Here is a 57,251-nt window from a genome sequence, read left to right on the forward strand (position 1 = left end):
GTGTCGCGACAATCGACAGAAAATCGCGCCGGGCAACGACCAGTGATTCGCGGAACAGGTTCATGTCCGGGTCTCCCCATGGCGCTCATCCCGGCTCTGTCCGACAATGCGGACAAAAGCCTCATGCAGACCGGGCCGTTCAATCGACAGGCCCTCGACTCCGTGATGGCCGGCGACCAACGCGGTCAGCAACGGCTCGACACCGTCGTCGGGCAAGTTGAAATGCCATTCTCCGTCACGCTGTTCGGCGCCATCGGGGAGCATCGCCGCCAGCGATGCCATATCGCCTGTCAGACGCGGTCGATAGCGGACACCAAGCGGCAACATCGCCCGCGCTTCGTCGACGGTGCCACGAAATCGGCACTGACCGCCGGCAATGATCGCCAGCCCGTCGCACAAGCGCTGCGCATGCCCCATGACATGGGTCGACAGGATTATCGTTGCCCCCCGGTCCCGCTGTGCCAGGATCAGATTCTCCAGCCGGCCCTGGTTGACCGGGTCCAAACCGGAAAAGGGCTCGTCGAGCACGATCAGTTCGGGATCATGCACCAGCGCGCCGACCACCTGGACCATTTGCGCCATGCCCTTCGACAATTTCCGGATCTTCTCGCCAGTGGCATGGGCAAGCCCGAGCGTCGCCAGGCGTTCGTCAGCTCGCTCCCGTCCTTCCTTCCAGGGCAATCCGCGAAGCGCGCCCATGAAGGCAATGGCATCGCGCGCTGACATGCCGGGGTAGAGTCCGCGCTCCTCGGGCAGATAACCGACCCGTGCCGCAACACTGCGCGGACGGTCGGAACCCAGCAGGCGCCGCTCGCCACTGTCCGGGTCAATCACGCCGAGCAGCATTCTCAGCGTCGTCGTCTTGCCCGCGCCATTGGGCCCCAGCACACCGAAAATCGCGCCCTTGGGAATGGTGAGGTCTATGCCTTCGACCGCTCTATAGCCGCCGAAACTCTTGCCGAGCCCCTTGGCAATAACAACCGCTTCGTCCAATCCAGCCCCCACTGTCCCTGCGCAACGGACCGATTTGCCGTCGCTTTATCGCGCGACCCGCGCCATGATGCAGCGGATTATGCTTCGCATTACAAGCCGGATGTAAAGAATCTCATGACGGCAGCTGCCACCCTCGCCCCGCAACGCACTGATCCAGCAGAGTTGGCCCGCAGGATCCGGACCTTTGCCGCAGCGCATGGCTTTGTTTCCTGCGGCATCGCCCGTGCCGACGCTGCCCCGCGCACCGGCGAGCGGCTTCGCCAATGGCTGGCCGATGGATGTCATGGCGACATGCTGTGGATGGAAAGCCGGGCCGATGAACGCGCCAGCCCGCGGGGACTGTGGCCTGACGTCCAAAGCGTCATCATGCTGGGCATGAGTTATGCGCCGGCACATGACCCGCTGGCACTGGAAAGGGTGACCGACCGGGGGCGCATTTCGGTTTATGCGCAGGGGCAGGACTATCATGATGTCGTCAAGCGCGCGCTGAAAGCCATGGCGCGCGACATGGTGGCGATGGCACCCGACGCCCCGCTGAAGGTCTTTGTGGATACCGCTCCTGTGATGGAAAAGCCCCTGGCCGAAGCGGCGGGCCTTGGCTGGCAGGGCAAGCATAGCAACATCGTCAGTCGCGAGCATGGCAGCTGGTTGTTCCTTGGTGCAATCTACACCAGTTTGGACCTGAAAGCTGATGTGTCCGGTCGCGACAGTTGCGGCAGTTGCGACGCCTGCCAGCGCGCCTGCCCGACCGACGCCTTTCCCGCCCCTTATCGCGTCGATGCCCGACGCTGCATTTCCTATCTGACAATCGAACATAAGGGGCCTATCCCGCACGAGTTCCGGCGCGCCATCGGCAATCGCATCTATGGCTGCGACGATTGCCTGGCGGTGTGCCCATGGAACAAGTTTGCGCAAAGCGCGGCAGCCAATCGCGCTTTCCTGCCCCGTGCCGAACTGGTAGCGCCCAAATTGGCCGACTTGCTGGCAATGGACGATATCGCATTCCGCGCCATCTTTGCCGGATCACCCATCAAGCGCATCGGCCGCAATCGCATGGTACGCAACGCAGCCATCGCAGCGGGCAACAGTGGCGACGCGTCATTGGCTCCGAAGCTGAATCAATTGACTCAAGACGCCGACCCGGTGGTCGCCGATGCCGCGTATTGGGCACTCGGCCAATTGTCCTGACTCAGCGCCTGGGCAAGGTGGCGATACAGGCGTCACGGGCAACATCGGCACCGTCGGGACTGCGCGTGTCGACATGGCTGGCGACCGGTTCTGCGCCCGCGCGCGGAGCGTAGAGATAGGCGTCCATGACGCACCGATCCCCGGCGAATTGCAGCTTGCGTGCGGGGCCTTCGGTGACATCAAGCCGGGGCGTGCCAAAATCGCGAATCAACTGGGCCGCGGTGCGGCCCATTACCTGTCCGCCACCACCAGCGTCATTGTGCGTGCGGCCCGGCAAGGTTCCGTCCCGATGCAGATTGGTTGGCGGCAATTGACCCGCCGTCACCGGACCACGACCGGCTGGGCCAGTGGCCGTTGCCCCGCCACAAGCTGCGAGCGTCAGTGGCAACATAAGGACTGCCAGGGAACGGAGATGTCTGGTCACGAGCGATGCTCCGGATGGGCTGCACGCGGGGGCAGGTGCAACAAATGGACCGCCAGCGCGGCCCCGAACAATGGGGCAAAGATGTTGGCGACAGGAATCAGGAACAGTGCCGATGTGCTCAGGCCAAGCAACCAGCGTCGGCGGCTGTCCAGCGGACGCGATGGGCCTGTAGGGTGTCGAGCGGCAACCATGGCTTCACAATCGCGCGCCAGCAGTACGGCATTGACCAGCCACATCAGGACAAAGGGACCAATGCCGGTGATTATCAGGGCGATGTAGAATGGAAGGGCCAACAGGTTCCAGCCAATGGCTCGACCCAGCGAAGCAAGGCCCAGGCGCAGGCCCATGGCAAAGGAGACATGACGAGCGCGGGCTGCTGCTTCTGGATAATGCTCCTCCTCCACCGAAGCGACAATGCCATCAGTGAACAGGCCCATCACGGCTACGGCAAGGCTGCGGAACAGGAAAAAAGCCGCCAGCACGTACAGAATGAGCAACAATGCTCCAACCCATCCGCCGGCATTGTCGGTCAAGGCAGGCAGGATCCAGCGCTGGGCCGCCCAGCCTCCCAAGAGGCCCAGGACGGCAAAGATAAGCAGAGTGATCAATGCGACCCATAGGACAAGCCGCAACGTCGCCGGATGACCAAGTTGGCGAAAGGCGAGGGTCATGGCGTAAAGCATCGCGGGAGACATGCCCCCGCCGGTGAGCAAAGGTCAATGGCGCGATGGCAAGCCATTGAGACGCAACTGCGCTTTAGCCCATCCGATGCCCTTGGCCTGCGCCACCACTTGGCCTAAGGCGCGGACTTTGCCACTGCGGCACATCAACCGGAGCCTACCCCGTCCATGACCAGCACCCCGCGTTTCGACGTTGTCGCCATCGGCAATGCGATTGTCGACGTGATCGCCCGCGCCGAAGATGATTTCATCACTGAACGCGGTCTCGACAAAGGCTCGATGCGGCTCATCGATACCGGTGAAGCCGAGAATCTCTATGCCGCCATGGGTCCCGGCATAGAAATGTCCGGTGGCTCAGCAGCCAATACCCTCGCCGGCATGGCCGCATTGGGCCGCACGTGCAGCTTTATCGGCATGGTGGCCGATGACCAGTTGGGCAAGGTATTCCGCCACGATCTGACCTCGCTTGGCGTCCATTTCGAAACACCCGTCGGTCCGGCCGAGCCGCCGACCGCACGCTGCCTGATCCTCGTGACGCCGGATGGTCAGCGGACGATGAACACATTCCTTGGTGCCTCGCAGAATCTTGGCCGACAGGCGCTTGATGCCAAAGTCATCGCCGACGGCGCAGTGCTCTATCTCGAAGGCTATCTGTGGAACGCCGATGCATCGCGCGAAGCAATGGCCGAAGCCATCGCCATGGCCAAGGGGGCAGGCCGCAAGGTCGCCTTCACCCTCTCAGACAGCTTTGTCGTGGCGCTGCATGGCGATGACTTCCGCCAGATGAGCGAGGCCGGTCAAATCGACATTTTGTTTGCCAACGAAGCCGAGATCACTGCACTGGCAGGTACAGAAGAGTTTGATGCTGCGGTCGCCGCCGTGGCTGCCAAGGTGCCACTGCTGATCGCGACCCGTGGAGAACATGGCGCCTGTGCCGTTGAAAACGGCGTCGTGACCCATGTGGCCGCCGAGCCGATTGACAAGGTGGTCGACACCACTGGCGCTGGTGACCTGTTCGCCGCAGGTGTGCTGGCGGGGCTGGCCGAAGGACGGTCGATCGACCAGTGCCTGACCATGGGCGCTGTGTGTGCCCGCTCGATCATTGCCCAGGTCGGTCCCCGCGCCCAGGAGGATTTGCGCGCGTTGGTCGATACCAAATTGGGCTGAGCCGTTCAGCCTTTCTTTCCGGATTTGAGCAGCGCCCGGTCTGCCGGACCAAAGCCGCGGGTCCAGATGATCCAGCCATAGATGCCCAGGATAATGGGCACGCCAAGGATCAATTCCGCCCATTCGGGCAACTGCGTCGCGCCGTAGCCCAACAGCATCGCTCCACCTGCAGCAAAGAACAACGCCGCTCGCCAACCATGCACCGGTGCGTCGCACAGGCGGGCAAGGCTGTGAGCCTTGATGACAGACGCAGTCGCCAGTGCAATGACAAGCGCACCCGCCACAGCCACCGCATGCCAAATTTCGGGGATGTCACCGACGGCAATCGCATAGCATAGGGCAACGCTCAACGCGCCCTGCAGGGTGATCATCGCCAGCGAATATATGAGGTTGCGGCGCGGTGCGAGATAGACAAGGGCCGCTTCGCTGGTCACCGCGGTTGAGGCGACCACCTCCGCCGCCAATAACAGGGCAAGGGCGCCCGCTCCCGCGACAAAGCCCGGACCGGCAAGGCCCATCACTGCCTCTGCCGGAATGCCCAGCGCCAGGGCAACGCCTGTCTGCGCCGCCAGCACCCAAAATCCGACCTGCGCCACCTGGGCAGCCACATCCTTCAGCCGGTTTTCGGCCACCCCACGCGATATGACCGGGCCAAGAATGGGATCAAAACTGGACTTGAGCTTTTGCGGCAGCGAGGCGACCTGTTGCGCAACATAATAGATGCCGACAACTGTTGGTGACGCAAACAGCCCGAGCACCGCAAGATCAAGGCGTCGCGAACCCCATTCGATCGCATCGGCGCCCGCGAGGGGCAGATTGTCCCGCGCCAGAGTGACAAGGCGCAACGGATGCAGATCCCACGCGCGCGGCAGGCCATAGCTGCGGAACAAGGGCACAAGCGCGGTTACCCAGGCCGCGAGCATTGCCACAACATAGGAGAGGATCAGCCCATCCCTGAGCGAATAAAAGGCGAAAGCAAAGGCCGCGATGCTGATGGCCCACGGCTCGACAATCGCCCGCGCCCATACAGTCGCCCCGATATTGTAGCGATAGGCCAGCGCCGCCAGCGCTATGTCTGTCCCGGCAATGGCAATGATGATCAGCGGCAACAGCCGGTCAAACTGGTTGATGCCGCTGTTGGGGAACATGACCTGCGGCACGGCGATCAACAGCGCCGCCAGCACCACCGAGGCGAGCAGCGTGACCAGCATCGCGTCCCACACGATATTGGCGTGGTCATCAGTATTCGTTGTCGCCGACAATTGCTGGGCCAGACCGCGCTTGAGCCCGAGCGTCGCCAGCTGTGCCGCGAATTCGACGACCAGCACAGCATAGGCAAAGCGTCCGAGGGCTTCGGGGCCATACCAGCGGCCTGCGAAATAGAGAAAGGGCAACCGCGCCACCAGGCGCAGGATGAAGCCAAACACACTCGTCCGCCCGCCCTTGGCGAGAGCCTCGACTTCCTCGCTCGCCGCCGGCGGTGCGGATGCTGGGGCCACCGGATCAGCCAAGCCGGTTCCAGCCTTCGCCTGTCAGCGGGCGCGACAGAAGTTCGCCGATGACCTCGCGCACTGCCACTTCACCGGCGATGAGTCGCGCGACCGCATGGCAAATCGGCATGTCGACACCACGTGCGCCGGCATCAGCAACCAGCACCGCCGCGCTGAATGCCCCTTCCGCCACCGTGCGGCGGTCGGCCATCAGGCTGGCGGCATCGCGGCCTTCACCCAGCCCGCGTCCCAGCGAAAAATTGCGGGACGAGGTGGAGGAACAGGTCAGCACCAGATCTCCCAGACCAGCCAGACCGGCCAGTGTTTCCAGTCGGGCGCCACGCGCGAGGCCATAGCGTGTCATTTCGGCAAAGCCCCGGCTGATCAAGGCGGCCCTGGCGTTCTGACCCAAACCCGCGCCCTCGACCACGCCACAGGCAATGGCGAGGACATTCTTGACGACCCCGCCGATTTCGGCGCCAATGACATCATCCGAAACATAGGGGCGGAAAGCCGGTCGGGCCAGCAGGGCGGCGAGACCCTCAGCTGTTGCGCGGTCCTGTGCCGCCAGAGTCACCGCAGCCGGAAGACCGGCACCGACTTCATGCGCAAAGGTCGGCCCGGACAACACGGCGACAGGCCCCGACCAGCCGACAGCCTCCACCACTTCGTTCATCAGGCGGGCACTGCCCTGCTCCATGCCCTTGCTGCACAGGATCAATGGCTGGCCATGGTCAGGCAGCTCACCGATCAGCCGGCCAAGATGCTGAGCCGGAGCAACTACCAGCACAGCGGCGCAATCCTGCAGGTCAGCCATGGCGCCGGTCGCGACAATCGAGGCGTGCAGTGCTACACCCGACAGGAACAGCGGATTGGCATGGTTCCGGTTGACAGCGTCCACCACCTCGGCCTCATAGGCCCACAGGCGCACAGCTGTGCCATCGCTGGCCACCATCTGGGCCAGCGCCGTGCCCCAGGCTCCACCGCCGATGATACCGATTGGCTGGGCAGCGCTCATGCCTTTACCCCCGCACCGCGCACCGTTTCGGCATCGGGATCGAGCGGCCATCGCGGACGGGCCGGGACGTCGAGCGTATCCGTCAGGCCAGCAGCAAAACGCTCCGCCCCGGCCCAGGCGATCATCGCCGCATTGTCGGTGCACAGCCACATGGGGGGCGCGACAAAGGGCAGGCCATAGTGTGCTGCCAGACCAGTCAGCGCGGCACGGATGGAGCCATTGGCCGCGACGCCGCCAGCCACCACCAGCGCCGTTGCTCCCGGTGCTCGCTTAATCGCCCGCCCAGTCCGGTCGATCAGGCAATCCACCACCGCCTGTTGAAAGGCGGCGGCAATATCCTGTGGCCGGTGCTCGCCTGAATGCACCGCCCGGGCGACCGCACTCTTGAGCCCGGCAAAGCTGAAATGGGGTTCGGAGCTGCCCAGCAACGGCCGGGGCAAGGGTACAGATGCGGCATCACCGGTGGCGGCCAGCTTTTCAAGCTCCGGACCGCCCGGATAAGGCAGACCCAACAGCTTCGCCGACTTGTCAAACGCCTCACCCGCGGCATCATCAATAGTCGTCGCCAGCCGACGATACCGGTCAACACCTTCGACCAGCAACAATTGGCAATGGCCACCCGATACAAGCAGCAGGAGATAGGGAAAGGCCAGATCCGGATCGGCCAGACGCGGGCTCAGCGCATGGCCTTCCAAATGGTTGACCGCGATCAGCGGCTTGCCTGTGGCATGGGCCAGCGCCTTGCCAGTGACGAGGCCGACCATCACGCCGCCGATCAAGCCGGGCCCGGCAGTGGCCGCGATGGCGTCCACGTCCGAGAGTGTGACTCCGCTGTCAGCCAGAGCCTGCTCGATCAACGGCATCAATTTGTCGACATGGGCCCGCGCCGCGATCTCCGGGACCACGCCGCCAAAGGGGGCATGGGCCTCAGCCTGCCCTGCGAGCGCATGCGCGAGGATACGCCGGTCTGATGTGACCAGCGCCGCTGCCGTTTCGTCGCAGCTTGATTCCAGCCCGAGAATGATGGCCATGCTGTCCGTTCGTTACCCCCGATGGGGGCTCTCCATACGCCCCCCTTCCCTCACCCTGCAAGTCGGGCTAGGCGAGATGGCATGAATCAGCCCTTTTCCGATCGTCCGTTGCGGCTGGGGACCCGCGCCTCCCCGCTCGCCATGCGCCAGGCAGAGATGGCGCGCGATGCCCTGTTGGCCGCGCATGGCTGGTCCGCTGACGCGATCGAGCTGGTGCCGATGGTCGCCTCCGGCGACAAGATACAGGACCGGGCGTTGGCCGAGGTTGGCGGGAAAGCCCTTTGGACCCGCGAACTCGACCGGGCGCTCGCCGATGGTGACATTGATCTGTCGGTTCATTCGATGAAGGATGTCGAAACCATCCGTCCCACCCGCTTTGGAATCGCCGCCATGCTGCCACGCGCCGACGTCCGGGACCGGCTCGTAGGCGCCAGCAGCATCGATGCGCTGCCACATGGCGCGACAATCGGCACCTCAAGCCCGCGCCGCAGCGCGCAATTGCTCCGCTTGCGGCCCGACCTTAAGCTCACCCTGCTGCGCGGCAATGTCGGCACGCGGCTGGGCAAGATCGCGGCGGGCGATGCTGATGCGACCCTGCTCGCTGCCGCCGGGCTCGACCGGTTGGGGATGCATGACACGGGTCACGCCATCCCGCTAGATATCATGCTGCCAGCGCCGTCACAGGGGGCAGTCGGCTTGGAAGTGCGCGCCGATGATGCCCATGTCCGCGCCCTCGTCTGCGCTGTCGATGATCAGGCTACCCGCCGTTGTGTCGAGGCAGAGCGCGCGTTGCTGGCCGCCCTTGGCGGCGATTGCCGTTCACCCATCGCAGCGTTGGCCACCATCGAAGCGGATGGCGCAATGCGGCTGCGGGGGGAAATCTATGCCATGGATGGAAGCGATGTCGTCAGGACCGACGCGCTGATCTCCGACGCCTTGACCCCGGCAGTGCTGGCGCACGACATGCTGGATCGAGCCGCACCCGCCGTGCGGCGACTGTTCGCTGGCTGAGGCAGCAATGCGCCGACCCCTGCCGCTGATCATCCTGCGACCCGAACCGGGAGCCAGCGATACAGCCAAGAGGGTGCGATCGGCAGGACTGGATGCGGTATCAGTGCCGCTGTTCGCTGCCGGGCCAATCGCCTGGACCCCGGCTGACCCGGCAGACTTTGATGCCTTGCTGCTGACCAGCGCCAATGCACCCCGCTTTGCCGGACCGGGACTGGAGAAATTGGCCGCGCTGCCGGTCTGGTGCGTCGGAGCGGCAACCGCCGCAGCGGCCACAGCGGCGGGACTGAGCGTACAGCATATCGGGCAAGGCGGGGCGCAGGCCGTGTTGCAGGAGGCGGCGGCCCATGCCATCGCAAAGATGCTGTGGCTGGCGGGTGAAGATCGCACCCCGCTTGACCCGCCGGCGTCACTGCATCTGACTATAGTCACGGTTTATCATGCCCGCCGACTGCCAGTGGCCAAGGAACTGCTCGCCGGACCTGCGGTTGTGCTGGTTCACAGCCAGCGAGCAGCTCGCCGACTGGCCGAACTTGCACCGGCACGCGACAGACTCAGAATCGTGGCAATCAGCGATCCGGTGGCCCGGACATTGGGCAAGGGCTGGGCGTCTGTCAGCATCTGTGGGATGCCAGATGACCGGGAGATGGTGGCGATGGCCGCCAAGCTGTGCCATGAAGGCGGATGAAAGCCATACGGGGCATAAACGAAACCATGACCACAGCTTTTCAGGACAATATCGCCGATGTCGCAGAGCCGATCATCTATCCCGCCACGGTGGAGGGCCGTCCCCGTTCGCAATGGCGGCTGACGCTGGTGGCGCTGTTGCTGGCGTTGATCCTGGGCGCTGTCGGCGGCGGCTGGATGGTGCTCTACTATAATGAGCAGACGGTGCGGCAATCCGGCGGCACCGCGCCGGCAGCCCTGCTGCCTGCCGGTGACAAGGTGCCGCTGGCGCGACCAGTCGCCACCGCGCCTCAACCGCTTGTGCCACAACCTGTGACCAATACCGATGCCAGCAGCATGACAGCCCGCATTGCCCAGATAGAAGAACGGCTCGCTCGCCTTTCGATGACCGCCGAAAGCGCTTCGGGCAATGCTGCCAAGGCTGAGGCGATCCTTGTCGCCTTTGCAGCGCGCCGCGCGCTCGATCGCGGGTTGCCGCTTGGCCCGATGGAGGCACAGCTGCGTATCCGTTTTGGTGAAAGCCAGCCCAATGCTGTCCAGTCAATCCTCAGCGCCTCTGCACGACCGGTTACACAGGAAGATCTCCTGCGGCGTTTGGACGCCATGCGCCCGGTTGCGATGGCCGACAGCAATGCTGGCTGGCTGACCCGCATGGGCAACAGCCTGTCCGGCCTGATCGTGATTCGCCCGGCCGATGCCCCCAGCGCGGCACCAGTCCGCCGCTTTGAACGCGCCCAGCGGGCCATCGCAGGCGGGCGGGTTGATGAGGCCATTGGTGAAGTCATGGCCCTGCCTGGCGCCGACAACGCACTGATCCGGCAATGGCTGGACGACGCCCGCCGGTACAACGACGCCCGTCGGGCGCTGGATTTGATCGAGACAGCCGCCATCATCGAGCCGGGAGAAAACCGGGAGGCCGGCAAGGCGCAAACACCTGCGCTGCTGACCGGCCAGCGCTGAACTGGCGACGCGGCGGCGCGCTGCCGAGGCGCAGCGGCTCGGAGTCGGTCAGGCGGCGGCCCGTCCCTCTTCGGTGATCACCCCGGCTGCGGCATCGACAAGTCGTTTTTCAAGTGTCTTGAGCCGGGTCTTGTTCTCGATCTTTCCGCCCAGCAGATCGGTCACGTAAAATGTATCGACAGCGCGCTCGCCATACGTGGCGATATGGGCGCTGTGCAGCATCACCTTTGACTGGAACAGCGCATAGGCCAGCTGGTTGAGCAGCGCAGGCCGATCCTGCGCATTCACCTCGATCACCGTGAAACGGTTCGACGCCATATTGTCGATGATAGCCGATGGTTCGATGCGGAATGCATCAGCCCGAGCGCGCGCCATTGGTTTGGCGACCAGCCGGTCGACCAGACGATGCCGGTTCGCCAGCGAATCGGCAATGGCCTGTTTGAGTCGGGCGATCTGGGAGTCTTCATTGAACGGCCGCCCGAGCGGATCCTGCACCAGGAAATTGTCGATGGCGAGGCCATCGCGTGTGGTGTGCACCCGCGCATCGATGATGTTGCCCCCGGCCAGATGGATACCCCCGGCGATGCGATAGAACAGCCCGGCATGGTCAACCGCATGGACCGAAACCAGTGTCGCGTCCCGTTCGGCATCAAAGCTGGCCTCTATCGCCAGACCGTCCTGGGTGCCATGGCCAATCATTGCCAGATTGCGGGCCGCGACATCTGCCGGCTCGGCAATCCAGAAACTGTCGGTCATGCGCCGGGCAAGCGGCACAAAAGTGGCTCCGTCCATGCCCAGTGCCGCGGCCACCGCCGTCTTCTTCTCGGCAATGCGGGCATCCCGGCCACGCTGCTTGTGGCCCAGCCGCAGCACTTCCTCGGCGCTGTCATACAAGTCGGTCAGCAATTGTCGCTTCCAGCCATTCCAGACGCCGGGGCCAACGGCCCGAATATCGACCACGGTCAGCGCCAACAGGAGCTTGAGCCGCTCGGGGCTCTGCACGACTCTGGTGAAATCAAGGATGGTCTTGAAGTCGGCCAGGTCGCGTTTGAACGCGGTGGCCGACATCAACAGATGGTGCCGGATCAGCCAGGATACGGTTTCGGTTTCCGCAGGGCTCAGGCCCAGACGCGGGCACAGCCGTTCCGCCACTTCCGCGCCCAGGACCGAATGGTCACCCCCACGGCCTTTGGCGATATCGTGCAACAGAACCGCCACATAAAGGGTGCGCCGCGAAACCAGCTGGCTGATTATGACTGTTGCCAGCGGGTGATCTTCCTTGAGGTCACCCTTTTCAATGCGGGCCAGCAGCCCGATGGCGCGAATGCTGTGCTCATCGACCGTATAATGATGATACATGTCGAACTGCATCTGGGCGACCACCCGCCCGAAATCCGGAACAAACCGCCCGAAAACCGCCGCCTCATTCATCCATCGCAGGACGGTTTCAGGGTTGTTCCGGCTGGTCAGAATATCGAGGAACAGGGCGTTGGCGCGCGGGTCCTTGCGCACTTTTGCGTCAATCATGCCGGCATCGCGTCGCGCTGCGCGCATCGCTGTCGGGTGAATTTCCACCTGATGCTTGTCGGCCAGGGCGAACAGCTCGATCAGACGGACGGGGTCGGTCTGGAACCAGTCGTCTGACGGAATGGTGATACGCCCGCGATCAAGTTCAAACCCTTCGAGCTTGCGGACCCGCCGGACAAAGGCCGGCAGGAAACGGCGGCCCCGCTGGGCCAGCTGGTCATCGAGATGGGCGAGGAACACGCCGGTCACATCGCCCACCGTCTTGGCATGCAGGAAATAGAGCTGCATGAACCGCTCGACCGCCGACTTGCCGGGGCGGTCGGCAAAATTCATCCGCGCCGCGATCTCCCGCTGCACGTCAAAGGTCAGCCGGTCTTCTGCGCGGTTGGTAAGGATATGCAGGTGACAGCGGACCGCGAGCAGGAAATTCTCGGCCTTCTCGAACTGACGCAGCTCATCCCGGGTCAACAGGCCGCTGTCGACCAGTTCACCCACAGTGCGGACCTTGTGGAGATACTTGCCGATCCAAAACAAGGTGTGCAGGTCACGCAGCCCGCCCTTGCCTTCCTTGACATTGGGTTCGACAACATAACGACTGTCGCCCATGCGCTTGTGCCGCTCGTCGCGTTCCGCCAGCTTTTCCGCGACAAACGCCTTTTCCGTCCCACTCACAACCTCAGCCAGGAACCGCGCCGTTGCCTCTTCGTAAAGCGCACGGTCACCCCAGATATAGCGCGATTCAAGCAAGGCGGTGCGGATGCTGAGGTCGCTCCGCGCCATGCGGACCATTTCGTCTAGCGAGCGCGAGCTGTGACCAACCTTAAGCCCGAGATCCCACAGGGTATAGAGCATCGATTCGATGACCTGTTCGACCCAGGCCGTCTGTTTGAAAGGTGTCAGGAAGCCGATGTCGATGTCGCTGTGCGGCGCCATCTCCCCCCGGCCGTAACCGCCCACCGCGATCAGCGTCAGCCGTTCCCCCGAAGACCGGTTGGCCGCAGGATAGAGGTAACCGACGGTGAAATCATGCAACAGACGGATGATCTGGTCGATCAGGAACGCCTGCCCCGATGTTGCTTCGCGTCCGCGCGACGGGCTCTGCGCGAGCCGCCGGGCAATCTCCGTCCGGCCATCACGCAGCGCATCCTTGAGCAAAATCGCCAATGACGCCCGTTTCTGGGCTGTTGCCTGTTCGCTCGTGCCCAATTCGTCGAGCACATCCGCCAGTGCGCGACGATCGATGATCGCGCGGCGGTCTGGCAGGGAGGCGAAACGGTCAGCCATGCAACTGATCTAGGCCCGACCGCCGTCGACCGCCAGCCCCTTGAGCCTATAGATGGCTTCCAATGCCTCACGCGGTGTCAAGCTGTCCGCATCTAGGGCGGCCAGCGCCTCGCGCAGGGGATCGGTCTCTTGCGGTTCCGCCTCCGCCAGCGAGGCAAACAGCGGCAGATCATCGAGTCCAGCAGCAAGCCCTCCCGTCTGGGCCTTGCCTGCCTCCAGCTTTTTGAGCACTTCCTTTGCCCGGGCAATCACCGGTGCAGGCACACCGGCGAGCCGTGCAACAGCAAGCCCATAGCTGCGATCCGCCGGCCCCTCGCCCACCTCATGCAAGAGAACCAGGTCACCCTTCCACTCGCGCGCGCGCACATGGTGCAGCGACAGTGCGTCGAGCCGTTCGGCGAGCCGGGTCAGCTCATGATAATGCGTCGCGAACAGGCAACGGCTGCGGTTCACCTCATGCACCGCTTCAACCACAGCCCAGGCCAGCGCCAGACCGTCATAGGTGGATGTGCCCCGCCCAACCTCGTCGAGGACGACAAAGCTGCGTTCGGTGGCCTGAGACAATATTGCCGCAGTCTCGACCATCTCGACCATGAAGGTCGATCGCCCCCGCGCCAGATTGTCGGACGCCCCCACCCGGCTGAACAGCCGGTCAACCAGACCCAGCCTGACCCGGCTCGCCGGCACGAAACTGCCCGCCTGTGCCAGCAGGATGATCAGCGCATTCTGCCGCAGGAAGGTTGATTTGCCGCCCATGTTGGGGCCGGTGACCAACCACAGCCGGTCTTCGGGCGCGAGGGCCAGGTCATTGGCCACAAAGGGCTCACCCTGCGCCGCCAGCGAAGCCTCGACCACCGGGTGCCGCCCGCCCGACACATGGAGGCAGGGCTCGTCAGCAATCTCGGGCCGGCACCATCCTCCCTCGACCGCGCGCTCGGCAAGCGCCGTCGCAACATCAATCCGGGCCAGCGCATCGGCAGTGGCAGCAATAGGGTCCGCCCGTGCAGCCACCATCGCCAGCAAGGTTTCGAGATGCGCTGTCTCCGCGGCCAGCGCATGGGCACCGGCCTGTACCACCCGCGCCGCTTCTTCGGCCAGATCCGGCGCGTTGAACCGCACCACCCCGGCCAATGTCTGGCGATGGGTAAAACCGGAATCCGCCGTCATCAGCGCATCGGCATGTTTGGCCGTCACCTCGACATGATAACCCAGCACCGCATTGTGCCTGATTTTGAGCGAGGCGATGCCGGTGCGGTCGCGATACTGCGCCTCAAGCGCGGCAATCGCGCGCCGCCCGCCCGCTGCTGTCTCACGCAGGGCATCGAGCCCGGCATCATAACCCGCCGCAATATATCCGCCACTGGCGCTTTCGGTCGGCGGTTGGGGGACCAGTGCGCGCTGCAATTCGTCGACCAGCGCGCCATGCCCGTCAAAGGCAGGCAGCAAGGCAATGAGGAGCGCCGGCAATCCCGCCAGTCGCCCCAGCCGTTCGCGGAGCGAGCGAGCGCCATCGAGCCCATCGCGGATCGCACCCAGGTCACGCGGCGAACCCCGCCCTGCAACAATGCGCCCCAATGCCCGGCCGACATCGGGCAACGATGCCAGCGATTCACGCATGGCAAAGCGCTGCCCATCCTGATCCACCGCCCATTGCACCAGATCATGGCGCGCGTTGATCATCGACGCATCGGTCAGGGGAGCTGACAGGTCAGCGGCCAATTGCCGGGCGCCCGCGCCGGTGATGGTCCGGTCAACCGCCGCCAACAGACTGCCCGCCCGGCCGCCATTGGCACTGCGCGTGATTTCGAGACTGTCCCGCGTCGCCGCGTCAATCAGCAGCGCCTCGCCCGATTGCCTGCGCCTTGGCCGCTGCAACCAGGGCAATTGCCCGGCGCCTGCCCGGTCAAGCCAGGCCACCAGTGCGCCCGCCGCTGCCAGTTCGGCGCGGGTAAAATCGCCCAGTCCATCAAGCGTCGAAAGCCCATAAAGCCCGGTCAATCGGGCTGCGCCGCGCCCGGAATCAAAATCCCCCCGTGGCCGTTCATGCAACAGCACCGGCGGCACTTCGGCCACCATCGGACCACCTTCCGCAACCAGCACTTCTGCCGGGGACAAGCGCGCCAGTTCAGCAGCCACCCCATCTCCCAACGGGCCCAATTCGAAACAGCCGGTCGAAACGTCAACAGCCGCCCAAGCGCGCTCCCCGGCCGCTTCGGCCAGCGCCACCAGCCAGTTGCTGACCCGACTGTCGAGCAGCGCATCCTCGGTCAGCGTGCCTGCCGTGACAAAACGGACAATCGCCCGTTCGACCAGCGCCTTGGAGCCTCCACGCCTTCTCGCCTGTTCAGGCGTTTCGACCTGTTCGGCAATGGCTACACGGTGGCCGGCCCGGATCAGCCTTGCGAGATAGCTTTCGGCCGAATGGACGGGCACTCCACACATGGGAATGGCCTCGCCACCCGATTCCCCGCGCGTGGTCAGGGCGATGTCGAGGGTTTGCGCCGCCACCCTGGCGTCATCAAAAAACATCTCGAAAAAGTCGCCCATGCGATAGAAGAGCAGGCATTGTCCTGCCTGCTCCTTCAACGCATGATATTGCACCATCATCGGTGTCATGCCGGCCGGTGCCGTTGGTTGCCCCTTTGCGCTCATCGCCCCAGCCCTAGCCGAGCCATCGCGCCAAGCAAAGCATAGGCCGCATCAAATTCCCTGCAAGAAAAGCATGTCTGCGGGCTGGACAATCCGCCTGTTCAGCGCGATTGCCCCTGTCACCATAATGCCGCTAACGTAGCGGAAAGCGTCGCGCAGGCTGTGAGAGGGTTTCGAGTGAACGACCGCACCAAGAATGAATTTTCCGATCGGGAAGCCTTGTTGTACCACAGCCACGGTCGCCCCGGCAAAATCGAGATCATCGCTTCGAAGCCGATGGCGACCCAGCGGGACTTGGCCCTCGCATATTCCCCGGGCGTCGCCGTCCCGGTGCGCGCTATCGCCGATGATCCGGCCACCGCCTACGACTACACTGCAAAGGGCAATCTGGTTGCTGTTATCTCCAACGGCACCGCAATCCTTGGCCTGGGTAATCTCGGCGCCCTTGCCTCCAAGCCGGTGATGGAGGGCAAGGCGGTCCTGTTCAAACGCTTTGCCGATGTCGACTCGATCGACATTGAGGTGGCAACCGAAGACCCAGAGGCCTTCATCAACGCGGTGCAGCTGCTCGAGCCAAGCTTTGGCGGCATCAACCTTGAAGACATTGCAGCGCCCAACTGTTTCATCATCGAACAGACGCTGAAAGAGCGGATGAACATTCCGGTGTTCCATGATGACCAGCATGGCACCGCCATCATCACCGCCGCCGGATTGATCAACGCGGCCTGGCTGACCGGGCGCGAGCTGGAGGACATGAAGGTGGTGGTCAATGGCGCCGGCGCGGCCGCCATTGCCTGCACCGAGCTGATAAAGGCGCTCGGCGTGCGACACGACAATGTCATCATGTGCGACCGAAAGGGCGTCATTTGGCAGGGCCGCACCGAAGGCATGGACCAATGGAAATCAGCCCACGCCGCCAAGACCGAAGCGCGTACCCTCGAAGAGGCGCTCAAAGGCGCTGATGTCTTTCTGGGCCTGTCCGCAGCAGGCGCGCTCAAGCCCGACATGGTCATGGACATGGCCAAGGCACCGATCATTTTCGCCATGGCCAATCCCGACCCTGAGATTTCTCCGCCCGATGCCAAGGCAGCACGACCCGACGCGATCATTGCCACTGGCAGGTCCGATTTCCCGAACCAGGTCAATAATGTGCTGTGCTTCCCCTTCATCTTCCGTGGAGCGCTGGATGTCCGCGCGACGACAATCAACGACGCCATGAAGATCGCCGCCGCCCGCGCCATCGCCCAGCTGGCGCGCGAGCCGGTGCCCGAAGAAGTGGCCGCGGCCTATGGCGGGCGCGCTGCCAGCTTCGGCCATGAGTATATTATCCCGGCGCCCTTTGACCCGCGCCTGATGGAAGTTGTGCCGGCCGCCGTCGCCCGTGCCGCCATGTTCTCAGGTGTCGCGCAGCGGCCGATCGAGGACATGGATGCCTATCGCCAGAGCCTGCGGGCCCGCCTCAACCCGACAACGTCGGTGCTGACCCTTGCCTATGAAGCGGCAAGGAAAAATCCGCGCCGCGTCCTGTTTGCCGAGGCAGAGGAAGAGGTCGTGTTGCGCGCCGCCATCCAGTTCCGCGAGGGCGGATACGGCATTCCGGTTCTGGTCGGACGCGATGGTGTACGCGACAAGCTCAAGGAACTGGGCGTCGCCGATCCCGACAGTTTCGAACTGCACAATGCCAAGCACAGCCCGCTGGTGCAGGATATGACCGACCGGCTTTATGAAAGGCTGCAACGGCGTGGCTATTTGCGTCGGGATTGCGAGCGCATGGTCAATCGTGACCGCAACATTTTTGGCGCGCTTTTGCTGGAAATGGGCCACGCCGATGCCATGCTGACCGGTGTTACCCGTACCTATGCCCAGACAATGCGCGAATTGCGCTATGTGCTGGATCCTGCCGAAGGCCGCACTCCGTTCGGCATCCATGTTCTGGTCGGGCAACATCACACCGTGTTCATGGCCGATACCACGGTCAATGAACGTCCTTCGGCGGAACTGCTGGCCCAGATCGCCCGTGAAACCGCCGCTGTCGCCCGCCGCATGGGCCACGAACCGCGCGTTGCCTTTCTCTCCTATTCGACCTTCGGTAACCCGCCGGGCAACTGGCTGGACAATATCCGCGATGCGGTGGCCATTCTCGATGCCGAAGGGGCCGAATTTGAATATGAGGGCGAAATGGCACCCGACGTTGCCCTCAACATGAAGATGCTGGCCAAATATCCCTTCGCCCGCCTTTCCGCTCCGGCCAATGTGCTGGTGATGCCCGGCCTGCAATCCGCCAATCTTTCGGCCAAACTGCTGCGCGAGCTGGGCGGTGATTCGGTGATCGGGCCAATGCTGGTCGGTATGGAAAAGCCGGTCCAGATCGCGCCAATGGCGGCATCAGCGAGCGAACTCGTGACCTTGGCCGTACTGGCCGCTGGTGGCATCGCCAACTGACCGGCCAGATCAGGCAAACAAAAAGGCCCCGGAGCAGCGCTGATCCGGGGCCTTTTTTGTTGCGCCGTGGCGGCAATCAGCCGCCGGGGCCACCACCGGGCCCGCCGGCGCCAGCTGCGCCCACTGTCCCGATGTTGCCAAACAATTCCTCAAAAAAGCTGCGTTCGCGGCCAAGTGTCGGCGTGCTGTCCGATTCGGGCCGAATATTGGCAACCGTCTCCACCCCGGTCCGATCAATAGCGACAACATTGCCGGCGGCATCGAACCGGACGCGAACGAGCATCTGTTCCACCGGGCGCGGGCTGGCAAAGGCAAGCTGGCGGGTATTGCGCGACAGATAGTACCAGTCGCTGGCCTGATCCGCCGTAACAATCTGTGACTGGCCGCCAACCACGCCAAACTGGCTGGCGAAGGTAGGGCGGCCGAGCGTCCGTTCGACCGAGGCGCGGTTGTCGATGCCGACGGCCACCGAATCAAGCAAAAGCGAATCAACGATATAGCCCTGATGCGAGCGCAACTGTGTGCAGCCGCTGCTCATCAGCGCGGCGGGCAGAACAAGGGCGAGAGCGGTCTTGAGGGCACGGGTAGAGCGCATGCGGCGCAAATCCTTCCTGGGCTGCCGGATGGGCCGGCGTTGGGCTGGCGGGCTTTGCCCCGTCGCCGCGACGGCGACCAGCCCTGACGCAGCCTTAGGCCATCTGCCCCTTGCCGCACAAGGGGCAGCACACCGGTCCCGACAGCCCCTTTGCATTGCGCGCGCACCGCCCCTATCTGGCGGTCATGAACCTGTTCCAGCGCCTCTTTGCCCGCCAGCCCGATCCTCGTCAGGCCTATCGCCCCGCCTATGAGGCGATCGTTGCCCGCGGCCGCGCCCCGGCATGGTATCTGGGCGGCGTGCCCGATACGCTCGACGGACGCTTCGAGATGATCGCCGCCGTGCTGGCCCATGTCCTCCTCCGGCTCGAAGCTGATCCAGCCATGGCCCAGCCCAGCGTCCACCTCACCGAATTGTTCGTTGATGACATGGACAGCCAGCTGCGGCTTATCGGCACCGGTGATCTTGTTGTCGGAAAGCAGGTAGGCAAGATGATGTCGGCCCTTGGCGGCCGTCTCACGGTCTACCGCGAGGCCGGGGGTGAAGCCGCGGCACTGCGCGCCATCCTTCTGCGAAACCTCTGGGACGGAGACGATGCCGGGGAGGCAATTGACCGGACCGCCGCCCGGCTTGCCGCCTTTGCCGCCGCGCTGTCCCCCCTGTCGGCCGACACCATCCTGGCAGGGCAATTGCCCGACGTGGCGGATTAGGCTGTGGCCGAAGATCGCGACATTGACCGCCCTGCCGACGCGCCCGGCGATGCCGGGACCACCGGAGAAGGGTTCCACCGACTGATCACCGCCGCAGAGGCTAGGCGGCTGACCGGCCCGCTCGAGATCGTGGCCAATGCTGATGAACGCGTAGCGGTTGCCACCCGTTTCGATCTTGTTGCGCTCGACCGGTTCGAGGCGCGGCTCGAGTTGGTGTGTGACGGCGAGGACCTTGTCGTCAGCGGGTCAATTGATGCCGATGTCGTGCAACGCTGCGTCGCCACCGACCTGCCGCTGCCGGTGCGGGTCGAATCGACGATAGCGGTGCGCTACGTTCCGCTAGCCCGGCTGGAAGCCGCTGAAAATGAAGCGGAAATTGAGTTGGGCGAGCAAGACCTCGACATCATCGGCGTCCCCCCCGGTACCAAGATGGACCTCGGGGACATGCTGTCAGACTCGCTCTATCTTGCCCTCTACCCCTTCCCGCGCCACCCCGACGCCGATACCTTCCTCAAGGAACGCGGCGTCCAGAGCGAAGCGGAAGCGGGTGCCTTTGGCGCGCTCGCGGCACTGCGGGACAAGCTGAGCGGGCCTGAATAGATCGGTAACCGGTCAGAACGGCACTTCGTCGTCGAGATCATCCGGGAAGGGTGATCCGCCGCTGCTGCGGCCGCCACCAAAATCATTGCCGCCACCCGGGCCGCCGCCCTGGTCCCAGCCGCCCGAGCTGCCGCCGGACGATCCGCCCCAATTGCCGCCTGAACGGGCACCGCCGCCAGCGCCGCCGCCTTGCGCGCCATCAAGCATGGTCAGAACGCCACCGACACCCACAGAGATTTCGGTCGTGTAACGGTCATTGCCGTCGCGATCCTGCCATTTTCGGGTTCGCAAGGAGCCCTCGATATAGACCTTGCTGCCCTTTTTCAGAAAGCGTTCGACAACGCCGACCAATCCTTCGGACTGGATGACAACATTATGCCATTCGGTGCGCTCCTTGCGCTCACCGGTGGCACGATCTTTCCAGCTTTCGCTGGTGGCAATGCGGATGTTGGCAATCCGCCCGCCATTCTGAAAGGACTTGACCTCCGGATCAGCACCCAGATTGCCGACCAATATGACCTTGTTGACGCTGCCCGCCATTATCGTTCCACTCCGTCACTGCGGCCGGAAGCGATCAGCCCAGCCCGAATGCCACGGCAACCCAATAGGTCACCCCTGCTGCGACATAGGCCAGCGCGAACAAATAGCCAACCATGAAGGCAGGCCATTTCCAGCCATTGGTCTCTCGCCGGGCGACCGCGATGGTCGAAATACACTGCGGCGCGAACACAAACCATGCCAGGAAGGCGAGGGCCGTTGCCAGCGACCAGCGTTCCGACAGGCTGTTGGCGAGAGTCGTCGTTGTCGCATCCTCATCATCACCAGCCTCAATCGCATAGGCCGTTGCCAAGGCCGAAACCGCGACTTCTCTCGCAGCCATGGCGGGCAGGATCGCGATGGCGATTTCATGATTGAAGCCAATCGGCTTGGTGACAACTTCGATAACTGATGCGATCCGACCGCCGGCACTGTATTCGAGCTGGCTGCCCGGCACGCCATCGGGAAGCTTGGGATAGCTGAGCAACAGCCAGAGCGCGATTGTCGTCACAAAGATAATCGTGCCGGCTCGACGCAGGAAAACCCACGCCCGCTGCCACAGGCCAAGCAGCACATCGCCCGGGCGCGGCATCTGATAGCGGGGGAGTTCCATCAGAAACCCGCCCTTGGCACCCTTTGTCACTGTCCGGCGCAACACCCATGCCACGAGAAAGGCACCAACAATCCCGGCCAGGTAGAGGCCAAACAGGACCAGTCCCTGCAGACCGACCCCCGGTCCGACAGGGTGGGCGGGAATGAAAGCACCGATGATCACTGCATAAACCGGCAGACGTGCCGAACAGGTCATCAATGGCGCAATCAAAATGGTGGTCAGCCGGTCACGCGGATCGGCGATGGCACGCGTGGCCATGATGCCGGGAATGGCGCAGGCAAAGCTGGACAAGAGAGGAATGAACCCCCTGCCGGAGAGACCTACCCTGGCCATTAGCCCATCCATCAGAAAGGCAGCACGCGCCATATAGCCGGTGGATTCGAGCAGCAGGATGAAAAAGAAGAGGATCAATATCTGCGGGAGGAAGACGACAACCCCGCCAACACCTGCAATCACGCCTTCGACGATCAGGCTACGCAAAAATCCGTCAGTCATCGCGGCGATGACTGCATCCGCCAGCATCCCTTGCCCGGATTCGATCCACCCTATGGGGGCTTCCGCCAGACTGTAGACAGCCTGGAACATGACAAACAAGAGACCGAGCAGGATCAGGAACCCAAAGATCGGGTGGAGGAACAGGCTGTCCAGCCGCTGTGTCCAGCTACGATGAGGGGTTTCAGAAATGATGGCGGCTGCGCTCAGTTGCCGTGCGCGGTCACGGCGCTGGCGCTCATCCAGAACTGGCTGCGTGACCGTCACTCCGCCATCAACGACCGAAGCCAGGGCCTCTTGCAACTCGGCAAGCCCTCGTTTCCGGACAGCGACGGTCGGAATGACAGGCACCCCAAGCTCCGCCGAAAGCCGGACCGGATCGAGTTCCAGCCCATCCCGCTCCGCCATGTCCACCATGTTGAGGGCCACCACGGTTGGCAAACCGAGCGCCAGCAGTTCAAGTGCAAAGCGAAGATGATTGTCGAGATTGGCAGCATCAACAACAATGATCAGCCCGTCCGGCCGTCGTTCGCCGTCCTGGCGGCCAAGGAGAACATCCTTTGTCACCTCTTCGTCCGGACTGCCAGGCGTCAGAGAATAGGTGCCGGGCAAGTCAATCAGCTCAACCGGGCGGCCATCGGGAAATTTGGTCCGGCCTGAATGGCGCTCGACGGTGACGCCCGGATAATTGGCGATCTTTTGGCGCGCACCGGTCAAGGCATTAAACAAGGAACTTTTGCCGGCATTCGGATTGCCGACAAGCGCGACCAACGGGAGTATCGTGGTCATGCGCCTGACAGACCTCCAACAGGTGAGGACGCTGCTTGAGCTGCATCTTCGGGTGCCACCAACGAGATGGCAGCTGCGTGCACTGCCCGCATCACAACGCGCATCCGACCAATGCGAATGGCTAGTGGATCACGAAAGAACAGCGATCCGCGGTGCAAAATTTCTATATCCATGCCCTCATAGATGCCAAATTCGCGGATCCGGCGAGCCTCTCCTGAATCAAGCCTTGCCCAGTCAATATGGGCAATGCGGGCGACACGGCCGACCGGCAACCGGTCGAGGGACAGGGGGTGGCTCATTTGCATTTGCGAGCCATTATCAAACAAGCGGGGTGGTGGGAAGCAAAAGACGAAGGTCGCACCATCAGGCCAACCGGTCTCACCGACCCAGCATCAACGCTTGGCGGGATAGCGCAGACGCCCGACAAAACGGGTCAGGCTGGGGCGATAGTCCGATCCGCGTGACCAGCCGGCCTTCCACCTTTCAAACCGCATGACCCCGTCAATCCTGCGCGACAAAAAAGCACGAGTTTCAGTCAAGTCCTCGCTCTCATCGTCCAGCAACACCGTCATGGTGGATGCATAGACGGCAGAGAGGGTGAGCCTTTTGGTATAATGATTATAGTCAGTGGCGGTGTCCCCGGCGAGCCGCCACATCCGGTCGACAGTCCGCCAGCCCAGCCGGACCGCGCGCGGCGCATTCTGCGGCATGGCCAAAAGAGTGGCGGCGCGACGGAGCGCTTCACGGTCAGGCGCAATAATGTCGATCCGCGCTTCCACCAAGGCAGTGATCCGTTCCCTTATTTTCATTGCGGCGAGCTTGGCCGAAGGAAGGCGTTCTTCCATGCGCGCATCAATCGACGCAAACCAGGCGTCAATCATGTCCACCGGCCCATCGGCAAAGGCAAGGCGGGCCAGATCTGCATCAACCCCGTGCATGTCGGCTGCAGCCGTCACCGCCGCAACCGTCCAGCCATCAAAAGCGGCATTGGCGGCGATGTCACCAATCAAGCCAAGGCGGATTTCGTCGAGTGTGGGATCAGCGGGGATCGGCTGGGGGGTCATGGGCGATCATCCTTCGAATCCTGTCTCTGCACAGGCTAGCGGGCAGGTTCCGCCGTGGCATTGCCGCCGCCTTGAGGCAAGCGAATCAGAACAAGCGCCACCGCAACCATCAGACCGCCAACCAAATCTATCGCACTGAGGCGTTCCTCGTACAATATCCACCCCGCCATGGCCGCGATGGCTGGCTGGCTGAGCAAAGTCAGGCCCACCACCAGAGCCGAAAAATGCGGCAAGGACCATATCAGCAAGCCTTGCCCGATAATCTGGCTGGTTAGCGCCAGCAACAAGACGGCAGTCCAGTCCCCCGGAATGATCCTTTCTCCCAGCAAGGTCGCAAACAAAAAGAGCGGGACAATTCCAGCTGCACTCGACAAGGCCAGTGTCGGCCAACTGGGCAGACTGTCCCGCGCCCGCTGCATCGCCAGAACGTAACCGGCATACAGCACGCCAGCGAGCAGACACAGGAGATCCCCGATCAACCGGGCCTGCCCTTGCTGGCTGCTTTCGGTCATCAGCAGGACCGCCCCTGCAAAAGCCAGCACCAGAGCAAGGCCTTCAAAACCGCGCGGTAACCGCCGGGCAAGCAAAAGGGTGGTCACGGCCAAAATCAGGCTGGCTGCATTGCCGAACAGCGTCGCATTGGCCATTTTGGTCTGCAATATGCCCAGATGCCAGCTGCCGAGATCGGCAGCAAAGAAAACGCCACCCAGCAAGGCCAGACCCCATACGGAACCGGTCGGCCAAGGCAAGGGCGCCCCGGCCTTTCGTGACAGGCTGCGCCATTGCCAGGCGGCGAAGGCGAGCAACAGCGGCAGCGCAAGGGCGAGCCGCCAAAAAGCCGCGGCCACGGGTCCGACATCGGCTTCCCGGACAAAGGCCGGGCCAAAGGCCAACGCCGCATTGCCGCCCAGCAGGGCGACAAAGGCAAGTGGAGAACCACTGCTGCGCTGAGCATCCCGGGTCATTGGCGCGTTATCCTGCTCATCCGAAGACTGATGCCGTGACAAGTTTTTCTTCGCAACGGAAACGCTTGCGTGGCTGTGCCACGGCTCCTAGCTTTTGCCTGACCGCCTGTCTCGGCGAGAATGCGGAAAAGACAAGAGAAGGAACGTTTTGATCGATGCCCAACCTGTTTGACCCTATCCAGCTTGGCGCAATTGCCGCCCCCAACCGCATCCTCATGGCACCGCTGACGCGTGGCCGGTCCAGGGATGTCCACGTGCCGATCAGCGACTTGAAGGCTGATTATTATGCCCAGCGCGCCAGCGCCGGCCTGATCATCGCCGAAGCGACCGGCATCAGCCAGGAAGGAAGCGGCTGGCCCGCCGCACCAGGCATCTGGAACAATGAACAGGTGGAAGCGTGGAAACCGGTGACCGATACGGTGCACAAGGCAGGCGGTCGGATCGTCCTGCAGCTGTGGCACATGGGCCGGCTGGTGCATCCGGACTTTCTCGGCGGCGCCCAGCCGGTTTCTGCCAGCGCGACGACCGCGCCGGGTGATGCCCATACCGCGACCGGCAAAAAGCCTTATGTCGAGTCGCGGCCGCTGCGGCTGGACGAAATTCCAAGGTTGATCGGCGATTATGTCAACGCCGCCCGCAATGCGATGTCCGCCGGATTTGATGGAGTGCAACTGCATGCAGCCAATGGCTATCTGATCGACCAGTTTTTGCGCGGCAACAGCAACTTTCGCGACGATGACTATGGCGGGTCGATCGACAACCGCATTCGCCTGTTGCGCGAGGTGACGACAGCACTGGTCGGCGAAGTCGGTGCGGGCAGGACGTCGGTGCGTCTGTCACCCAACGGCGAGACACAGGGGTGTGACGATGAGCAGCCTGTGGCATTGTTCACTGCCGCAGCCAAGGCGCTGCAGGCGCTCGACATCGGTTTCCTCGAGCTGCGCGAACAAAAGACTTTCGGCAATTTCGGGGCCAGCGACGTTCCGCCCGTATCCCCCGACATCCGCAAGGTCTTTACCAATCCGCTGATCCTCAATCAGGAATATACGCTCGCCACGGCGACCGCCGATGTCGCCTCCGGTCTGGCGGATGGCATCAGCTTTGGCCGGCCCTATATCTCCAACCCGGACCTGGTCGACCGGCTGCGCGCCGGGGCTGACCTCACCCCGGACAATATGCGCACATGGTATTCGACCGGCCCCGAGGGGTACACCGATTATCCCACACTTGCGGCAGCGTCCGCCGCCTGAGTTCCGGAATGACCGCTCCGCCTGCTGGCAGCCGGAGCGGTCATTCAAGCTTGTCGAGCCACTGGCCGATGCGGTCGCGAATGCTGTTGTTCAGCCGGAACAGGATGAAGCCCAGCACCAGCAAGACCGGCCACCCGATGATCAACCCCACGCCCAGCGCCATCACCAGCGAGAAGGCCAGAACGATGGCAAGGCCATTGAGTCGGGCGAGGTGCGGCGCCGTGAGCACAATCAGGCGGGGACCGCGCGGATCATAGAGGCGATGTGTGGTGAGCGAGGCGCCACCGCGCCCATCCGGTTGCAGGCGGAAAAATGCCTTGGTCAGCGCATTGGCACCCTCGCCCGAACCGGCAGCCCCTGCCATTCTGGGAGAGGAGGACGCGCTTGCCGCGGTCGGGCGAGCGGAGGCTCTGGCCGCCGCCTGATGCGACGCTGCCTTGGCTGACAGGGCGCCAGGCGCGACGCTGGCAGCCTTGCCGGGCCTGACCACATCGGCCCGTGCGGGCATGGTCCCCGTCAGTTCGACATTGCCAGCCCATTGGTCAATGACGATCAGCCGCCGGCCGCGTTCCTCAATGCGATAGCGCGAGGGCGGCAAAGGCGTCATCGGCTCAGGCGTCGAACCGTTGGCGCAGCTTCAGCATGGCAAGCGCTGCCTCTGCGGCGCCGCCGCCCTTGTCCAGTTGCTCCGGATCGGCGCGGCGGATAGCCTGCTCCTCATTCTCGGTGGTGAGAATGCCATTGCCGATGGCAAGGCCGTCAAGGGTCAGGGCCATGATCGCCCGGGCGCTTTCGCCGGCGACAATCTCGAAATGATAGGTTTCGCCGCGAATGACCACGCCGATGGCGACATAGGCGTCATAGTCATGGGTGGCGGCGGCCAGAGCAATGGCGCCAGGCACTTCGAGCGCACCCGGGACAGTCAGCGTCTCATGCGTATGCCCTGCGGACTCGATAGCGCGGCGGGCACCGGCGAGCAGCATGTCGTTGAGATGGTCGTAAAAGCGGGCTTCGACGATGAGGATATGAGCCATTATGCCGCTTCTCCGGGAATGTTGCGTTCGGCGACGACTTCGAGGCCATAGCCTTCAAGGCCGACGAGGTTGGTGTGGGTCGGCGTCAGAAGCTCCATCTTGTGCACGCCAAGGTCTGCCAGAATCTGCGCACCAATACCATAGGCGCGCAAGTCCATGCTGCCCGGCGGGCTGGCACCCGCGGCCAGCGCGGCTGCGGCGTCGGAGCCAGGCAGCGGCGGCATGAGGACAACGATCAGACCCGAGCCCTCGGCGCCAATGGCTTCCATCGAGCGTTGCAGACGGCGCTTGCGCGGGCCGGGTGCGCCGAGCAGATCATGGAAAGGGGACATGGCATGCATCCGCACCAGCGTGACGCCATTGGAATCGACCGCGCCCTTTTGCAGGACCAGGCTGATCGAACCATCAACCTTGTTGCGATAGCTTTTCATCCGCCAGTCGCCGCCATAATCCGACTGGAACGGCTCATCATTGACGCATTCGACAAGGCTGTCGTTGCGATGACGATAGGCGATGAGATCGGCAATGGTTCCGATTTTCAGCCCATGCTTGCGGGCAAAGGGGATCAGGTCGTCGAGCCGGGCCATGGTGCCGTCGTCATTCATGATCTCGCAGATCACGCCCGACGGATTGAGCCCGGCAAGACGACTGATATCGACCGAGGCTTCGGTATGGCCGGCGCGGACGAGGACGCCGCCGTCGCGCGCAATCAGCGGAAAAACATGGCCCGGCGTGACAATGTCATCGCGACCACGCGAACTGTCGATGGCGACCGCGATGGTGCGGGCGCGGTCGGCAGCGGAAATGCCGGTGGTCACCCCTTCGCGCGCTTCGATTGACACGGTGAAGGCGGTTTCGTGCCGCGTGCCATTGGCGCGACTCATCAGGTCGAGGCCAAGCGCTTCGACGCGGCTGCGGGTCAGCGTCAGGCAGACGAGGCCGCGACCATGGGTGGCCATGAAATTGATGGCGGCGGGCGTCGCCATCTGTGCGGGAATGACGAGATCGCCCTCATTTTCCCGGTCCTCATCGTCGACAAGGATGTACATGCGGCCGTTGCGCGCCTCGTCGATGATTTCCTCGGCAGTCGCCATCGGCGAGCCGTCGGAGCCATAGGCCAGCCAATCCTCGAGCTTGCGCAGCGTCTCCGCCGTCGGATTCCACTCAGGCGAATCAAGATCGCGCAAGGTGTTGGCGTGGAGGCCAGCCGCACGGGCGAGGCCGGATTTGGTGATGCTGCCTTCCTCGACGAGGACGCGGACACGATCGATGATGTTGGTGCTCATGGCAATCCGCTATCACACTGAAATGTGATCGGCAAGTCCGTGATCACATTGAGCGCCAGAAAATTGAGCGCCCGATTGTAAAGTCACTTGTCAGTTGGTTGGCACTGGTTGACACTCCAGCGCGGGGCAAAAACGGCTAGCTGCGGGTTTCAGTGTGCGCGCGTGTGCCCTCACTTGATGTGCCGAAAACAAGGGAGTCGGCCGTCGGGCAAGCGGGCGGTGCGATGAAGCGGGGGGAACGACACTGTCTGCATGACCAGCGTGTTTCATGCAGTAGCCAATGCAGGAAAGCGGGAAATGGTGCCTGATCGGCCAGATCGCTGATCAGTTCCCCAGCACATCCCGCATCCGCTGGAGATAGCGGGCCAGTGTGTCGATTTCGATATTGACCGCCTGTCCTTCGGCCAGATCGGCGAAGGTGGTTACATCCCATGTGTGCGGGATGATGTTGAGGTGGAAGCGGCAATCGTCGGCCCCATCCTCGACTGCATTGACCGTCAGCGAGACGCCATCGACAGTGATCGAGCCCTTGGTTGCAACAAAGGGGGCCAGGTCGCGGCTGATGCTGATGACGACATGGTGCGAGCCGCCTTCCTCACTGATCGACACGACCTGTCCAACGCCATCGACATGGCCGGTGACGATGTGGCCGCCCAGTTCATCCCCCACCTTGAGCGCACGTTCAAGGTTGAGGCGGCGCCCGGTCGCCCACATGCCGCTCGCGGTTTTGGACAGGGTTTCGCCGCTGGCATCGACCGCGAACCAGTCCGCGCCCTTTTCCACCACCGTCAGGCAGACGCCCGAACAGGCGATGCTGGCACCGATGGCGACCCTGTCCATCGCATAGCCACAGCCAATGACGAGGCGAATGTCGCCGCGCTGCTCGCTGCTGCGGATGGTGCCGATGTCGGTGACGATGCCGGTGAACATGGTTTGACGCTTTCGAATAGGAGCTTGATCGTGCGGTTAGAGAAAGGACAGTCCTTCGACAAGCTCAGGACGAACGGGAGCAGTTAGCCGTCGCGTTGATATATCTCGACGCGGTCAGGGCCGAACTGGCGTGCGCCGGCAAGTTGCCACTGCCCATGCGCGTCGGAAAGGCTGGCGAGGCCAATGTCGCCGAGGCAGGGGCGCCCGCCGCCGATGAGGATGGGCGCGCGATAGAGGATCAGCCGGTCGACCAGCCCGCCGGCGAGGAAGGCGGCCGCCGTTCCTGCCCCACCCTCAACCAACAGATGCTGGACGGTAGCATGATCTTTTATCGCGTCGGGACGGGCGAGACTGGTCCAGCCGCTGGCACTGGCGGGCAAGGGTGACGAGGTCAGGACAAAACGGACGGGCGAGCGAAATTCAAGCCCGGGGAGCCGGACATCGAGCGCTGGCCGATCCGCGTCGAAAGTGCCTCGACCCACGAGGATGGCGTCACAGCGGGCGCGGAGCAGATGGGCATGGGCGCGGGCACGGTCAGCGGTAATCCAACGGCTTTCGCCCGACGCCATGGCGATGGCCCCATCGAGGCTGGTTGCCAGCTTCAGCGTGACAAAGGGGCGAGTCCGCGTGACGCGCGACCACCAGCCGGGCATGGCCGCCCGCGCCGCCACTTCCCCGACGCCGCAATCGACCCGGATGCCAGCGGCGCGCAGTCGGGCGATTCCTTCGCCGTTGGTGCGCGGATCAGGATCGGTGGTGGCAACCACCACCCTGGCCAGTCCGGCGGCGATCAGCGAGTCAGCGCAGGCCGGGCCACGGGTGCTGGCATGGGCACAGGGTTCGAGGGTCACATAAGCGGTGGCCCCGCGCGCGCTGTCGCCCGCCCCGGCCAGCGCCATCGCTTCGGCATGGGGGCGGCCACCGGCCTGGGTCCATCCGCGCCCAACCACCCTGCCGTCGGTAACAATCAGGCAACCGACATTGGGGTTGGGACGGGTCAGCCCTTCGCCGCGCGCTGCAAGGCTGATCGCCGCAGACATCCAGCGCGTGTCGCACCTGTCCGGCATCAGCGCTTGGCCGGTGCGGCGGCGGCAGCGGGGCCGGCAGGCTGTTCAGCCGTGGGCAGCGGCGGCAGGGGCAGGCCATTGCGTTCGGCATGGTCAAGGTCGGCCAGGGCCTTGTCGATCTGGGCATGGGCTTCGGCAAATTCGCGGTCAGCCTTGGCCTGGTCGAAATCCTGGCCAATCGCCTCCGCCAAGGCGCCGGCTGCGTTGCGCCGTTGCTGATTGGCCTCGTTGGCGGACCGGGCACGCAACAACCAGTCGCGGCGAATGTCAAAAGGCGACCGGTCGGCGCTCCAGCTTTCGACATAGATGATCGTCCGCTTGGGCGCATCAATGCTGCTGAAACTGTCAGCGATGAACCAGAGGATGACCAGCGGAATGGTGATGGCGAGGCCCAGCGCCGGCCAGCGGTGCGGGCGATCCTGGCGCATATAGTCCCATATGTCCCGGAACGGATTCACCCCGGCGGTGACCTCTTCCCGGTCGATCATCTTCATGCTTGGCAAGAATTTCATGCTGTCCAGATAGTCCCACCGGCAGCGGTTGGCGAGAGCTATCCGCCGTTGCGGTCGAGCCAGTCGGCAAGCAGCCGGTTGACTTCAACCGGTGCATCCTGCTGCACCCAGTGGGACACGCCGGGCAACAGGTGCAGTTCGAGGGCCGGCACCCACTGGTCGGTGCCATGGGTGCAACGAACATCGAGCGCGACATCATTGTCGCCCCACAGCATCAGCGTCGGCACATCGACCATCCCGTCGCCAGCATCGCGCCCATCGGGCGTGCGAAACAGGGCGCGATAATAGTTGAGCATCGCGGTCATCGCGCCGGGACGCAGCGCAGCATCGGCATAGACTTGCTGCACGTCCGGGGTGAAATTCTGCTTGTTGAGCGCGTCGTTGACAAAGATACGCCTGATCGCGGCGGCACCATCGCGCGTCAGCGACCATTCGGGCAAACCGGGGATCTGGAAAAAGAACATGTACCAGCTCTTCTTGAGCTGATGCCAGTGCCTGATCTCCCGCTGCGCGCACATCGGGTGCGGGACATTCATGATCACCAGCCGGGTAAGCGGCCGCAGACGGCGGATGGCAAAGTGCCAGGCAATGATCGCACCCCAGTCATGGGCGATCAGCATCACCTCCTGGGCACCGCTCGTGTCGATCAGCGCGGCGACATCCTCGACCAGAGTGTCAACACGATAGTTGATCCAGCCCTGGGGCTTTGACGAGGCACCATAGCCGCGCATGTTGGGCGCCCACACCCGCCAGCCGCGCGCTGCGAGCAGCGGCATTTGCGCCCGCCAGCTGTAATTGAGTTCGGGAAATCCATGCAGGCACAGGGCAAGGCGCGGCGAAACGGGATCGCCGCATTCGGCGAGTTCAAATGTCTGGCCGTTGGCGTCGATGAAACGCTGGCTGATGCCGCTGGCGGGATCTGGCGTCCAGGTGAAGGGCGGCAGGCTGGTGGTCGGGTCGTCGTTCATGGCGAGGCAGGCTAGGCCGCTCGCAAGCGGTTGGCGAGAGGCAAGTGTGACAGGATGCGGCTCCGGTCACCTTCAGGGCAGCCAGAGCAACATCCCGTGCGCACTCCCCCTAACGGTCGGCACTGATCCGGAAACGGACGGTCAGCGTCTGGCTGGTCTCGGTCGGCGTGCCATCACGCGTTGCCGGCACAAAGCGCCACTGGCTCAGCGCATGTCGTTCGGTGGCGCGGAAAAAGGCGGGATCGGTGCACCCCGCATCACGCACTTCGGTCACGCGACCGCCCGCATTGATCGTCACGCTGACCGGGCAACTGCCCTCAATCCCTTCGCGCTGCATGGCGGAGGGATAGGGCGGCTGAAACCGGTCAAGAAAGCGCGGATGGCGCGTGGCCTCGCGCCAGACCGGCACATGCGGCGGGAGAGGGTCGGCGACCGGTCCGGTTTCCGCCTGTCCGGTGACGGGCGTGATGGGCGTGAGGTCAGGTTCGCTGACAGGAACCACAGGAGACTCGCCGGTAACGGGCGGCAGCTTCGTGGGCACCGTGGTGATCCGGCTTTCGGGCGCCGGGGTTCTGGGATCGGCCTGGGGCGGAGGCGGATCGGACTCGGTCGGCTTGGTCGGTACCGACCAGCCCTCAAAGGGATCGGGCAGGACCTTGTCCACCTGTGGCATGACCAGCGCGGACACAAGCCCCAGGCCGACGCCGCCGGTAATCAGTGCGGTCAGCGTGGCGGCCGCAGTTTCATGACGCCCCGTGGGCCGGTAACCGGTTGAGGCATCGACAATCGAGGGCTGGCGCGACCGGTGCAAGCCGGCGGTCAGGAGCATCAGGGGCAAGGCCATGGCAACTCTCCTTCATCCACGCCGCGCACGGGATGGCAGATATTGCCCAGCTTTCCCTAGCGGCATGTTGAAGTATGTTACAACATACCATATCTGTCAATGCGCTTCATGGACAGGCCTCGGCCGGCAGCTGTGACGCGGGAAAAGTTGATCGTCGCGGCCTATTCAGCGGCGGCGGCAAGCCGGGCAATGGCCTGCTGCTCGCCGATCAGTGGCAGCAACGCCGCCATGTCAGGCCCATGCGCGCGTCCGGTCAGCGCGAGCCGCAACGGCAGGAACAGGGCCTTGCCCTTGCGACCTGTTGCTTCCTTGAGAGCACCGGTCAGCCCGTGCCAGGGGTCTGCCGTCCAGTCGAGCGTCGCCGCCACAGCCGCCGCTTGCGCCAGATAGGCGCGATCATCGTCACCCAGCGCAGCTTCGGCGGCAAGGTCAGGCGCGGCGCCGGTAACGATGCTCCACCAGTCGGCGGCACCGGCCACTGTTTCCAGATTGGGCCGGATCGCTTCCCACGCCGCCTTGTCCATACCGGCCGGCAGCCGGTCGGCCACCGCCTCAAACGGCAGCTGATGGATGATTCGGGCATTGAGTTGAGCCAGTTCCGCCTCATCGAAACGGGCAGGCGCACGACCGAAACGGCCGAAATCGAACGAGGCAATCAGCGGTGCCGGATCAACGAAGGGCTCGACCGGATCGGCGGTACCCAACCGGGCGAGCTTGGCGATCAGCGCCGCCGGTTCAATGCCGGAGTCACGAAAATGCGCGATACCCAATGAACCGAGCCGCTTGGACAATTTGCCTTCACTGCCGGTCAACAGGGCGGTGTGGGCAAAGGCCGGAACCGGTGCGCCCATGGCGGTGAACATCTGTATCTGCGTCGCCGTGTTGGACACATGGTCTTCCCCCCGGATGACGTGGGAAATACCCATATCAGCGTCATCAATCGCCGATGGAAGCATATAGAGCCATGAACCGTCGGCACGGCGGATGACGGGATCAGAGAGCAATCTGGGGTCGAAATGCTGTTCACCACGGACGAGGTCCTGCCAGATGATCGGCGCGTCATGGTCAAGCCGGAAGCGCCAGTGCGGGCGAATGCCCTGTGCCTCCCTGTCGACCCGCTCGGCCTCGGTCAGGGCCAGCGACGTTCGCTCGTAAACCGGCGGCAAGCCCCTCGAAAGCAGGACCTTGCGACGAATGTCGAGTTCCTCGGCGCTTTCGTAGCAGGGATAGATATGGCCCTCATCACGCAGCCGTTCAAAGGCGGCTTCATACAGGGCGAACCGTTCCGACTGGCGCTCCTCGCCATCAGGCGTGATGCCCAGCCAGGCCAGGTCAGCGCGGATCGCATCGACAAAGCGCTCCTCGCTGCGGGCAGGATCAGTATCATCAATGCGCAGCAGGAAACGGCCGCCGTGCGCGCGGGCAAACAACCAATTATGGATCACCTGCCGCAGATTGCCGACATGCAAAAGGCCAGTGGGCGACGGCGCAAAGCGGGTGGTGACAGGCAGGATCGGGTTCATGCCGCGGCCTATAACCGATTTTGCACCGACGACGAGCATGCAAATCGACAGGGGTGGCAGATCGCCATGGAGCCAAACTTTTTAATCGTTGCCACAGCTGTTTAACACCGCCTTTACCCTGCCAGCCCTAAACCCCTGCCTATGGTGGCTGCGCTTGCATCCGGCCTCAGGTGCCCAACAGCGCGCTTTGCGTGGCGATCCGTCCCGGAGGAAATCCGGGACGAGCTCGACCGCTGGCGGTTCCAGCGGGTACGCGATCAGGTGCCATTGCTCTATCTGGCGCTGCTGTGTCTGGTAACGACCGCCAGCTTCGCTGTCTCGGCGCCGGTGCCGCCAATCGTCCGTTTCGCCATCCCGCTGTTCATCCTGATCCTGTCGGTGATCCGCTTGCGGCTGTGGCTGCGCCGCCGCCAAGAGGAGATCAGTCTCGACAGGGGGCGCAGGATGATGCGCACCATGACGCTTGTGTCGATGGCCATGTGTGCGCTGTGCAGCCTGTGGGGCGTGATGAGCTGGGTGCTCGCCCTGCCCGAGGACCGAAGCTATTTCCCGCTGTTCATGGCAATGGGCAGCCTGTCGGTGGCGTATTGCCTGTCCCCCGTCCCGTCTGCGGCAGTCGGCAACCTGACCATCGGGCTGCTGCCGATCACCCTTTGCATGCTGTGGTCGGGGACGCAGATGGATCTGGCCGCTGGCACCAGCATTGTCGCCGCGACGCTGTTCCTGCTCCGGCTGATCGTGCAGCAGAACAACCAGTTGATCGACATACTGCTGTTACAGCGCCAGATGCGGCAACAGGCGATCACCGACCCGTTGACCGGCATCGCCAACCGGCGCGCCCTGTATGAACAGTTGGCACTGGCCATCGACCAATCCACGCCCGACCGGCCAACGGCTGTGGCTCTGATCGATCTCGACGGGTTCAAGCCGGTCAACGACGACCATGGCCATGCCACCGGAGACGATCTGTTGCGGCAGGTCGCCGAACGCATGGTCGAAAGCTGCGGCCATGATGCGATGATCGCGCGGCTCGGCGGCGACGAATTCGCGCTGTTGGTGCCGGGAACCAGCAGCCTGCCGGTCCAGCGCCATGTCGAAACCGTCCTGGCCGCCTTGGCACGGCCATTCAGCGTCGGTTCCCGCCAGATCAACATTGCCGCCAGTGTCGGGATGGCGGAATGGCCCGAGGGCGGCTCAACCGCCGAAGAACTGATAGCGTCCGCCGACCGCGCGCTCTATCGGGCCAAGGCCCTGCGTCAGCCTGCGCCGACGCCGGGCAGCGGGCCTGCGGTTCCCCTGCGCGCCGGATGAAACCGCCCGGCGGGACACCGCGCCGGGGTTATGCCGAACGGAAACCATGGGTGATGGGATAGCGCCGGTCGCGGCCGAAATTGCGGCTGCCCAGTTTCACGCCCGGCGGGGCCTGCCGGCGCTTATATTCGGCGATGTACAGCAACCGTTCGATCCGCGCGACTGTCGCCCGGTCATGGCCACGCGCCACCACATCATCCACCGACAATTCCTGTTCGACCAGCCCCAGGAGTATATCGTCGAGCACATCATACTCGGGCAGGCTGTCCGAATCCTTCTGGTCAGGGCGCAGTTCCGCACTTGGCGGTTTGGTTATGATGCTCTGGGGGATGACCCGGCCTGGCCGGCCCAGGGCGATGGACGGCAGATTGGCATTGCGCCATTCGGCGAGACGGAAGACCGTGGTCTTGTAGGCATCCTTCAGCGGATTGTAGCCACCAGCCATGTCGCCATAGATGGTCGCATAGCCGACGCTCATCTCGCTCTTGTTGCCGGTGGTCAGCAACATCGGCCCAAACTTGTTGCTGATCGCCATCAGTGTCACACCACGGATACGCGACTGGACATTTTCTTCGGTGATGTCGACGTCCTGGTCAGCAAAGGTGCCGGCCAACATTTGGTCAAAGGCCTCAACCGCCGGGACAATAGGGATAATTTCATGCTTCGCGCCAATCAGCCGGGCGCATTCGGCAGCATCATCGAGGCTGAGCTGGCTGGTGAAACGCGATGGCAGCATAACGCACCAGACCCGGTCCGGACCCAGCGCATCTGCCGCAATCGCCGCGCAGATCGCCGAATCAATCCCGCCCGACATGCCAAGCACGACGCCGGGAAAGCGGTTGCGCTCGACATAATCCCTCAGCGAAAGCACCATCGCGGCATAAATATCCCCCGGATGGTCCAGCCAGTCGGCCAATTCTCCCGGAGCGCATGACCAGCATCCTTCGGCGCCACGCGTCCAGTGCGTGACGCGTTCTTCCTCGCGCCAATCGGTCAGTCGGTGAACCATCGTGCCATCACCGTTGATGACGAAGGAACAGCCATCGAACACCAGCTCATCCTGACCGCCGACGCGGTTGAGATAGGCAAGCGGCAGGCCGGTTTCGGCGACACGCTGTCCGATGATCTTGCTTGCGCGCAGTTCATCCTTGTCAATCTCGTAGGGGCTGCCGTTGGGCGACAGCAAAATTTCGGCACCGGCCGCCTTGAGCGCGGCACAAACGGTGGGGAACCAGACATCCTCGCAGATCGGAACGCCGATCCGCACCCCCCGGAACAGCAGCGGTTCGGGCAAGGGGCCGGGCGAGAAGAGGCGCAGCTCGTCAAAGGTGCCATAATTGGGCAGCTCATGCTTGATTGCCATGCCGGTGACGGCACCGGCGTCAATCAGCGCGACGGCATTGTAAAGCCGCCCCTCACAGCGGTGGACCGTGCCCACCAGCACCGCCGGGCCACCATCCCCTGTTTCCGCCGCAAGGCGCTGCAATTCGGCCTCAGCCCGTTCGGCCAGCGCCGGTTTCAGGACCAGGTCTTCGGGAGGATAACCGACCAGTTGCAATTCCGGCACGAGGATCAGGTCCGCACCGGTGTGGCGTTGCCGGAGCGCACGGACAGCATCGGCATTGCCGGCGACATCGCCCACCGCATGGTTCAGCTGGGCAAGGACGATGGTGAGCGTGTCGGCGGGGGCGCCGCTGGAAGATTGGGTCATGCCGGCTGGTTTAGCCCTGCCGGCAGCCTTTTCAACCTGAGAGAGATCAACCGGACAGACTGGTGAACAGCAACCGGCCCGGCATCAGGGCAAAGGCACCGGCGATGATCAGGCCGATATAGACACCGCGCATGCAGGCGATATGGCCTTCGATATCGCCCTTGCGCGCCAGCCATATGCCCCTGGGGATCGACACCAGCGTGATGACCGAAAAGATGTGGATCGGCCCAATGCTGCCGGTCATCCCCCTGATCCAGAAACTGTCGATGGCGGTGATGACCATCATCAGCGCCCATATCCGGCCTGCGGCCTTGTGGGCAGGTGTCCCCTTGCGGCTCCACAACACCCATGCGCCGAGCGGCACTGCGGGAAGGACGGTGGCGAGGTGGATATACACGGCCCAGGCAGGGGTCTGATAGGTCGTCCCCTGTTCGGGCCTCAGCCAGAAGGCGAGCGGCACAAGCACCATCATCGCCGCCAGCGTGCCGATGATGTTGGGCCAGATCCTGCTCTTGGTCGGCGTGGCGGTGCCTGTGTGGCCTGACGAGGAGATAACGGTCATGGTTCGGGTCCATTGGGTAGGGGCACGAAGGCCGGTTGATCTGATACACCGACCCTGCCGCCCGGCCATTGACGGGCAAGTGCCCCTTCGTGAAAGTGGCGGAAAAGTTCGCCAGCGCGGCCCGGACGCCAATTGACGAAACGCGAAGCGGCCGACACAGTGCGCACCATGGGCCGCCGTATCGCCATCGAAACATTCCTGATGATCGCCACCGGCCTGCTGTTCGGCATTATCGGTCCGTTCGGAACATTTGACATTCCACTCGTGCCGCGCGTGCTGTTGTGGATCATGATGATCCTGGCCGGCTATCCGATTTTCCGGGCATTGGGAGCCGTTGCCAGCTGGCTGGCGGAAACAACCGCGGTGCCCTATTGGATCGCCCTGCTGTTGGCACTGACGATCGCTGCCATGCCGATGAGCTTCATCGTCGCGGGCCTGTTCATGCGCATTGACCCGCTGGCGGCGATTTACCAGCCGCAGTTCCTGGCCTTTTACCTCCAGGTCTGGGTGGTCGGGCTGGTTATCCATGGCGCCATGACCTTGCTGATGCGCCAGCCGGCAATAGAGGCGGCAACCGGAATCGAAACCGGCCAGCCCCCCTCCTCTGCCGATACCGCACCGGCCAATATTGCCTCACCGTCCCTCACCGCCACCGAAGCGACATCAGCTGTACCGGCGGCGGCGGAGCCCTCACCAGCCCTGCCACTGCCACCCGGCTTTGGCCCGCTGCTCGCGCTCAAGGCGGAGGATCATTATTTGCGCGCCTATGCGCCAGACCGCGAAGAATTGTTCCTGATGCGACTGCGCGATGCGGTGGCACTGTTGCCGGTCGAGAGCGGCGTGCAGGTGCACCGCAGCTGGTGGGTCGCAAGCGAGGCCGTCACCGCGCTGAAACGGGAGGGTCGCGGCGCCACATTGATGCTGAGCAACGGCTTGGCCGTGCCCGTGGCACGCGACCGGATGGCGGCGGTCAAGGCGGCGGGCTGGCGCTAGACAGACAGAGAGACAAAAGGGGAGAGAGAGGATGGATGCACGGATTTTTGCGGACGCCGTGGCGGCTGCCGGACTGGCCGGGGCCGTCGGCCTGATTGGAGGCAGGGACGGCACGCGGTTCAGCACCGCCACGGGAGCCAGCAACACGGCGACCGGCGAGGCGATGCGCGAGGACCATCTGTTCCAGATCGCCTCGATGACCAAGGCGATTGCCAGCGTCGCGGCGATGCAACTGGTTGAGCAAGGCCGACTCAGCCTCGACGGCCCGATCGGCGATGTCCTGCCCGATCTCGCCGATCCGCAGGTCATTGCCGGATTTGACGAAGCGGGCGTGCCGCACCTGCGTCCCGCCGCCCGTCCGGTGACCCTGCGCCATCTGCTCACCCATACCAGCGGTCTCGGCTATGATTTCATCAGCATGGATCAATTGCGCGCGCGCCAGGGCGTCATGCCCGCGCCCGGCAGCAAGGCGGCGATCACCACCCCGCTGATCTTCGATCCCGGCGAACGTTGGGAATATGGCGTCAATACCGACTGGGTCGGCCTCGCCGTCGAGGCGGTGAGCGGCATGACCCTGGGCGATTATCTCGAGGCGCATGTCACCGGGCCGCTCGGCATGACCGACACGGCATTCCGCGCCGTCGCCGGAGCGGAACCGCGCATGGCCGCCATCCACGCCCGCGCACCCGACGGCAGCCTGATCCAGGTGCCTATGAGTCTGGGTGGGGGGGAATTCAACAGCGGCGGTGGCGGCCTGTCCTCGACCGGTGCCGACTATATGCGCTTCCTGCGCATGGTGGCGAACGCCGGCACGCTGGACGGGGTGACCATCATCAAACCGGACACCGTGGCCGAGTTGTGCCGCAACCAAATCAGCGGCTTCCCCGCCGGACGGATGGGCAGCACCATGCCCGAACTGGCGCCACCCTATGATCCCTTCCCCGGCATGGAGTGCGGATGGAGCCTCGCCTTCCTGATCAATCCTGAACCGGGGCCCAATGGACGAAGCGCCGGCAGCCTTGCCTGGGCAGGGATTTTCAACAGCTATTACTGGATCGATCCGGTCCAGGATGTGATTGGCGTTTTCCTCTCCCAGCATATGCCCTTTGGCGATGCCGGGGCGCTGGCCGCGGCGGGCACACTCGAACGCATGGCCTACGGGCTGGCCTGAAACCGCAATATGGCGGGGGCAAAGGGGGGTTGGGTCAAGCAGGTGACACAAACCCCCTTCCCCGTTCGCCCTGCCCTGTCTAAGGGGGCGTCACTTCCAGACATCGGCGGGGGACGCGCAGCATGAAACTGATTTCGGGCAATTCCAACCTGCCGTTGGCCAATGCTGTTGCCGATTATCTCGACATGAAGCTGACCGATGCCAGCGTCCGCCGCTTCGCCGACGAGGAAGTGTTCGTCGAAATTCACGAAAATGTGCGCGGCGAGGATGTCTTCATCATCCAGCCGACCAATTTTCCGGCCAACGACAATCTGATGGAACTGCTGATCATCACCGATGCGCTGCGCCGGGCCTCGGCCGCGCGCATAACGGCGGTCGTCCCCTATTTTGGCTATGCCCGACAGGATCGCAAGCCGGGACCGCGCACGCCCATCTCGGCCAAGCTGGTCGCCAACCTGATCACCACCGCCGGCGCTGACCGCGTGCTGGCGGTTGACCTGCACGCCGGGCAGATCCAGGGCTTTTTCGACATACCGACCGACAACCTCTACGGCGCACCGGTCATGAGCGCGGACATTCAGGCACGCTTCGGCTCGAAAAACCTGATGGTCATTTCGCCTGACGTCGGCGGGGTGGTCCGCGCCCGGGCGCTGGCCAAGCGGCTCGACAACGCCCCGCTCGCCATCGTCGACAAGCGGCGTGAAAAGGCCGGCGAATCCGAAGTGATGAACATCATCGGCGATGTCACCGGCCGTTTCTGCATCCTGATCGACGATATCGTCGATTCGGCCGGCACGCTGTGCAACGCTGCCGGCGCGCTGAAAGCCGCGGGCGCAGAGGATGTCGTCGCCTATTGCACCCATGGCGTCCTGTCGGGCGGCGCGGTTGCCCGGGTCGAGGGGTCGCAGCTGTCCGAACTGGTGATCACCGATTCGATCCAGCCGACGCCAGAAGTCGCCGCATCCAGCCGCATCCGCACCCTGACCATCGCTCCCCTGCTGGGTGAGGCGATCAAGCGCATTGCCGACGAAAGCAGCGTGTCGAGCCTTTTCGACTGAGCGGGGACGGCGGCAGCGCCGGGCTGGGTGGATTGTCCAACGGGCATACCGCTCATTTGTCCAATCCATCCAAAGACATTGCATCCGGCATGATCATGCCGCTAGTCACCGGGCATGAGCCTTTCTGACGACATTGCCCTTGCCCAGCGCCTTGCCGATGCTGCGGGTGCCGCGATCCGGCCGTGGTGGCGGTCCAGCTTTTCCTTGGAGGACAAGGCCGACGCCAGCCCGGTGACCCAGGCTGACCGTGAGGCAGAAGAGGTTATCCGCCGCATCCTCGACAGCGAACGGCCACAGGACGGCATCATCGGGGAGGAATTTGGCGCCAGCCGGCCCGGTGCGGCACGGCAATGGGTAATCGACCCGATCGACGGCACTACCAGTTTCATCGCCGGCCGCCCCATCTTTGGCACGCTGATCGCGCTGATGCAGGATGGCTGGCCCGTTGTCGGCATCATTGACCAGCCGATAAGCGGCGAACGCTGGGTCGGCGCGATGGGCCAGACGACGCTGTTCAATGGCGCGCCAACCACGACCCGCCGCTGCCCCGACCTGACACAGGCGCTGCTGGCCACAACCAGCCCGCATCTGTTCAGCGAACATGAGGGCGAGCATTTCATCAATCTGGCCGGCAAGGTGGCGCAACGCCGCATCATCTATGGCGGCGACTGCTATAATTACGGCCTGCTGGCCAGCGGCCATGTCGACCTCGTTTGTGAAGCGGGACTCAAGCTGCACGATCTGGCGGCACTGGTGCCGGTGATCGAAGGCGCGGGTGGCATGATGTGTGATTGGAATGGCGAACCGTTGCATGCCGCCAGTGAAGGCCATGTGCTGGCCCTGGGCGACCCGGCCCGGCTCGAAGATGTGATGGAGGCGCTTGCGTGCTCACACTAGAGGATGGCGAGACCAGCGCCTCCTGCTTTATCGCTCCGCATCCGCGGGTCGCACCCTATCTCTCCACTTATTATTTCACGGCCATAGAAGGGCCGGATGGGCAAGAGATACGCGACTGGATGAATCCGGAGTGGGCTAGCGTGCGCTTCTGCTGGCTTGGGCAGACGCGGGGCAGCATCTATGACGGACCGTTCCGGGACGTGCCGCCGGCGCACTTTGCCGGCCCGACGACAGTAACCCAGCCTTTTTCCGCGGCACGGGCGCACATCGCCAGCATCGGTTTCCTGCCGCTTGGCTGGCACAGGTTCATGCGCGAACCGGCGGCGAACTGGGCCAACCGGATCGATGAAGCGTCACTGGTCAAGACCATATTGCCGTTCGACAGCATGCTGGATCAGGTCAGGGACGCGGCCAGTCCGGAGGCGGTCGCCGAGCTGTTCGATGCCATTCTGATCGCGGCGATGGACGGCCATCCGCTGACCGACGCCGAGGCAGAGGAGGAACAACGCATCATTGCCGCCCATGCTGTGCTGGTCGACCCCGCCACCAGCACCGTTGCCCAAATGACTGATCGGCTGGGCATGACCGTAAAGCAACTCCACCGCTTTTCGCTGAAACTGTTCGGCTTTCCACCCAAGTTGCTGATCCGGCGACAGCGATTCATCCGCACCATGGCAGCGGTCATCCACAATCCGGCGGCCAACTGGGCCGATGCGCTGGATCTGCAATATTATGACCAGCCACACTTCAACCGCGATTTCCGGGAGTTTTTCGGCATGAGCCCGGACCAGTACCGGCGCCTGCCCCATCCTGTGATCAGCGCCGCCGCCAAAGCGCGCATGAAGGCCCTGGGCGACCCGCTCCAGGCGCTGCAGCGGCCCGAAGGCACGCCGCCGGCATGACGGGCATCATGGCACCACCCATCGGCTTTCGTTTTGCACCCGTCGCCACCGGCCTGGAACGCGCCGCGCTCATTTATTGGGAAGTGGCGACCAATGTCTCCGGCCCGGTCATCGACCAGCTGCACCCTGACTATGCCAACATACGGTTCAAGCTGTCGGGCGACTGGGCTTATGGCAGCGCCCGGTCGCGGATGGTGCCTGTCACCGATTTTGCGACCGTCACCGGACCGACCAGCCAGGGCCAGTGGGCGAGCGTGGAGGATGGCCATGGCTTCAACATCACGCTGCTGCCACTCGCCTGGCTGCGGCTGTTCGGCGGCACGGCGGCTCAATGGCACAACCGGCTGCGCCCGCTGTCCGACCTGATCGGCCCGGACCAGGCCACGTCGCTCAGCGAGGCCATGGCGCGCTCGTCAGACTTTGCGGAAAGGGTAGCCACTGCCAATGCCTTTTTGCAGCGCCTGTGGGCAGACAGCGTGCCGCACCCCCGCGAGGCCGAACTGGAAGCGATCGAGCACGCATTGCGGGATCCGGACTGTGGCACGGTGGAGGAATTGTGCCGCCGCGCGTCCCTGCCCCGCCACAGCCTCTGCCGGCTGACCCGGTGCGCCTATGGCATGTTGCCCAAACAGTTGCTGCGACGCGAACGTTTCCTCAGGATGCTGAGAACCATGGAAGTGCGCTCCTATCGGGAATGGCAGGATTTCCTCGACCCGCAATATGTCGACCAGAGCCACATGATCCGGGATTTCAAGCATTTCCTCGGCCTGGCGCCCAGTCGCTATTTCTCACTCGACCGGCCGATGCTCGAATCCTCGCTGATTGCCATGCACCAACTGTGGGCCAGTGGCGTCGACCCGTTCCACTCGGCACCAAAGCCAGATCAGTCATGACTGTTTCAGCCGGGGGAAAAAGCCCTCCGCATGGCTTTATCCCTTGCCTTTCGGGCGACTCCGCTATAGGGGCCGCGCTTCCGAATGGAACGCCCGGCTAACATGGGCTGCCGTGGCGTGTCCGATACGGACTTCAAAAGGAGACCAAAATGCCCAAGCTCAAGACCAAGAGCGGTGTGAAGAAGCGCTTCAAATTCACCGCTTCCGGCAAGGTAAAGCACGGCGTCGTCGGCAAGCGCCACCGCCTGTCCAGCCACAATGCGAAATATATCCGCTCGAACCGCGGCACCAGCGTGCTCAGCGATTCGGACGTTGCCCACGTGCGCCTCTGGGCGCCGTACGGCCTGAAGTAAGGAGCGTCTGACCCATGTCCCGTATCAAACGTGGCGTAACGACGCACGCCAAGCACAAGCGGATTCTCGATCAGGCGAAGGGCTATTACGGCCGTCGCAAGAACACCATCCGTATCGCCCGTCAGGCTGTCGAAAAGGCCGGCCAGTACGCTTATCGCGACCGCAAGGTAAACAAGCGCAACTTCCGCGCCCTGTGGATCCAGCGCATCAACGCTGCCGTCCGTGCCGAAGGTCTCACCTATTCGCAGTTCATGCATGGCGTGAAGCTCGCCGGTATCGAACTCGACCGGAAGGTCATGGCCGATCTCGCGATGAACGAAGGCGCCACCTTTAGCGCGATCATCGCGCAGGCCAAGGCAGCGTTGCCCAGCGCGGCATAACGCTTCCAACCTTGGATGAATGCGCAAAGGGGCGTGGGCGGCTTGGCCGTTCACGTCCCTTTGCTTATGCGGTGCACCGGCGCGGCCGGTAAGCGGGAATGACGAAGATGAGTGACGTTGACAGCCTCCAGCAGCAACTGCTGTCCTCCATCGAAGCCGCCGACACGCTCGACGCGCTGGAAACAGTGCGCGTGGCCGCGCTCGGCAAGCAGGGCAGTGTCTCTGCGCTGCTCAAATCGCTGGGCGGCATGACCCCCGAACAGCGCCAGAGCGAAGGCCCGCGCATCAACGGCCTGCGCGAAAGCGTCACCGCTGCCATCACCAGCCGCAAGGCCAAGCTGGAAAGCGCCGCGCTCGAGGCGAAACTCGCTGCCGAGCGCATTGACATGACCCTGCCCGCCGATGCCGCACCCAAGGGGTCGGTCCATCCGGTCAGCCAGGTGATGGACGAGCTTGCCGAGATTTTCGCCGACATGGGCTTCGCTGTCGCTACTGGTCCGGAAATCGAAAGCGAATGGTATAATTTCGACGCGCTCAACATCCCGCCGACCCATCCGGCGCGGGCGATGCACGACACCTTCTACTTCCCCGAAGAGGCTGAGGGCGGCGGCCACATGCTGCTGCGCACCCACACCTCACCGGTGCAGATCCGCACGATGACGCAAGGCAACACACCGATCCGCATCATCGCGCCGGGCCGCGTTTATCGCAGTGACAGTGACGCCACCCACACGCCGATGTTCCATCAGGTCGAGGGGCTGGTGATCGATCGTGGCATCCATATGGGCCATCTCAAATGGACGCTCGAAACCTTCCTCAAGGCCTATTTCGAGCGGGATGACATCGTCCTCAGGCTGCGCCCCAGCTATTTCCCCTTCACCGAACCCTCGGCCGAAGTCGATGTCGGCTATGCCCAGGAAAAAGGCCGTCGCGTTGTCGGGGGATCGGGCGACGAGCCTGGCCATGCCTGGATGGAATTGCTCGGCAGCGGCATGGTCCACCCAAAGGTCATCGCCAATTGCGGGCTCGACCCCGATGAGTGGCAGGGCTTCGCCTTTGGCGTCGGCGTCGACCGGCTGGCGATGCTCAAATATGGCATGGACGATCTGCGCGCCTTCTTTGACGGCGACCTTCGCTGGCTCGCCCATTATGGCTTCAACGCGCTGAATGTCCCAACGCTCAGCGGAGGGATTTCGGCATGAAGATCACGATCGACTGGCTGCGCCAGCACCTCGATTTCGACGGCGGCGTTGATGAGGTCGTCGCGACTCTCAACCGCATCGGCCATGAGGTCGAAGGCGTCGACAATCCCGCGGCCAAGCTCGCCGGCTTCCGTATCGCCCGCGTGCTGACCGCCGAACGCCACCCGCAGGCTGACAAGTTGCAGGTGCTCAGCGTCGATACAGGCGACGGCACCCCGTTGCAGGTTGTCTGTGGCGCCCCCAATGCCCGCGCCGGTCTGGTCGGCGTGCTCGGCCTGCCCGGTGCCGTCGTTCCCGCCAATGGCATGGAGCTGAAGGTCTCGGCGATTCGCGGCGTCGAATCGAACGGCATGATGTGCTCGACGCGCGAGCTTGAACTGGGTGATGACCATGATGGCATCATCGAACTGCCCGCCGACGCGCCGCTGGGCACGGCCTTTGCCGACTATGCCGGAGCCAATGACCCGGTAATCGATATTTCGATCACCCCCAACCGGCAGGATTGCATGGGCGTGCGTGGGATTGCCCGTGATCTCGCGGCGGCAGGCCTCGGCACATTGAAGCCACTCGACGTGCCGGTCGTGGAAGGCCACGGCCCCTGCGCGGTAGACATCCGCACCGACGATCCCGAAGGCTGCCCGGCCTTTTATGGCCGCACCATCAGCGGTGTGACCAATGGCAGTGCGCCCGAATGGATGCGCCGCCGGTTGAACGCGGTGGGGCAGCGCAGCATCTCGGCACTGGTCGACATCACCAACTATGTGATGCTCGATCTCGGCCGCCCGAGCCACGCCTATGACCGCGCCAAGCTCAACGGCGCGGTGGTTGCCCGCAAGGCCACCGAGGGCGAGACGGTCACCGCGCTCAACGGCAAGGAATACACGCTGTCCGCCAGCATGACGGTCATCGCCGACGAGAGTGGCGTGCATGACATTGCCGGCATCATGGGCGGCGAACATTCGGGCTGTTCGGACGACACCCGCGATGTGCTGCTCGAAGTCGCCTATTTCACACCCGAGCGTATTGCCCTCACGGGGCAAGCTCTCGGCCTGACCAGCGACGCCCGCAGCCGCTTCGAGCGCGGGGTTGATCCCGCATTCCTCGATGATGCGACGGCGATCCTCACCGCCTATATTCTCGACATTTGCGGCGGCACCGCTTCCGAGGTCGTGCGCGCCGGTGAACCGCCGCTGGCGACCTCGGCCATCGCCTATGATCCCGCGCGGGTGACGACGCTCGGCGGGCTCAATGTCGCGCCTGATCAGCAGAAGGCAATTCTGGAGTCGCTCGGCTTTGGTGTGGCCGCAGACTGGACCGTTACCGTCCCCAGCTGGCGGCGCGATGTGCATGGGTCGGCCGATCTGGTCGAGGAAGTCGCCCGCATTGTCGGCTTTGACCATATCCCCTCGGTGCCGCTGCCGCGTGACGCCGGTGTCGCCAAGCCGACCGCGACCCCGTTGCAAATGACCGAACGCCGCCTGCGCCGCGCCGCCGCTGCCGCCGGTTTTCACGAAGCCGTGACCTGGAGCTTCATCTCCGAAGCCGAAGCCGCGCATGTTGGCGGCGGAGCATGGGCCCTCGCCAATCCGATCAGCGAGGATATGAAGGTCATGCGGCCGTCGCTGCTGCCGGGTCTGCTTTCCGCCGCTGCCCGCAACCAGAATCGCGGCGCCACCTCGGTGCGCCTCTTTGAACTGGGCCGACGCTACCTGTCCGACAGCGAGCGGCAAACGCTGGCCCTGCTGATGGCCGGTGAGCGCCAAGCGCGCGGCTGGCAGAGCGGCAAGGCACAAGGCTTTGACGTGTTCGACGCCAAGCGCGCGGTCATCGACCTGCTCGACGCTGCCGGCGCCCCTGCCGACCGGCTGCAGGTCATGCCGGTCGAGGACAGCGCGGCCACCATCTGGCACCCCGGCCAGTCGGCTTCACTGCGGCTGGGCCCCAAAACGGTGCTGGCCGAATTCGGTGCCCTGCACCCGGCCCTCGCCAAGGCGTTCGATGTCGACGGCACGGTGATTGCGGCGCAAGTCTATTTCGACGCCATCCCCGCGAAGCGCAGCAGTGGCCCCGTGCGTGACGCCTTCACCCCGCCCGCGCTGCAATCGGTCAGCCGCGATTTCGCCTTCCTTGTCCCCGAAACACTGCCTGCCGGCGACCTCGTCCGGGCAGTGCGCGGTGCGGACAAGGCGCTGATCACCGACGCACGGCTATTCGACCGTTTCGCCGGACAGGGCGTGCCCGAGGGCCACGTCAGCCTCGCAGTGGACATCACATTGCAGCCGGGCGACAAGAGCTTCACCGATGCCGAGATCAAGGCCGTCAGCGACAAGGTGATTGCCGCGGCTGCCAAGCTGGGTGCGGTGCTGAGGGGGTAAGTGCATGGAGTGGATTTCGATGCTGGCGGGCGCGCTGGTCGGTCTGGTGCCGATCATCCTCATCATCCGGGCATCGGACGCCACCCTGCTGCGCTGGTGGATCGCCTGTCTGTTGGCGACGCTGTTCGTTTTCGGCTGGATGCTGGCAACACTGCCCCGGATGTGCCGCACCGGCGAATGTTTTGCCTTGCAGCCTTGGGCGCCTCTGGTGGCGGGCGGCCTGCTCGTCGCCACGCTGATCGGGGCGATCCGCTGGCTGGCCAGCAGGGGGAAACGGCCGTGGTGATGTCATGAAGACGTCGCGGGCGGGCTGGATCATCATGGCGGTTTCGCTGCTGCTGGTGGTCCTGTTCTCCTTTTATCTCGCGGCGAAAAACGAAGGCACCACCCCCGGCACATTTCTGGCGGCGTGGTTGCCGGTCTGGGCCCTGTTCCTGCCGGTCATTCTGCTGCCGCGGCGTGTCGCGATCATCAGCGGCGCTGTGTTTGCCTGCGTCTTTACCCTGATCGGCGGCATCCTGCTGGTGCTGGTCATGGCACCGCCGAATGGCGGGAGCGATAGTGACGGTATGTGGAAGATCGCAGCCTTTTTCATTGCCCTGCTGACCTTGGTGCTGGCGCTGATGCAGGCCGGCGCCGCGCTTGCCCGCTGGTATTTCGGCCGGACGAAGGCATGATGCCTGTCGGCTGAATCACTGGACTTTCCCGCGCTCAGGCGGCAGGGGCAGGGCCTCTGCTTTCCCTGACATGATGACCCCGCGCCCATGACCCTCAACCGCCGCACCTTTGCCATCATTGCCCATCCTGACGCGGGCAAGACGACGCTGACCGAAAAGCTGCTGATGGTTGGCGGCGCGATCCATCTCGCCGGGGAGGTCAAGGCGCGGGGTGCTGCCCGGCGTGCGCGCTCGGACTGGATGAAGATCGAGCAGCAGCGCGGCATTTCGGTCACCTCATCGGTGATGACCTTCGAGCGCGACGGGATCGTCTTCAACCTGCTCGACACACCGGGGCACGAGGATTTCTCGGAAGACACCTATCGCACGCTGACCGCGGTCGATAGCGCGATCATGGTGCTCGACGCTGCCAAGGGTATCGAGCCGCAGACGCTCAAGCTGTTCGAGGTCTGCCGCCTGCGCTCGGTCCCCATCATCACCTTCATCAACAAGGTCGACCGCGAAGGCCGTGACCCGTTCGAACTGATGGACGAGGTCGCCGACCGGCTGGCGCTCGACGTCTGCCCGATGAACTGGCCGGTGGGCATGGGCGGCGAGTTTGAGGGGCTCTATGATTTCGCCAGCGGCCGACTGTCGCGGCCCGAGGGGGACAGCCGCGAATTCCTCGGCGACGTGTCGATGCACAGCGGCGTCACAGACCCCAGCCTTGCCGACAAGCTGTCCCCCGCCGCCTGTGAGCGGCTCGCCGCCGAGGCCGAGCTGGCGCAGGCCGGTTACCCCGAGTTTGACCCTGCCGCCTATCGCAACGGCGACCTGACACCAGTGTGGTTCGGCTCCGCGCTCAAACAGTTCGGCATGCCCGAGCTGCTCGCCGCCATTGCCGAACATGCGCCGCCGCCGCGCCCGCAACCCAGCGATCAGGGCGAGGTCCTGCCGACGCAGGCCGACGTCACCGGCTTCATCTTCAAGGTGCAGGCCAATATGGACCCGCAGCACCGCGACCGCATCGCCTTCATGCGCCTTGTCTCGGGCACCTTCCGGCGCGGTATGAAGCTGACCCCGTCGGCGCTGGGCAAGCCGATCGCGGTCCATTCGCCGATCCTGTTTTTCGCTCAGGACCGCGAGATCGCCGACAGCGCCGAGCCCGGCGACATCATCGGCATCCCCAACCATGGCACGCTGCGCGTCGGGGACACCCTCTCCGAAAAGAATGATCTGCGCTTCACCGGCTTGCCCAATTTCGCCCCGGAAATCCTGCGCCGCGTCGTCCTCAAGGACCCGACCAAGACCAAACAGTTGAGGAAGGCGCTCGACGACCTCAGCGAAGAGGGCGTCATCCAGGTGTTCACGCCGGAGATTGGCGCCAACCTCATCGTCGGCGTCGTCGGCCAGCTCCAGCTCGACGTGCTCATCTCTCGCCTCGAGGCCGAATATAAGGTCGAGGCTGGGCTCGAGCCATCACCCTTTGACACCGCCCGCTGGATCAAGGGCAGCGACACAGCGCTCAAGGATTTTGCCCAATTCAACCGCGACAAACTGGCCAAGGATCGCGATGGCAATCCGGTGTTCATGGCCAAGAGCGTGTGGGACGTGAATTACCAGTCCGAGCGCCATCCCGAGGTTGAGTTCAGCGCGACCAGGGAACGATAGGCGCCAGCCCTGCACCCCTCGGCCCCTTCAAGGGAGCGCAAGCACAAAAAGAAGCCGGGAGATTGCTCTCCCGGCTCCGATGATGTGATCCGGGGAGGGCCGGACCTGAACTGTCATCCTCAGAAGCGGATGGTGCCCGTGACAAAGACCTGGCGCGGGTTGCCGTAAAAGGCGGTCAGCGTGCCTTCGCGGCCCAGTGCCGAGGTCGGCAGGCCATTGCCGCCGAGGATCGGGGCGCCGGTCGTCGGATTGGCACCGATGAAGGTGTAGCCCGACGTCTTATACTCCTTGTCGGTCAGATTCTTGCCATAGAGACCGATGCTCCAGCTGTCGCCCGGTGCGGTGTAGACAATGCTGGCATCGAGCAGGGCATAGCCCGACTGGTCGATATAGGGGTTCGGCACTTCGAACTGATAGGTGCGGCTGCGGTAGGACAGCGTCGTTCCCAGATTCAGGCGACCGTCACCCATCGGCGTCACATAGGCGATGGTGCCGCTGGCGGTCCATTCGGGCGTGTTCTGCACTTCACGGAAATCAGCGACATCGGTCGGCACGCCGCCAATGTTGGTGATATATTCCTTATAATCGGCGTTGATGTAGCCGAGCGTGCCGAGGAAGTTGAGACGGTCGCCATCGGCCATCAGGCCTTCACCCAGGCGGGCGTTGAATTCGGCCTCGACGCCCCAGAAGGTCGCCTGACCGGCGTTCGACACGACGCCGCAGAAGGAGGGCAAGCCACCCACCGTGCAGGCTACCGAACCGGGGATCTGCACATCGGTATAGTCGGCATAAAAGCCGGCGAGCGCGACATAGAGCCCGCCGTTCATCAGATTGCCCTTGTAGCCCACTTCATAGCTGTCAACCGATTCCGGACGGAAGCTGAGGAAGGCGGCCACTTCGTCATTCTCGCGAATGCCGTTGGCGTTGAGGTCAGGCGCATTGGCGCCGACGCCGCGCGGGTCAAAGCCGCCACCCTTGAAGCCCTGCGAGAAGCTGGCGTAGATGTTGGTGTCGCTGTTCGGCTGATAGCTGATCGAGACGCGCGGTGTGAACTTGTTGAAGTCACGATCACCGGTGAAGTTGGTGCTCGGTGCGCCAAGGGCGATGCCGGCTCCGCCAAAGAAGGGCGAGCCGCCACCGAGATAATTCTGACGCAGGATATTCGCTTGGCGATTGTCCCAAGTGTAGCGGCCTCCGACCGAGAGGCTGAGCTGATCGGTGAGGTCATAGGTGAAGTCACCGAAGACAGCATAGGTTTCGGTATCGACTGCCGCATTGGTGAAGGCGGTCAAGCCTGCGACGGTGGTGAACAGGCGCACGTCGAACAGCGTGTCAGCCGTAGCATCCAGATAATAGAAGCCGACAAGGCCGCTGAGCGGGCCAGCATCGATCTGCAGCTGGACTTCCTGGCTGATCTGCTCGTTGAAATAGGCACCAGGCACATCGAGATCGGCCGACGGCAGCGCGTCAAAGTCGATCGGCGAATAGCTCGAATCCTTGCGCCAGGCACTGATCGAGCGAAGCGTCAGAGACTCGGTCAGATCCACAGTGACGTTGAGCGCCAGTCCATAGGCTTCGACATCCTGTTCCGGCGTGACCAGACCGCCCCGGCTGTCAAACACATCGTCGAGGACCGGCGCGCCCGAGAGCAGGCCCGGCATGAGGCGGTGGCCGCCGCGCGGGGCGCTGCGGTCACGGCTGTAATCGCCCGACAGGCGGATGAAGACGGGTTCGCCGTTGCCGCCGAATTCGACGGTGCCACGGCCTGCCCACACATCCTTGTTGTAATTTTCAAGGCCGGTGGTCAGGTTGTCACCAAAGCCGCCGCGCGACAGGCGGGCAATCGATCCGCCGATGCGCAGCAGGTCGCCGACCGGTGCCGAAACGGTCACCACACCTTCGGCCTGGTCATGAGTGCCAAAGGTGCCGCGCAAGCGCAGCGAGAATTCGTCGGGCAGTTCGCGGGTGACATATTTCACCGCACCGCCGATGGTGTTGCGGCCATAGAGCGTTCCCTGCGGACCGCGCAGCACCTCGATGCGCTCAACGTCATAAATGTCGAGCACGGCGGCCTGCGGACGGTTCAGATAGACGTCGTCGAGATAGATGCCGACGCCCTGTTCAAAGCCGGAAACCGGATCCTGCTGGCCGATGCCGCGGATGAAGGCCGACAGGGTCGAATTGGTGCCGCGCGATGTTTCGAGCGTGGTGTTGGGCGTGATATTGCCAATGTCGGTCAGGTCGACCGCCCCGCGCGCTTCGAGCGCGGCACCGGAAAAGGCCGAGACGGCCACCGGCACGTCGATCAGATTTTCTTCGCGGCGACGGGCCGTGACGACGATGACACTGTCGTCAAATTCCTCAGCCGATGCGGCGGCGCTGTCCTGGGCAAAGGCGGGCATCGCCATAAGCGCCGGGGCGGCCACCGAGGCCAGCACGATGGATCGCAGGGTGCGCTTCACGGATGTCATGCAATGTCTCCCTCGGGGGCGCTCCAGACTACCGGTCAATCACCGGTTGCGCCCTCTCGCATCGCCGTATAATGAAAGTTGAACCATGTTTCAACTTGTCATGGCGGCGGGAGAAAAAGATTGGCCAAGGGACGTGACATCGCTGCAACAAGCGGGCACGCTGGCCAAGAGGCAGGGACGGGGATGGCCAAGATGACAGGAACCAAGACCCCGCGCACCGCCCGGGGCGAACGCACCTTGCGGGCACTGCTCGATGCCGCCGCAGCCGAATTTGGCGAAAAGGGATTCCACGACGGCTCGATCAGCGGGATCACCGGCCGTGCCGGTGTCGCGCTCGGGACCTTTTATACCTATTTCGAATCCAAGGACGCGATTTTCCGCGCCTTGGTCACCGACATGTCGGGGCGGGTAAAGGATCATGTCGCGCCGGCCATGGCCTTGGCGCCGGACCCCGTCACCGCCGAAGGCGCGGCGCTCGCGGCCTTCTTGCACTTCGCGCGCGATCACAAGGAAATCTACCGGATCATCGACGAATCCGAATTCGTCGATCCCGCCAGTTTCCGGGCGCATTATGAGGTTACCGCCCAGCGCATCGCCCAGCGTCTGCGCCACGCTGCAGAGGCGGGAGCGGTCCGCGGCGATGTTGGCGAGGTGCACGCCTGGGCCATCATGGGCATGAACGTCTTTCTCGGCCTGCGCTTTGGCGTGTGGGAGGATGGAGCCGATCTCGACAGCATTGCCCGGACCGCCAATGATTTCATCGCCCGCGGCCTCAAGGGCGGCGACTAAGTCAGTAGACCGGCACGGCAAAAAACCGCCGGCAACAAAAAAAGCCCGGCTCGTGTATCCACCAGCCGGGCCTCAAGGTCTGGTATCACCTTCTGGGAACAGTCGGAGACACCTTCGGGTCGCCTCCGCTAGCTACATCCAAAATGGCGACATTGCCGTGACGGCGGTCACGGTTAATCGAAATATCTGCAATGACTGGCTAAATGCCTGCATCCTCGACAGCAAGCGGCCCCGCAAAGCGCAGGAAAAGGCTGGCGGAGAGAGGGAAAAGGGACAGGAGCGCCATCATTCGCTACTTGCCGGCAGATGGCTTACGCTTGCCGGGGAAGGCGCCCAGAATGATAGGCGCTGACCCTGCCCGGTTTCCGCCGGTGCGAACACCTTTGGCCCTTGGCACGGTCAGCGCCCATTTCGCCGGTATGGATCGCTGCGCTGACCGAAGACGGGATCCGGTGAGGGATTATGTCTGGCCGTTGCACCGCCCGATCCGGCGGATGGTTCAGGATTTCGGTCGCCTTTCGGATTCCTTGGCCCTGCACCTGGACCTTGCCTCACCGTCCGCACCTGGCTGGCTTGCGCCCGCTGGTTTCAGACCTTGAGTCCGGTCCCTTCGCTCCGGTTCCGATCTCGCCGGCCTTGCGTTGCCGCTGCCCTGCGATGGATCACCTTTGCTACGGAGTTCCGCGGTTTTCCTTCACTTTCCAACCATCGCTTGCGCTTGGACTTCCAGCTACCGGATGAACCGCTTCGTTCCGATAAAGGGAAGGTCTCACGGGTGCGGTGAGTCGCCAAGGGAGCAAATCGCCGAATCATCCACAGGGCCAATCGGAATCTGTGGATAAGTCCGACAGCTCAGCTTCGCGATCCCAGATCGCCCTTGCCCACCGTATTGCTCGCCATTTCGAGCATCCGGTCGAGGCTCTTCTTGGCCTTCAGCCGCAATTCCTCGTCGAGGTGGATTTGCGGGCTCAGGTCACGCAACGCGACGTAGAGCTTTTCCATCGTGTTGAGCGCCATATAGGGGCAGATGTTGCAGTTGCAGTTGCCGTCGGCCCCCGGCGCACCGATGAAGGTCTTTTCCGGCACTGCCTTTTCCATCTGGTGAATGATGTGCGGTTCGGTTGCCACAATCAGCGTGTCGCCGGGCATCGTCTTTGCGTAATTCAGGATGCCGCTGGTCGATCCGACATAATCGGCATGATCGATGATGTGCGCCGGACATTCGGGATGGGCTGCGACCGGGGCATGAGGATGCTGCGCCTTGAGCTTGATCAGCTCGGTCTCGCTGAACGCCTCATGGACGATGCACACGCCGGGCCACAACAACATGTCGCGGCCGAACTTGCGGTTGAGATAGCCGCCCAGATGCCGGTCAGGGCCAAAGATGATCTTCTGCTCCGGCGGGATCTGGCTAATGATCGTTTCCGCCGAGGAGGAGGTGACGATGATGTCGCTGAGCGCCTTCACCGCCGCCGAGCAATTGATGTAAGTCAGCGCAATATGATCGGGATGCTGCGCGCGGAATTCGGCGAATTTCTCTGGCGGGCAGCTGTCCTCGAGGCTGCACCCCGCGTCCATGTCGGGCAGGATGACGATCTTGTGGGGGGACAGAATCTTGGCCGTTTCCGCCATGAAGCGCACACCACAAAAGGCGATGACATCGGCATCGGTCTCCGCCGCGCGGCGGGACAGCTCCAGGCTGTCACCGACAAAGTCGGCAATGTCCTGTATCTCCGGCCGCTGGTAATAATGGCCGAGGATGACGGCATTGCGCTCCTTTTTCAGGCGCTGGATTTCGGACACCAGATCAAGTCCGGTGAGGGTCTCGCGGGGCTGTGCGGTCATGGCTTATTGGTCCTCACGAAAGCGGGCGACGACCCGCGCATCCAGGCCAGCCGCACGCAGCGGCATGGCAAAACTTTGTTCGACAGCGCGAATGGCAGCGGTCCTGGCCAATCGCAAGGGGACCGGTCCGCGCGCCTGCGCCAGCAGTTCCCTTTGCGCCGCCGCCCGATTGGCGTCGTCCAGCCGATCCTCCGCATTGGTGAGCAGCATCAGGACTTCACCATCCCGATATTCGCGGATGCCATCAATGTCGATGTCCGGCCCGGCCAACCTGAGCGGCGGCAGGGTGACGGTCAGCGTCGCTGTGTCCGGCCGCCAGTCGAGGTCATCCTCACGCAGACTGGCAAGGTCGATCTCGTAACGGACTGTCCCGGGCATGATCAGCGTCTTTTGCGCCGCCAGTCCCAGCCGCTGCTGCTTTGATGTCACCACCGCGACATAGCGGGCGGTGAAGGGGACAAGGACAGTCTGCTCCTGCAAACCCTTCAGGCTCGCCGCGACCACCGTCTCCGGGGCGGGACCATCACGCCAGGCGCGCAACTCCACGACCGCCCACCAGACCAGCGCAATGAAGGCGATCGGCAGCGCCATTGCCAGAAGGCGCATCGACCAGCGCAGCGCCGTGGCCGGGGGGCGGCTTGCCGCCATGCTCAGGCGAGGCTCCATTCCTCGCCCGTCACCCGCACTGTCCCGCGCGATTCGAGATCGACGAGGTGAGCGAGCACTGAACGCCCCGCAGCCCCGGTCAGGCGCGGATCGAGCCCCTTGTACATTGCCGCGACCATCACCGGGATGGCGCGGGGGCCTTTTTCCAGCTCGCGGATGATCTGCCGCTCACGCTGTTTCCTGTGACCCAGCATGCCGCGCACCAGTTGGTGAGGATTGGTCACCGCCGGGCCGTGTGCGGGATAATAGACCCTGTCCTGCGCGCGATCATACAGCCTGGCCAGGCTCGCCATATAGTCGGCCATATTGCCATCGGGCGGGCTGACGACGCTGGTCGACCAGGCCATGACATGATCGCCGGTGAACAAGGCGCCGCTTTCAACGAGGGCGTAACAGAGATGATTGGAGGTATGGCCCGGTGTCGCCACCGCCTCGATCGTCCAGCCGTCACCGCTGATCCGCTCGCCATCCGCCAGCACCCGGTCGGGCGCATAGTCAGGGTCAAAGGCCGAGTCGGCGCGCGGGCCATCATCACTCAGCGCCAGCGGCGCACAGCCGATGATCGGCGCGCCGGTCTGAGCCTTGAGCGGCGCGGCGGCGGGCGAATGGTCGCGATGGGTGTGGGTGCACAGGATAGCCGCCACCCGCTTGCCCGCGACCGCCGCCAGGATCGCCTCGACATGGCCCTCGCCATGGGCATCGCCCGGCGCTGCCGGATCGCCCACGCTCGCCCCGCTGCCGGTTGGGCCGGGGTCGATGATCGCCACATCATCCCCCGCGCCGACCAGCCAGGTCTGGGTGCCGGTAAAGGTATAGGGGGAAGGATTGGGCGCAAGGACGCGCCGCACCAGCGGTTCATGCTGCTCACATCCGCCGGCGCGGATGCTGTCAGGCCAAGGGGCAGTATCAGTCACAGGACCCATGTGGCACCGGCAACCGCAAAGGAAAAGGGGCAGGCGCACCCCCGGTCCATCACCCTTGTCGGAAAATCTTACAACCCCCGGCCCTCGTCAAATTG

At 63.7% G+C, this 57,251-nt stretch carries 54 protein-coding genes (1 of these 54 cut by a window edge); 24 read left to right on the top strand and 30 right to left on the bottom strand.

The window, feature by feature from the left end; genetic code table 11:
* Both GV829_RS03970 and GV829_RS03975 read right to left on the bottom strand, forming a co-directional pair.
* Window positions 1-64 carry the 5' portion of an ABC transporter permease gene (locus GV829_RS03970; RefSeq protein ID WP_169944030.1) on the bottom strand. Its footprint begins 1,181 nt before the window's first position, so only the first 64 of its 1,245 coding nucleotides appear in the window; the start codon lies at window positions 62-64; its stop codon lies off the left edge, out of view.
* A complete protein-coding gene (locus GV829_RS03975; RefSeq protein WP_169944032.1) occupies window positions 61-993 on the bottom strand; it encodes an ABC transporter ATP-binding protein in 933 nt (310 codons plus the stop codon). The genes GV829_RS03970 and GV829_RS03975 overlap by 4 nt, the downstream gene beginning before the upstream one ends.
* Before the next feature lie 114 nt (window positions 994-1,107).
* Between GV829_RS03975 and queG the strand changes: the two genes are divergently transcribed.
* Entirely contained in the window at window positions 1,108-2,181 is a 1,074-nt protein-coding gene (gene queG, locus GV829_RS03980; protein ID WP_169944035.1) for a tRNA epoxyqueuosine(34) reductase QueG, read from the top strand.
* A 1-nt stretch (window position 2,182) separates the two neighbouring features.
* Here queG and GV829_RS03985 read toward each other — a convergent pair whose 3' ends face one another.
* Together GV829_RS03985 and GV829_RS03990 are read right to left on the bottom strand one after the other, a co-directional pair.
* The gene (locus GV829_RS03985) at window positions 2,183-2,605 is read right to left on the bottom strand and encodes a hypothetical protein (protein ID WP_246203021.1); all 423 of its coding nucleotides are present in this window, start codon (window positions 2,603-2,605) and stop codon (window positions 2,183-2,185) included.
* Window positions 2,602-3,300, bottom strand: coding sequence for an EI24 domain-containing protein (locus GV829_RS03990; RefSeq protein WP_246203023.1), 699 nt, complete (start codon window positions 3,298-3,300; stop codon window positions 2,602-2,604). The genes GV829_RS03985 and GV829_RS03990 overlap by 4 nt, the downstream gene beginning before the upstream one ends.
* 153 nt (window positions 3,301-3,453) lie before the next feature.
* On the opposite strand from GV829_RS03990, the gene GV829_RS03995 reads away from it, so the two are divergent.
* Complete coding sequence (locus GV829_RS03995; protein ID WP_169944037.1) at window positions 3,454-4,452, top strand: adenosine kinase; 999 nt, start codon at window positions 3,454-3,456, stop codon at window positions 4,450-4,452.
* A 5-nt stretch (window positions 4,453-4,457) separates the two neighbouring features.
* On the opposite strand, the gene GV829_RS04000 is transcribed toward GV829_RS03995, so the two are convergent.
* From GV829_RS04000 to tsaD, 3 genes are read right to left on the bottom strand one after another with little or no spacing between them, the layout of a single operon-like run.
* Window positions 4,458-5,951, bottom strand: a complete 1,494-nt coding sequence (locus GV829_RS04000) for a lipopolysaccharide biosynthesis protein (protein ID WP_425505459.1) — start codon at window positions 5,949-5,951, stop codon at window positions 4,458-4,460.
* Window positions 5,952-5,955: 4 nt separating this feature from the next.
* Entirely contained in the window at window positions 5,956-6,960 is a 1,005-nt protein-coding gene (locus GV829_RS04005; RefSeq protein ID WP_169944043.1) for an NAD(P)H-dependent glycerol-3-phosphate dehydrogenase, read from the bottom strand.
* Window positions 6,957-7,991, bottom strand: coding sequence for a tRNA (adenosine(37)-N6)-threonylcarbamoyltransferase complex transferase subunit TsaD (gene tsaD, locus GV829_RS04010; protein WP_169944047.1), 1,035 nt, complete (start codon window positions 7,989-7,991; stop codon window positions 6,957-6,959). Before tsaD ends, GV829_RS04005 begins: the two co-directional genes overlap by 4 nt.
* Window positions 7,992-8,072: 81 nt before the next feature.
* On the opposite strand from tsaD, the gene hemC reads away from it, so the two are divergent.
* Genes hemC through GV829_RS04025 form a run of 3 tightly spaced genes read left to right on the top strand, consistent with a single transcriptional unit; the run spans window position 8,073 to window position 10,646 of the window.
* A complete protein-coding gene (hemC, locus tag GV829_RS04015) occupies window positions 8,073-9,002 on the top strand; it encodes a hydroxymethylbilane synthase (protein ID WP_169944050.1) in 930 nt (309 codons plus the stop codon).
* Between the two features lie 7 nt (window positions 9,003-9,009).
* Complete coding sequence (locus tag GV829_RS04020) at window positions 9,010-9,687, top strand: uroporphyrinogen-III synthase (RefSeq protein WP_169944053.1); 678 nt, start codon at window positions 9,010-9,012, stop codon at window positions 9,685-9,687.
* Window positions 9,688-9,713: 26 nt separating this feature from the next.
* Window positions 9,714-10,646: an MICOS complex subunit MIC60 gene (locus GV829_RS04025; protein WP_246203025.1), complete on the top strand. Its 933-nt coding sequence runs from the start codon at window positions 9,714-9,716 to the stop codon at window positions 10,644-10,646.
* Window positions 10,647-10,694: 48 nt separating this feature from the next.
* On the opposite strand, the gene GV829_RS04030 is transcribed toward GV829_RS04025, so the two are convergent.
* Both GV829_RS04030 and mutS read right to left on the bottom strand, forming a co-directional pair.
* On the bottom strand, window positions 10,695-13,457 hold the full coding sequence (locus GV829_RS04030; protein ID WP_169944056.1) for a [protein-PII] uridylyltransferase: 2,763 nt from the start codon (window positions 13,455-13,457) through the stop codon (window positions 10,695-10,697).
* A gap of 9 nt (window positions 13,458-13,466) precedes the next feature.
* Window positions 13,467-16,109, bottom strand: a complete 2,643-nt coding sequence (gene mutS, locus GV829_RS04035) for a DNA mismatch repair protein MutS (protein WP_246203026.1) — start codon at window positions 16,107-16,109, stop codon at window positions 13,467-13,469.
* Between the two features lie 174 nt (window positions 16,110-16,283).
* Here mutS and GV829_RS04040 point away from each other — a divergent pair, with 174 nt between their 5' ends.
* Window positions 16,284-18,548 (top strand): NADP-dependent malic enzyme, encoded by a 2,265-nt coding sequence (locus GV829_RS04040; protein WP_169944060.1) that lies wholly within the window; start codon window positions 16,284-16,286, stop codon window positions 18,546-18,548.
* 76 nt (window positions 18,549-18,624) lie between these two features.
* On the opposite strand, the gene GV829_RS04045 is transcribed toward GV829_RS04040, so the two are convergent.
* Window positions 18,625-19,143 (bottom strand): outer membrane protein assembly factor BamE, encoded by a 519-nt coding sequence (locus GV829_RS04045; RefSeq protein WP_169944064.1) that lies wholly within the window; start codon window positions 19,141-19,143, stop codon window positions 18,625-18,627.
* 185 nt (window positions 19,144-19,328) lie between these two features.
* On the opposite strand from GV829_RS04045, the gene GV829_RS04050 reads away from it, so the two are divergent.
* Both GV829_RS04050 and GV829_RS04055 read left to right on the top strand, forming a co-directional pair.
* Window positions 19,329-19,853, top strand: a complete 525-nt coding sequence (locus GV829_RS04050) for a ubiquinol-cytochrome C chaperone family protein (protein WP_169944066.1) — start codon at window positions 19,329-19,331, stop codon at window positions 19,851-19,853.
* A 3-nt stretch (window positions 19,854-19,856) separates the two neighbouring features.
* Window positions 19,857-20,453 (top strand): DUF177 domain-containing protein, encoded by a 597-nt coding sequence (locus GV829_RS04055; protein WP_169944069.1) that lies wholly within the window; start codon window positions 19,857-19,859, stop codon window positions 20,451-20,453.
* A gap of 12 nt (window positions 20,454-20,465) precedes the next feature.
* Here GV829_RS04055 and ssb read toward each other — a convergent pair whose 3' ends face one another.
* From ssb to GV829_RS04080, 5 genes are all read right to left on the bottom strand, one after another.
* Complete coding sequence (gene ssb, locus GV829_RS04060) at window positions 20,466-20,993, bottom strand: single-stranded DNA-binding protein (protein WP_281356173.1); 528 nt, start codon at window positions 20,991-20,993, stop codon at window positions 20,466-20,468.
* Between the two features lie 34 nt (window positions 20,994-21,027).
* On the bottom strand, window positions 21,028-22,884 hold the full coding sequence (gene feoB, locus GV829_RS04065) for a ferrous iron transporter B (protein WP_169944072.1): 1,857 nt from the start codon (window positions 22,882-22,884) through the stop codon (window positions 21,028-21,030).
* The gene (locus GV829_RS04070; RefSeq protein WP_343042855.1) at window positions 22,881-23,183 is read right to left on the bottom strand and encodes a FeoA family protein; all 303 of its coding nucleotides are present in this window, start codon (window positions 23,181-23,183) and stop codon (window positions 22,881-22,883) included. The genes feoB and GV829_RS04070 overlap by 4 nt, the downstream gene beginning before the upstream one ends.
* Before the next feature lie 93 nt (window positions 23,184-23,276).
* Window positions 23,277-23,948 (bottom strand): COQ9 family protein, encoded by a 672-nt coding sequence (locus GV829_RS04075; RefSeq protein WP_169944076.1) that lies wholly within the window; start codon window positions 23,946-23,948, stop codon window positions 23,277-23,279.
* A 35-nt stretch (window positions 23,949-23,983) separates the two neighbouring features.
* Entirely contained in the window at window positions 23,984-24,913 is a 930-nt protein-coding gene (locus tag GV829_RS04080) for a DMT family transporter (protein ID WP_169944078.1), read from the bottom strand.
* Between the two features lie 155 nt (window positions 24,914-25,068).
* Here GV829_RS04080 and GV829_RS04085 point away from each other — a divergent pair, with 155 nt between their 5' ends.
* Window positions 25,069-26,163 (top strand): alkene reductase, encoded by a 1,095-nt coding sequence (locus GV829_RS04085; protein ID WP_169944080.1) that lies wholly within the window; start codon window positions 25,069-25,071, stop codon window positions 26,161-26,163.
* Between the two features lie 40 nt (window positions 26,164-26,203).
* Here the strand turns inward: GV829_RS04085 and GV829_RS04090 are convergent, their stop codons facing one another.
* From GV829_RS04090 to gltX, 9 genes are all read right to left on the bottom strand, one after another.
* Window positions 26,204-26,770, bottom strand: coding sequence for a hypothetical protein (locus GV829_RS04090; RefSeq protein ID WP_169944082.1), 567 nt, complete (start codon window positions 26,768-26,770; stop codon window positions 26,204-26,206).
* Window positions 26,771-26,774: 4 nt separating this feature from the next.
* Window positions 26,775-27,197, bottom strand: coding sequence for a 6,7-dimethyl-8-ribityllumazine synthase (gene ribH / locus GV829_RS04095; RefSeq protein WP_169944084.1), 423 nt, complete (start codon window positions 27,195-27,197; stop codon window positions 26,775-26,777).
* Complete coding sequence (gene ribB, locus GV829_RS04100; RefSeq protein ID WP_169944086.1) at window positions 27,197-28,483, bottom strand: 3,4-dihydroxy-2-butanone-4-phosphate synthase; 1,287 nt, start codon at window positions 28,481-28,483, stop codon at window positions 27,197-27,199. The genes ribH and ribB overlap by 1 nt, the downstream gene beginning before the upstream one ends.
* 324 nt (window positions 28,484-28,807) lie before the next feature.
* Window positions 28,808-29,413: a riboflavin synthase gene (locus tag GV829_RS04105; RefSeq protein ID WP_169944088.1), complete on the bottom strand. Its 606-nt coding sequence runs from the start codon at window positions 29,411-29,413 to the stop codon at window positions 28,808-28,810.
* An 83-nt stretch (window positions 29,414-29,496) separates the two neighbouring features.
* Entirely contained in the window at window positions 29,497-30,480 is a 984-nt protein-coding gene (gene ribD, locus GV829_RS04110; RefSeq protein WP_246203029.1) for a bifunctional diaminohydroxyphosphoribosylaminopyrimidine deaminase/5-amino-6-(5-phosphoribosylamino)uracil reductase RibD, read from the bottom strand.
* On the bottom strand, window positions 30,480-30,992 hold the full coding sequence (locus tag GV829_RS04115) for a hypothetical protein (RefSeq protein ID WP_169944090.1): 513 nt from the start codon (window positions 30,990-30,992) through the stop codon (window positions 30,480-30,482). The genes ribD and GV829_RS04115 overlap by 1 nt, the downstream gene beginning before the upstream one ends.
* A gap of 38 nt (window positions 30,993-31,030) precedes the next feature.
* A complete protein-coding gene (locus GV829_RS04120; RefSeq protein ID WP_169944092.1) occupies window positions 31,031-31,960 on the bottom strand; it encodes an alpha/beta fold hydrolase in 930 nt (309 codons plus the stop codon).
* A gap of 109 nt (window positions 31,961-32,069) precedes the next feature.
* On the bottom strand, window positions 32,070-32,804 hold the full coding sequence (locus tag GV829_RS04125) for an energy transducer TonB (RefSeq protein ID WP_169944094.1): 735 nt from the start codon (window positions 32,802-32,804) through the stop codon (window positions 32,070-32,072).
* A 161-nt stretch (window positions 32,805-32,965) separates the two neighbouring features.
* Window positions 32,966-34,315, bottom strand: a complete 1,350-nt coding sequence (gene gltX, locus GV829_RS04130) for a glutamate--tRNA ligase (RefSeq protein WP_169947947.1) — start codon at window positions 34,313-34,315, stop codon at window positions 32,966-32,968.
* 153 nt (window positions 34,316-34,468) lie between these two features.
* On the opposite strand from gltX, the gene GV829_RS04135 reads away from it, so the two are divergent.
* A complete protein-coding gene (locus tag GV829_RS04135) occupies window positions 34,469-35,638 on the top strand; it encodes a GGDEF domain-containing protein (RefSeq protein WP_169944097.1) in 1,170 nt (389 codons plus the stop codon).
* Between the two features lie 28 nt (window positions 35,639-35,666).
* On the opposite strand, the gene GV829_RS04140 is transcribed toward GV829_RS04135, so the two are convergent.
* Both GV829_RS04140 and GV829_RS04145 read right to left on the bottom strand, forming a co-directional pair.
* Window positions 35,667-37,349: an NAD+ synthase gene (locus GV829_RS04140; protein ID WP_169944099.1), complete on the bottom strand. Its 1,683-nt coding sequence runs from the start codon at window positions 37,347-37,349 to the stop codon at window positions 35,667-35,669.
* Between the two features lie 46 nt (window positions 37,350-37,395).
* Window positions 37,396-37,911: a DUF2306 domain-containing protein gene (locus GV829_RS04145; protein WP_212612150.1), complete on the bottom strand. Its 516-nt coding sequence runs from the start codon at window positions 37,909-37,911 to the stop codon at window positions 37,396-37,398.
* 168 nt (window positions 37,912-38,079) lie between these two features.
* Here GV829_RS04145 and GV829_RS04150 point away from each other — a divergent pair, with 168 nt between their 5' ends.
* From GV829_RS04150 to GV829_RS04210, 13 genes are all read left to right on the top strand, one after another.
* Complete coding sequence (locus GV829_RS04150) at window positions 38,080-38,904, top strand: LytTR family DNA-binding domain-containing protein (protein ID WP_169944101.1); 825 nt, start codon at window positions 38,080-38,082, stop codon at window positions 38,902-38,904.
* Window positions 38,905-38,935: 31 nt separating this feature from the next.
* The gene (locus tag GV829_RS04155; protein ID WP_169944103.1) at window positions 38,936-40,075 is read left to right on the top strand and encodes a serine hydrolase domain-containing protein; all 1,140 of its coding nucleotides are present in this window, start codon (window positions 38,936-38,938) and stop codon (window positions 40,073-40,075) included.
* Window positions 40,076-40,197: 122 nt separating this feature from the next.
* Window positions 40,198-41,133 (top strand): ribose-phosphate pyrophosphokinase, encoded by a 936-nt coding sequence (locus GV829_RS04160; RefSeq protein ID WP_169944105.1) that lies wholly within the window; start codon window positions 40,198-40,200, stop codon window positions 41,131-41,133.
* Between the two features lie 114 nt (window positions 41,134-41,247).
* A complete protein-coding gene (hisN, locus tag GV829_RS04165) occupies window positions 41,248-42,030 on the top strand; it encodes a histidinol-phosphatase (protein WP_169944108.1) in 783 nt (260 codons plus the stop codon).
* The gene (locus GV829_RS04170) at window positions 42,018-42,932 is read left to right on the top strand and encodes an AraC family transcriptional regulator (RefSeq protein WP_169944110.1); all 915 of its coding nucleotides are present in this window, start codon (window positions 42,018-42,020) and stop codon (window positions 42,930-42,932) included. The genes hisN and GV829_RS04170 overlap by 13 nt, the downstream gene beginning before the upstream one ends.
* Window positions 42,929-43,825: a helix-turn-helix domain-containing protein gene (locus tag GV829_RS04175; RefSeq protein ID WP_169944113.1), complete on the top strand. Its 897-nt coding sequence runs from the start codon at window positions 42,929-42,931 to the stop codon at window positions 43,823-43,825. Before GV829_RS04170 ends, GV829_RS04175 begins: the two co-directional genes overlap by 4 nt.
* 149 nt (window positions 43,826-43,974) lie before the next feature.
* A complete protein-coding gene (rpmI, locus tag GV829_RS04180) occupies window positions 43,975-44,178 on the top strand; it encodes a 50S ribosomal protein L35 (protein WP_169944115.1) in 204 nt (67 codons plus the stop codon).
* Between the two features lie 14 nt (window positions 44,179-44,192).
* The gene (rplT, locus tag GV829_RS04185) at window positions 44,193-44,558 is read left to right on the top strand and encodes a 50S ribosomal protein L20 (RefSeq protein ID WP_169944118.1); all 366 of its coding nucleotides are present in this window, start codon (window positions 44,193-44,195) and stop codon (window positions 44,556-44,558) included.
* Between the two features lie 107 nt (window positions 44,559-44,665).
* A complete protein-coding gene (pheS, locus tag GV829_RS04190; protein WP_169944120.1) occupies window positions 44,666-45,760 on the top strand; it encodes a phenylalanine--tRNA ligase subunit alpha in 1,095 nt (364 codons plus the stop codon).
* The gene (gene pheT, locus GV829_RS04195) at window positions 45,757-48,135 is read left to right on the top strand and encodes a phenylalanine--tRNA ligase subunit beta (RefSeq protein WP_169944121.1); all 2,379 of its coding nucleotides are present in this window, start codon (window positions 45,757-45,759) and stop codon (window positions 48,133-48,135) included. Before pheS ends, pheT begins: the two co-directional genes overlap by 4 nt.
* A gap of 4 nt (window positions 48,136-48,139) precedes the next feature.
* Window positions 48,140-48,421 carry a hypothetical protein gene (locus tag GV829_RS04200; protein ID WP_169944123.1) on the top strand — a complete coding sequence of 94 codons (282 nt, stop codon included), beginning with the start codon at window positions 48,140-48,142 and terminating at the stop codon, window positions 48,419-48,421.
* Window positions 48,422-48,425: 4 nt separating this feature from the next.
* Window positions 48,426-48,812, top strand: coding sequence for a hypothetical protein (locus GV829_RS04205; protein WP_169944125.1), 387 nt, complete (start codon window positions 48,426-48,428; stop codon window positions 48,810-48,812).
* An 87-nt stretch (window positions 48,813-48,899) separates the two neighbouring features.
* Window positions 48,900-50,462 carry a peptide chain release factor 3 gene (locus tag GV829_RS04210; protein WP_169944127.1) on the top strand — a complete coding sequence of 521 codons (1,563 nt, stop codon included), beginning with the start codon at window positions 48,900-48,902 and terminating at the stop codon, window positions 50,460-50,462.
* Between the two features lie 119 nt (window positions 50,463-50,581).
* On the opposite strand, the gene GV829_RS04215 is transcribed toward GV829_RS04210, so the two are convergent.
* Entirely contained in the window at window positions 50,582-52,933 is a 2,352-nt protein-coding gene (locus GV829_RS04215) for a TonB-dependent receptor (RefSeq protein WP_246203031.1), read from the bottom strand.
* 183 nt (window positions 52,934-53,116) lie between these two features.
* Here GV829_RS04215 and GV829_RS04220 point away from each other — a divergent pair, with 183 nt between their 5' ends.
* Window positions 53,117-53,722 (top strand): TetR/AcrR family transcriptional regulator, encoded by a 606-nt coding sequence (locus GV829_RS04220; protein ID WP_169944129.1) that lies wholly within the window; start codon window positions 53,117-53,119, stop codon window positions 53,720-53,722.
* Window positions 53,723-54,574: 852 nt separating this feature from the next.
* On the opposite strand, the gene nadA is transcribed toward GV829_RS04220, so the two are convergent.
* Genes nadA through GV829_RS04235 form a run of 3 tightly spaced genes read right to left on the bottom strand, consistent with a single transcriptional unit; the run spans window position 54,575 to window position 57,156 of the window.
* A complete protein-coding gene (gene nadA, locus GV829_RS04225) occupies window positions 54,575-55,567 on the bottom strand; it encodes a quinolinate synthase NadA (RefSeq protein WP_169944132.1) in 993 nt (330 codons plus the stop codon).
* Between the two features lie 3 nt (window positions 55,568-55,570).
* On the bottom strand, window positions 55,571-56,215 hold the full coding sequence (locus tag GV829_RS04230; RefSeq protein ID WP_246203035.1) for a DUF4230 domain-containing protein: 645 nt from the start codon (window positions 56,213-56,215) through the stop codon (window positions 55,571-55,573).
* A gap of 2 nt (window positions 56,216-56,217) precedes the next feature.
* The gene (locus GV829_RS04235; protein WP_169944134.1) at window positions 56,218-57,156 is read right to left on the bottom strand and encodes an MBL fold metallo-hydrolase; all 939 of its coding nucleotides are present in this window, start codon (window positions 57,154-57,156) and stop codon (window positions 56,218-56,220) included.
* Window positions 57,157-57,251 lie beyond the last annotated feature (95 nt).

Origin of the sequence: Sphingomonas lacunae (assembly GCF_012979535.1) — a bacterium.
GTDB classification, from domain to species: Bacteria; Pseudomonadota; Alphaproteobacteria; order Sphingomonadales; family Sphingomonadaceae; genus Sphingopyxis; species Sphingopyxis lacunae.

Coding starts and splice junctions, on each gene's coding strand:
- GV829_RS04215 (WP_246203031.1), bottom strand. CDS start 52,933: ATGACATCCGTGAAGCGCACCCTGCGATCCATCGTGCTGGCCTCGGTG.
- GV829_RS04210 (WP_169944127.1), top strand. CDS start 48,900: ATGACCCTCAACCGCCGCACCTTTGCCATCATTGCCCATCCTGACGCG.
- feoB (WP_169944072.1), bottom strand. CDS start 22,884: ATGACCACGATACTCCCGTTGGTCGCGCTTGTCGGCAATCCGAATGCC.
- pheT (WP_169944121.1), top strand. CDS start 45,757: ATGAAGATCACGATCGACTGGCTGCGCCAGCACCTCGATTTCGACGGC.
- GV829_RS04135 (WP_169944097.1), top strand. CDS start 34,469: ATGGTGGCTGCGCTTGCATCCGGCCTCAGGTGCCCAACAGCGCGCTTT.
- tsaD (WP_169944047.1), bottom strand. CDS start 7,991: ATGGCCATCATTCTCGGGCTGGAATCAAGCTGCGACGAAACGGCAGCG.
- GV829_RS04030 (WP_169944056.1), bottom strand. CDS start 13,457: ATGGCTGACCGTTTCGCCTCCCTGCCAGACCGCCGCGCGATCATCGAT.
- GV829_RS04080 (WP_169944078.1), bottom strand. CDS start 24,913: ATGACCCGGGATGCTCAGCGCAGCAGTGGTTCTCCACTTGCCTTTGTC.
- GV829_RS04150 (WP_169944101.1), top strand. CDS start 38,080: ATGGGCCGCCGTATCGCCATCGAAACATTCCTGATGATCGCCACCGGC.
- GV829_RS03990 (WP_246203023.1), bottom strand. CDS start 3,300: ATGTCTCCCGCGATGCTTTACGCCATGACCCTCGCCTTTCGCCAACTT.
- nadA (WP_169944132.1), bottom strand. CDS start 55,567: ATGACCGCACAGCCCCGCGAGACCCTCACCGGACTTGATCTGGTGTCC.
- GV829_RS04105 (WP_169944088.1), bottom strand. CDS start 29,413: ATGTTCACCGGCATCGTCACCGACATCGGCACCATCCGCAGCAGCGAG.
- GV829_RS04050 (WP_169944066.1), top strand. CDS start 19,329: ATGAACCTGTTCCAGCGCCTCTTTGCCCGCCAGCCCGATCCTCGTCAG.
- GV829_RS04120 (WP_169944092.1), bottom strand. CDS start 31,960: ATGAACGACGACCCGACCACCAGCCTGCCGCCCTTCACCTGGACGCCA.
- ssb (WP_281356173.1), bottom strand. CDS start 20,993: ATGGCGGGCAGCGTCAACAAGGTCATATTGGTCGGCAATCTGGGTGCT.
- GV829_RS04125 (WP_169944094.1), bottom strand. CDS start 32,804: ATGGCCTTGCCCCTGATGCTCCTGACCGCCGGCTTGCACCGGTCGCGC.
- ribD (WP_246203029.1), bottom strand. CDS start 30,480: ATGCCGGACAGGTGCGACACGCGCTGGATGTCTGCGGCGATCAGCCTT.
- GV829_RS04175 (WP_169944113.1), top strand. CDS start 42,929: ATGACGGGCATCATGGCACCACCCATCGGCTTTCGTTTTGCACCCGTC.
- hemC (WP_169944050.1), top strand. CDS start 8,073: ATGAATCAGCCCTTTTCCGATCGTCCGTTGCGGCTGGGGACCCGCGCC.
- hisN (WP_169944108.1), top strand. CDS start 41,248: ATGAGCCTTTCTGACGACATTGCCCTTGCCCAGCGCCTTGCCGATGCT.
- rplT (WP_169944118.1), top strand. CDS start 44,193: ATGTCCCGTATCAAACGTGGCGTAACGACGCACGCCAAGCACAAGCGG.
- GV829_RS04070 (WP_343042855.1), bottom strand. CDS start 23,183: ATGAGCCACCCCCTGTCCCTCGACCGGTTGCCGGTCGGCCGTGTCGCC.
- GV829_RS04020 (WP_169944053.1), top strand. CDS start 9,010: ATGCGCCGACCCCTGCCGCTGATCATCCTGCGACCCGAACCGGGAGCC.
- GV829_RS04155 (WP_169944103.1), top strand. CDS start 38,936: ATGGATGCACGGATTTTTGCGGACGCCGTGGCGGCTGCCGGACTGGCC.
- GV829_RS04075 (WP_169944076.1), bottom strand. CDS start 23,948: ATGACCCCCCAGCCGATCCCCGCTGATCCCACACTCGACGAAATCCGC.
- mutS (WP_246203026.1), bottom strand. CDS start 16,109: ATGAGCGCAAAGGGGCAACCAACGGCACCGGCCGGCATGACACCGATG.
- GV829_RS04090 (WP_169944082.1), bottom strand. CDS start 26,770: ATGACGCCTTTGCCGCCCTCGCGCTATCGCATTGAGGAACGCGGCCGG.
- pheS (WP_169944120.1), top strand. CDS start 44,666: ATGAGTGACGTTGACAGCCTCCAGCAGCAACTGCTGTCCTCCATCGAA.
- queG (WP_169944035.1), top strand. CDS start 1,108: ATGACGGCAGCTGCCACCCTCGCCCCGCAACGCACTGATCCAGCAGAG.
- GV829_RS04005 (WP_169944043.1), bottom strand. CDS start 6,960: ATGAGCGCTGCCCAGCCAATCGGTATCATCGGCGGTGGAGCCTGGGGC.
- GV829_RS04145 (WP_212612150.1), bottom strand. CDS start 37,911: ATGACCGTTATCTCCTCGTCAGGCCACACAGGCACCGCCACGCCGACC.
- GV829_RS04200 (WP_169944123.1), top strand. CDS start 48,140: ATGGAGTGGATTTCGATGCTGGCGGGCGCGCTGGTCGGTCTGGTGCCG.
- GV829_RS04025 (WP_246203025.1), top strand. CDS start 9,714: ATGACCACAGCTTTTCAGGACAATATCGCCGATGTCGCAGAGCCGATC.
- GV829_RS04115 (WP_169944090.1), bottom strand. CDS start 30,992: ATGAAATTCTTGCCAAGCATGAAGATGATCGACCGGGAAGAGGTCACC.
- GV829_RS04140 (WP_169944099.1), bottom strand. CDS start 37,349: ATGACCCAATCTTCCAGCGGCGCCCCCGCCGACACGCTCACCATCGTC.
- GV829_RS04160 (WP_169944105.1), top strand. CDS start 40,198: ATGAAACTGATTTCGGGCAATTCCAACCTGCCGTTGGCCAATGCTGTT.
- GV829_RS03995 (WP_169944037.1), top strand. CDS start 3,454: ATGACCAGCACCCCGCGTTTCGACGTTGTCGCCATCGGCAATGCGATT.
- GV829_RS04235 (WP_169944134.1), bottom strand. CDS start 57,156: ATGGGTCCTGTGACTGATACTGCCCCTTGGCCTGACAGCATCCGCGCC.
- ribB (WP_169944086.1), bottom strand. CDS start 28,483: ATGAGCACCAACATCATCGATCGTGTCCGCGTCCTCGTCGAGGAAGGC.
- GV829_RS04230 (WP_246203035.1), bottom strand. CDS start 56,215: ATGGCGGCAAGCCGCCCCCCGGCCACGGCGCTGCGCTGGTCGATGCGC.
- GV829_RS04045 (WP_169944064.1), bottom strand. CDS start 19,143: ATGCGCTCTACCCGTGCCCTCAAGACCGCTCTCGCCCTTGTTCTGCCC.
- ribH (WP_169944084.1), bottom strand. CDS start 27,197: ATGGCTCATATCCTCATCGTCGAAGCCCGCTTTTACGACCATCTCAAC.
- GV829_RS04205 (WP_169944125.1), top strand. CDS start 48,426: ATGAAGACGTCGCGGGCGGGCTGGATCATCATGGCGGTTTCGCTGCTG.
- GV829_RS04220 (WP_169944129.1), top strand. CDS start 53,117: ATGGCCAAGATGACAGGAACCAAGACCCCGCGCACCGCCCGGGGCGAA.
- GV829_RS04085 (WP_169944080.1), top strand. CDS start 25,069: ATGCCCAACCTGTTTGACCCTATCCAGCTTGGCGCAATTGCCGCCCCC.
- rpmI (WP_169944115.1), top strand. CDS start 43,975: ATGCCCAAGCTCAAGACCAAGAGCGGTGTGAAGAAGCGCTTCAAATTC.